Origin of the sequence: Pseudomonas pichavaramensis, from assembly GCF_050473265.1 — a bacterium.
GTDB lineage: Bacteria > Pseudomonadota > Gammaproteobacteria > Pseudomonadales > Pseudomonadaceae > Aquipseudomonas.
This window is the reverse complement of record NZ_JBJKFJ010000013.1, coordinates 113,236-167,700: the sequence shown is the minus strand read 5'-3', so window position 1 is coordinate 167,700 and position 54,465 is coordinate 113,236. Positions and strand designations below refer to the sequence as shown.

Below are 54,465 nucleotides of genomic sequence, written 5' to 3'. Positions count from 1 at the left end.
CGCCCCATTGGGGAGAGGGTTAGGGAGAGGGGAAACTGGCAGTTTGCGGCATTTTCAGCCCTCTCCCCCAACCCCTCTCCCATAAATGGGAGAGGGGAGCCAACGTCTGTAACCTTAAATGAACAGCATTACGACACATGCCGGGCGTTTGCATTACCGACGGTTCACTCGAACGGCTGCGGACGCGGTGTGTCGTTGTTCGACGGCGGCAGAATTGGCAAGGCGAAGCTTGGCTGCTCGCCGGTCAGGGTCTTGAGGAAAGCGGTGATCTTGCCGATCTCGTCTTCGTTCAACTTACGCCCAAGCTGCAGACGCGCCATGATGTCCACCGACTCTTCCAGCTTCCAGTAGGCACCATCGTGGAAGTAGGGGTAGGTCAGTTCGACGTTGCGCAAGGTCGGCACCTTGAACTTGAAGCGGTCAGCGTCCTTGCCGGTCAGGCCAGCCACACCCTCTGCAGGGTTGCTGGTTTCATAGGGCTCGACCAGGCCCATCTTCTGGAACGAATTACCGCCCAGCGCCGGACCGTTGTGGCAGGCCACACAGCCGATGGACTTGAACAGCTGGTAACCCTCCAGCTCGGTCTGGCTGATGGCCTGCTGATCGCCCTTGAGCCACAGATCGAAGCGTGAATTGGGCGTGACCAGGGTCTTCTCGAATTCGGCAATAGCGTCGGTCACTTCGTCCAGGGTGATCTCGTCGTGCTTGTACACGGCCTTGAACGACTCGCGGTACTGCGGGATGGAGCGCAACACATCGAGGGCGAGAATGTGGGTAAAGGCCATTTCCTTCGGGTTGGCGATGGGTCCGGCAGCCTGTTCCTTGAGGTCGGCGGCGCGACCATCCCAGAACTGCGCCAGATTGAGACTGGAGTTGAGTACCGTGGGTGAGTTGATCGGCCCCTGTTGCCAGTGGTGGCCAATGGAGCTGGGCAGGTTATCGCTGCCGCCCATCGACAGGTTGTGGCATGAATTGCAGGAAATGAACCCCGAGCGCGACAGGCGCGGATCGAAGAACAGCTGCTTGCCCAGTTCTACCTTGGCCGCATCGGTAATCTCGGCCGGGGCGATAGGTTCGACGGGTTCATTGGCGGGAGTTGACGCCCAGGCGCTGGCGCCCAGGCACAACCCAGCCATCAGGCTTAGTGTGCGCATGGTGGTATCTCCTCAGGTATTGGCTGTTCTGGTTATGTCTCGACCATGCCAGCCCGGACCTGCTGAGATTTGATCTGGATCAAACCACTTGCGCCTGCTCCTCAGCGAATTTGTTTCATTTCATTTTGCAGGTGTTGATGCCCAACAACGGATAGACCGGACAGAAGCGCAGGACCCCGGTTGCCAGTGGCACCACACCGATCCAGCCCCACAGACCGATGGCGCCAGCCAGACTCAAGGCGATGAGCATCAGCCCGGCAGCAATACGCAGGCTGCGGTCAAGCGTTCCAACATTGGTTTTCATCGAAGTTCTCCAGGTCAACGCCCGCGCCGGCCTTCCAGCGCAGAGTAGATAAACATGCCGGCCAGCATCGCCATGACGAACAGCAAGGCTTGCCAGTGCCCGGTCAACAGAATGGCCAGAGCCGGCCCCGGGCAGATGCCGGCGATCCCCCAGCCGATACCGAACAACAGGCTGCCGCCGATCAGGCGCGCATCCAGATCGCGCCGAGTGGGCAACTGCATCGCCCCGCCAAGCAGCGCCCGGGCACGCTGCCGCGCCAGGTTCAACGGTACTGCCGCGACGCCAATGGCGCCGGCCATCACCAACGCCAGGGAGGGATCCCAGTTGCCGGCAATATCGAGAAACGCCAGCACCTTGGCCGGGTCGGCCATACCGGCCAACAACAGCCCAAGACCAAACAGCAGGCCACAGACGAATGCACTGAGTCGGGTCATCTTCAGGCCCCCAGCAGGTGACGCAGAACGAACACGGTGGCAAACCCGCTGGCCATGAAGCACAGCGTGGCCACCAGTGAACGCGGCGACAGGCGGGATATGCCGCACACGCCATGACCGCTGGTGCAACCCGAGCCATAACGGGTACCGATGCCGACCAGCAGCCCGGCAACGATCAGACCCAGGCTGCCAACATCGAAATGAACCTGCGGCAGCGCCGCAAACACTCCCCAGAGCACAGGCGCCAGCAGCAGCCCGAGGATAAAGGCAGCCTTTTCATCACGGCCTTCACCATTGCGCTGCAACAGGCTGCCAAGCAAACCGCTGATACCGGCGACACGGCCGTTGGCCAGGGCGAACAGCGCTGCAGCCAGACCGATCAATGCGCCACCAGCCAAGGCGCTCCAGGGCGTGAAACTGACCCAGTCGATGCTCATGTCTGGCTCTCGCAAAACAGGCGATACAGGGTTTCGATCACCACCAGCGCCGCCGGGCTGCTGATGCGGTAGAAGATCTGCTTACCGTCGCGCCGGGTGTCCACCAAGCCTTCGCGACGCAGCACGGCGAGCTGCTGCGACAGTGTTGGCTGCTGAATGCCAAGCAGCGCTTCCAGCTCACTGACATTGCGCTCGCCTTGCGACAACTGACAGAGCAGCAACAGACGGTCAGGATTGGCCAGCGCCTTGAGCAACTGTCCGGCAGCATCGGCGTTGTCACGCAGCCGCTGGATATCGATGGATTCGTTCATGCGACAGACTCACTCAACACAATATGTATTTTTATATATTGTATTTTGAGAAAATGTTAGTCGATGCGACCAGCGGTCGTCAGCCGTGACCATGCACCGCGCAGGGCCTTGGCCGTGACAAGCGCTCGCCGCTGAAGCGCCTCCCACGACCGTTATCTCCGCAATTTCGGCCATCCCCGGCTTGCATCCGGGCTACCGCTAGCGCGGATAAATCCGCTCACAAAGATGCTGCGCACAGTCCTTGTGGGAGGGGCTTTAGCCGCGACAAACGCTCGCCGCTAAAGCCCCTCCCACGATCTTTATCTCGACAATTTCGGCTATCCCCGGATTGCATCCGGGCTACCTTGGAGATGCGCGCTGCTGTAAATATCACGCCCCAGAAACGCAGAAACCCGCCGTGGCGGGTTTCCGGGTCGCACCTGATGAATCAGGCGTCGGCGTCTGCAGCAGCCTGATAGGCCGAGGCATCGAGCAGTTTGTCCAGCTCGCTGACATCGCTCGGCTTGAGCTTGAAGAACCAGCTGCCGTAGGGGTCGCTGTTGACGCTTTCCGGGCTGTCGGCCAGGGCATCGTTGATGGCGATCACTTCGCCGCCAACCGGCGCGTAGATGTCGGAGGCGGCCTTGACCGACTCCACTACACCGGCCTCCTGGCCTGCGTTCAGTTGCTTGCCCACTTCCGGCAGCTCGATGAACACCACATCGCCCAGGGCCTCCTGGGCATGGTCGGAAATGCCCACGGTCACGCTGCCGTCGGCCTCCAGGCGCGCCCACTCGTGGCTGGCGGCATAACGCAGATCGGCGGGGATATTGCTCATGTTCGATTCCTCGTAAACGGTGACGGCAAGTGGGCCGTCAGGACAATTTAGCAGGCCGCGGCGAGGGGGAAAGCCAGCACCGCGACCTGATGATTCAGATAAGGGTTTTGCCGTTGCGCACGAAATTAGGCCTGACCACCCGCACCGGATACCATTTGCCGCGGATCTCCACCTCGGCACGATCCCCGGTAGCCGCCGGCACCCGCGCCAGCGCGATGGACTTGTTCAGCGTAGGCGAGAAGCTGCCACTGGTGATCTCGCCCTCGCCGATCTCCTCGACACGCACCACCTGGTGGGCACGCAGTACACCGCGCTCTTCCAGCACCAGGCCGACCAGCTTGCTCGGGCAACCGGCGGCACGCTGCGCTTCGAGTGCCGAGCGGCCAATGAAGTCGCGCCCGGCGGGCTCCCAGGCAATGGTCCAGGCCATGTTCGCCGCCAGCGGCGACACGTTCTCGTCCATGTCCTGACCGTAGAGATTCATCCCCGCTTCCAGACGCAGGGTGTCGCGAGCGCCAAGGCCGATGGGTGAAATACCGGCGCCAACCAGTTCGTTGAGGAAGGACACCACCTCGGTGAGCGGCAACACGATCTCCAGACCATCCTCACCGGTATAACCGGTACGGGCGATAAACCAGTCGCCCTCGGGCAAGCCCTGGAAAGGTTTGAGTTCATGGATCAGCGCGGCCCGCGCCTGAGTCACCAGCTCGGCCACACGGCCACGCGCCTTGGGCCCCTGAATCGCCAGCATGGCCAGATCACGTCGCTCGCGCAGTTCTACGGCAAAGTCGCTCGCCTGAGCGTGCATCCAGGCCAGGTCCTTGTCGCGGGTTCCGGCATTGACCACCAGTCGGTAACCATCGGCGGTGAGGTAGACGATCAGGTCGTCGATCACTCCGCCGCGCTCGTTGAGCATGGCGCTGTACAGGGCTTTGCCGGCAGTTTCCAGGCGCGCCACGTCATTGGCCAGCAGGTGCTGCAGGTAGGCCTGTGCCTGGCCACCGCTGACATCCACCACGCACATGTGGGAAACGTCGAACACGCCGCAATCGCGACGCACCTGATGATGCTCCTCCACCTGCGAGCCGTAGTGCAGCGGCATGTCCCAGCCACCGAAATCCACCATCTTGGCCCCCAGCGCCAAGTGCAGGTCATAGAGAGGGGTACGCTGTCCCATGGGTGTCTCCTTCCGGGATTGGCGAGGCCGGCCAGGCGGACCTGGCTGGCGAATGGCGCGCATTGTAGCCGCAAGGCCGGCAAGGGTCATCTGACCAAAGGTCGCGCAGAATCGTAGCCCCGACGAACTCAGGCATAACTGCGGGCCGAACGGCGAATCAGCAGAATCACCGGCAACAGACCAACCAGCACCAGGGTCAGGGCCGGCAGCGCAGCGCGCGCCCACTCCCCTTCGCTGGTCATTTCGAATACGCGCACCGACAGGGTGTCCCAGCCGAACGGGCGCATCAGCAGGGTCGCCGGCATCTCCTTGAGCACATCGACGAACACCAGCAACGCCGCCGACAACGTGCCCGGCAGCAGCAGCGGCAGATAGACCTTGAAGAACAGTCCCACGCCACCCACACCCAGACTGCGCGATGCCTCCGGCAAGGACGGACGAATACGCGCCAGGCTGGTTTCCAGCGGCCCGAACGCCACCGCCATGAAACGAATCAGATAGGCCACCAACAAGGCCAGCAGACTGCCCAGCAACAGCGGCTTGCCGGCGCCACCCAGCGCAGTGGACAGCGGGATCACCAGTTCACGGTCGAGGTAGCTGAACGCCAGCATGATCGCCACCGCCAGCACCGACCCCGGCAAGGCGTAGCCCAGGTTGCCCAACGCCACGCCGAAGCGTACACCCCGGTTGGGGGCCTGACGCCGGGCGAAGGCCAGCAACATGGCCACGCTGACCGTGATCAACGCCGCCAGACCGCCCAGATAAAGGGTGTGCAGGATCAGACCGGCGTAGCGCTCATCAAGATCGAAGCGGCCACGCTGCCAGAACCACACCAAGAGCTGCAGCAGCGGAATGACGAAGGCACAGGCAAATACCAGAGTGCACCAGGCACTGGCGGCGAACGCTTTCCAGCCGCGCAACTGATACAGCGCCTGGCCTCTGGGCCGCTCGTTGGCCGGCCGCGCTGCGCCGCGCGCACGGCGCTCACCGTAAAGCACCAGAGCGACCGCCAGAAGCAACAGACTGGCGAGCTGGGTCGCACTGGTCAGGCTGTAGAAGCTGTACCAGGTCTTGTAGATCGCCGTGGTGAAGGTATCGAAATTGAACACGGATACAGCGCCGAAGTCGGCCAGTGTTTCCATGATCGCCAGGGCCAGGCCGGCACCGATAGCCGGGCGCGCCATTGGCAAAGCCACCCGCCAGAAAGCCTGCCAGGGGCTCTGCCCAAGTACCCGCGCCGCTTCCATCAGGCCCTTGCCCTGGGCCAGAAAAGCGCCGCGCGCGAGCAGGTAGACGTAGGGATAGAACACCAGCACTAGAACGATGATCACCCCGCCGGTGGAACGCACGCGCGGCAGGCGCAGGCCGCTGCCGAACCATTCACGCAGCAGCGTCTGCACCGGGCCGGCGAAATCCAGCAAACCGACGAAGACGAAGGCCAGCACATAGGCAGGAATGGCGAAGGGCAGCATCAACGCCCAATCCAGCCAGCGCCGGCCAGGGAACTCGCAGAGGCTGGTGAGCCAGGCCAGGCTGACGCCCAGCAGCGTGACACCGACACCAACGCCGATCACCAGAGTCAGGGTATTGCCGATCAGCCGCGCCATCTGCGTCTGCCACAGGTGCGTCCAGATCTGCTGATCCACGTCGTGCCAGCTCAGCAGCAGTACCGACAGCGGCATCAGCACCAACACGGCGACAGCTAGGACGATGGGGTACCAGCGACGCTGGACGGGATGCGGCACGCGGATTCCTCGCTAACGAAAAAGACGACGCCCCGTCTAGGCGGGGCGTCGCATTATAGCTTCAGGCTTCAGCTTGTAGCCCGGATGAATCCGGCTAGGCCTGACAGCGCTGCCCGGATTGCATCCGGGCAGCGCGTTCATTGCTTATTGCCAGCCGGCACGATCCATCAGCATGGTCGCTTCAGCCTGGCGCTTGCCGGCCACTTCGGTGGCAATGGTGTCGGCCTTGAAGGTACCCCAGGAGGCGACTTCCTCGGACGGTTTCACCGCCGGGTTGGCCGGGTACTCCTGGTTGACGCCGGCGAAGATGCTCTGCGCTTCCGGCGTGGTCATCCACTCCAGCAGCTTTCTGGCCTGCTCGGCATGCGGCGCATGCTTGGTTACGCCGGCACCGGCGAGGTTGACGTGCACGCCACGGTCATTCTGGTTCGGCCAGAATGGCTTGACCTTCAGGTCCGGCTGCTCCTTGTGCAGGCGGCCATAGTAGTAGGTGTTGGTGACACCCACGTCGCACTGGCCGGCATCGATGGCTTGCAGCAATGCGGTGTCATCCGGGAATACGTCGGTTGCCAGGTTGTTGACCCAACCCTTGACGATTTCCTCGGTCTTCTCGGCGCCATGGGTTTCGATCAGGGTGGCGGTCAGCGACTGGTTGTAGACCTTCTTGCTGGTACGCAGGCACAGACGACCTTCCCACTCCGGGCCGGCCAGCGCCTCGTAGGTGGACAGCTCCTCCGGCTTGACCCGGTCGGTGGAGTAGAAGATGGTCCGCGCGCGCAGCGACAGCCCGGTCCAGCTGTCGGTGCTGGAGCGGTACTGAGGAGGAATGTTGGCGTCGATTACAGCGGACTTGGTCGGCTGCAGGATCCCCATCTGCTCGGCCTGCCAGAGGTTGCCGGCATCGACGGTGATCAGCATGTCGGCCACGCCATTCTCGCCCTCGGCCTTGATCCGCTGCATCAGCGGCGCTTCCTTGTCGGTAATGAACTTGACGTTGACACCGGTCTTGGCGGTGTAGGCGTCGAACACCGGTTTGATCAGTTCATCGATACGCGACGAGTAGACCACGACTTCGTCGGCGGCCTGAACGGCAGTAGTCAGGGTGCTGAGGGTGAATGCGGCGAGAAGCGCGTTGCGAGCCTTCATGGGACCAGCCTCTTATGGGGTGAGCAAAAGTGGCTGAATACTAGTGAATGTTATTTACCTTCTCAACGAAACCTTCCGCATCGGAAAGGCCAGTTGTTACAAAGCATTTTCACCCTTGCGATTCGGCTGATTCAGGGCCGAGCCAGCTCCGGCAGATCGCCGGAAAGCCCCAGCGCCTGGCGCACGAACAGCGCCTTGGCCTCGGCCTGATGGTCGACCAGATCCAACCCGATGTTGCGCAACAGGCGCAACGGCAATGGGTCGGCCTGGAACAGGCGCTGGAAGCCCTCCATCGCCGCCATCATCGCCAGGTTATGCGGCATGCGCCGACGCTCGAAACGGCTCAACACACGCGTCTCGCTGAGGTTCTCGCCACGCGCGGCGGCATGCAGCAGTACCTCGGCGAGCACCGCGGCATCGAGAAAGCCCAGGTTGACGCCCTGCCCTGCCAGCGGGTGTATGGTGTGCGCGGCATCGCCGATCAGTGCCAGCCCCGGCTCCACGTAGCGTTTGGCGTGGCGCTGGCGCAGCGGGATGCACAGGCGGCGATCCGTGTGCAGCACCTTGCCCAGGCGCGCCTCGAAGGCCTTGCTCAGCTCAGCGCAGAAGGCTTCGTCGTCCAGCGCCATCAGGCGCTCAGCCTCGTCCGGTACGGTGGACCAGACGATCGAGCACCAGTGTTCGCCAGCCGGGCCGGCAAGCGGCAGGAAAGCCAACGGACCGTCGTCGGTGAAGCGCTGCCAGGCGGTGGCCTGATGTGGACGCTCGCAGCGCACGCTGGTGACGATGGCGTGATGCAGGTAATCCCATTCACGGGTGGCACAGCCGGCCAGACGACGCACGGCAGAGTTGGCGCCATCGGCCGCGACGATCAGCGGCGCACGCAACTGGCGACCATCGGTGAGGGTCAGCAACCAGTCGTCACCACTGTGGCGCAGCTGTTCGAGGCGGGCGCCCGGTAACAGGCCAATCTGGCTGTCATGCAAGCGCTCGAGCAGGGCATCCTGCACCACACGATTCTCGACGATATGCCCCAGGGTTTCGGCATGCACACTGGCGGCAGCGAAGTGAATGCTGCCCGTACCGGAGCCATCCCACACACGCATCTCACCATAAGGGCAAGCGCGACGCGCGGCGATGCCGTCCCAGGCGCCCAGACGCTCGAGAATGCGCTGGCTGGCCATGGACAGGGCACTGACCCGAGGCTCGAACGCAGCCTGCACATCGAACGGCGCCACGCTGAGCGGGCTGCCGTCGACGATCAGGATGTCCAGGCCACTTTGCTCCAGTGCCAAAGCCAGCGTGCTGCCCACCATGCCGGCACCGACGATGATCAAATCCGCGCGCATATCCATTTTCTCAATCCGTAGGGTGCGCGGTGCGCACCATCCTCGAAAGCCCGGTGCGCGCGGCGCACCCTACACAGCCATGCGCTTGTATTTGAGGCCGAGCAGGGCCGACGCACAGCAGATCACCCATCGCGCTCACAGGCTGCGGGTTCCCATGCCCATGGCCTGGCGCGCGAACCAGCGCTTGGCCGGTGGCAACAGGTCGAGACCGAGCAGCCCCAGATTGCGCCCGGCACTCAGCAGCGGCTGGGCGTTGCTGAACAGGCGCGTCACCTGATCGGAGAAACCGACGGTCAGTTGCTGATCGAGTTGCTGACGCTGCTGGTAGCGCTGCAGCGTGGTGAAATCGCCCAGCGCGACCTCGCTGGCAATCAACACCTCGGCCAGCGCCAGGGTATCGCGCAACGACAGGTTGTAGCCCTGCCCGGCAATCGGGTGCAGGCTGTGCGCGGCATTGCCCAGCACCACCAGGTGCGGACGTACCTGCTCCTGCGCCTCGACCAGGCTCAAGGGATAGATATGCCGCGCACCGACCTGTCGCAAGGCGCCCAGGCGATAGCCGAAAGCCTGTTGCAGCTCACTGAGAAAACTCGCCTCACTGGCCCGCAGCAGGCGCTCGGCATCGGCGGCAGCGCGCGTCCACACCAACGCACAACGGTTATCGCTCAAGGGCAGCAACGCCATCGGCCCGTCATCGGTGAAGCGTTCGAAAGCCTGCCCGCGATGCGCTTCCAACGGGCTGACGTTGGCGATCAGGGCACTCTGCCCATAAGGTCTGACATTGACGCCAATACCCAGCTGTTCGCGCAGGGCGGAGCGACCACCATCGGCAAGAATGGCCAGGTCGCAGTCGAAACAGGTTTCGTCATCGAGGGTCAGACGATAGCCATCCTCCAGACGCTGCATGGCAACCACCTCGGCCGGGCAGCGCCACTCGATGACATTGGTATCTAGCGCCTGCCACAGGCAGTGACCGATCCAGGCGTTCTCCACCACATAACCGAGCGCCGGCACGCCTTCCTCTATGGCCTGCAGGCGCGTGGCGCCAAAGCGGCCGCGATCCGAAACATGGATCTGGCGGATCGGTTCGGCACGCTGAGCGATGCTCTGCCACAAGCCAAGACGCTCGTAGATCAGTCGGCTGCCGTAGGACAGCGCAGTGGACCGTGCGTCATAGCTGGGCTGGTATTCACTGCCCGGGGCGAAAGGCTCGATCAGGGCGATGCGCCAGCCACGCTGACGCGCGGTTTCCTGCAACGCCAGGGCCAGGCTGGCACCGACCAGGCCACCACCAATGATTGCCACATGCACGCGTGACATGAGCTCAGGCTGCCTCGCTGCGAGCGGCCGCCATCAGTGCCTCGATCTCGGCAACGGACTTGGGCACACCGCCGGTGAGAATCTCGCAGCCCTTGCGGGTCACCACCACGTCATCTTCGATGCGCACACCGATGCCACGCCATTTCTTCGCGACCTGCTGGTTGTCGGGAGCGATGTAGATACCCGGCTCGACGGTCATCGCCATGCCCGGCTCGAGCACACGCCACTCGCCGCCGACCTTGTAGTCGCCAACGTCGTGCACATCCAGGCCCAGCCAGTGACCGGCGCGATGCATGTAGAAGGGTTTGTAGGCTTCGCTGGCGATCAGCTCGTCGACATCGCCGCTGAGCAGGCCCAGCTCGACCAGGCCGGCGGTGATCACACGGACGGTGGCCTCGTGCGCCTCGTTCCAGTGCTTGCCCGGTGCGATATGTTTGAACGCCTCCTCGTTGGCCGCCAGCACCAGCTCGTAGATGGCCTTCTGCTCGGCAGAGAAGGTGCCGCTGACCGGGAAGGTGCGGGTGATGTCGCTGGCGTAGCAGTCGATCTCGCAGCCGGCGTCGATCAGTACCAGGTCACCATCCTTGAGCGGCGCGTCGTTTTCGCGGTAATGCAGGATGCAGGCATTCTTGCCCGCAGCGACGATGCTGCCGTAGGCCGGCATCTTCGCGCCGCCCTTGCGGAACTCGTAATCCAGCTCGGCTTCCAGGTGATACTCGTACAGCCCGGCGCGGCTGGCCTGCATGGCGCGGATGTGGGCGCGCGCACTGATCTCGGCGGCGTCCTTCATCACCTTCACCTCGGCAGCCGACTTGTACAGGCGCATGTCGTGCAGCAGGTGGTCGAGGGCGACGAACTCGTTCGGCGGCGTAGCGCCCTGGCGGGCCTTGGCGCGGATGTGGTTGACCCACTCCATCAGCCGATGATCGAACTCCTGATTGAAGCCGATGGCGTAGTAGACACGTTCACGCCCCTCGATCAGCCCGGGCAGGATGTCGTCGATATCGCCGATGGGGAAGGCATCATCGGCGCCAAAATTGGCGATGGCGCCGTCCTGACCGGCGCGCAGACCGTCCCACAGCTCACGCTCCGGGTCACGCTCACGGCAGAACAGCACGTACTCGCCATGCTCGCGGCCGGGTATCAGCGCCATCACCGCTTCCGGCTCGGGGAAACCGGTGAGGTACTGAAAGTCGCTGTCCTGGCGGTAGGTGTGCTCGACATCGCGGTTGCGGATGTACACCGGCGCAGCTGGCAGGATGGCGATGCTATTGGGTTCCATCTGCTCCATCAGCGCCTTGCGCCGACGGGCATATTCGGACTTGGGGATGCTGGTCAAGACGGACTCCGACGAAGATCAGTGCAGGGAGGGTTTGGCCGCAGGTGCTGCAGGCTTCACGCACTCGGTGAACAACAGCAGGGGCGCCACGCGCAGATATTCCATCACTTCCATGTAATCGCTCTCGCCATCCTCGGACTCCTCCAGACCACTCTGCACCTGAGCGATGGCGGAAAGGTCCTGCAGCACTTCCATGGCCTCGGCGCTCAACGCACCATCGCGGGCGGTCAGCCCGAAGCCACCGAGAAAGCCCTGGCACCATTGGCCCAGCGCAACCGCACGCTGCGCCAGCGGCGTTTCGTCATCAGGCAGCAGCAGGACCACGGTGATGTCCTCGCTGCACAGCTCGCCCTTGACCATCTCCTGCAGGCCGATCAGCGCCTGGCGCACGTTATCCTGCGGCGCACCACCGAGCAGCTCGGCGGCGTCCACCAGCCATGGGTCCGGCTCGAAACCGGCGCCGGCGCAACTGCGCCCAAGCAGCAGGCCGTGCAGTTCGGCGGGGGAAACGGAGTGCCCGGCGCTGCTCAGCAGAGCGGCGAAGGCGGCGTAGGGAGAACTTGGCATCGACATAGATAGATAGCTAGGCGCCAGACGGCGCAATCTCTAGAATGGAGGCCTCGTATCCTAGCACCGGCAGACGCGGCAAGACCATCCGAGTCCGCCGGGGCGTTGATGACGTCGTACGCATCACGCCACTGCCATCTGGGTTTGACCCGCCCCCGGGTCGGGCCTATATAGTCCAGCCATTCACTCCCTTAGCGAGAGCCCATGGAAGACGCCGATCTGCACGCATTGACCGCCAAGCTGGAGCTGCTGATCCAGCGCGTCGAGCAGCTCAAGGCTCACAACCGACTCCTGCTGGCGAATGAACAGGCCTGGCGCGAGGAGCGCGCCCATCTGATCGAAAAGAACGAAATGGCCCGGCATAAGGTCGAATCGATGATTTCGCGCCTCAAAGCCCTGGAGCAGGACTCATGACCCAGTCGAACACCGTGACCGTCCAGATACTGGACAAAGAATATTGCATCGCCTGTCCCCAGGACGAACGCGCCAACCTGGAGAGCGCCGCGCGCTATCTGGACGGCAAAATGCGTGAGATCCGCACCAGCGGCAAGGTGATCGGCGCCGACCGCGTAGCGGTGATGGCGGCACTGAACATCACCCACGACCTGCTGCACAAACAACAACGCCTGGATCAGGATGCCAGCTCCACTCGCCAGCAGGTGCGTGATCTGCTGGATCGTGTCGATCGCGCCCTGACCGACGACCCGGCTTCCTGAGCGCGCATGCCGGCCAGTTCGTCGCGGGCCGCCCAACTATCCGCCTATTGGGGTATACTGGGCGCCACTTCCTGGGGTGTGCGCCAGTCGGGGATGTCCCTGAGCCGATACGCACAACCACGGGGGTTACATGTTGGGGCAGGTGTGCATGTCCGCCTGACGGAAAGCCTTAACGCCTCCTGTAACCTCCACCTTGAACTTTCGGGTTCAAGGGCTAAACCGACAGCGGCACGCTGGGAAGTCATCATTTCCCCTGGTAGCCGCCGCTACCCACCTCGCACCATCCTCTGCCAATGACCACTTCCGCTTCCCTCAGCCGTCCGCAACTGCGCCGCGTGCTGCGCCAGCGTCGTCGTGCGCTCAGCCGTAGCCAGCAACGCATTGCCGCACGCAACCTTTATCGCCAACTGGCGCAAAGCCCGCAGTTTCGTCGAGCCAGACACGTTGCCCTGTACCTGCCCAACGACGGCGAAATCGATCCACGTCCGTTACTGGCAGCCGCTCAGAAACGTGGCAAGCACACCTATCTGCCGGTGCTCAGCGCCTGGCCACGCACCAAGATGGTATTCCAGCGCGTCACCCGGCACGAGAAACTGGCGGGCAATCGCTTTCGTATTCTCGAGCCGCGTCCACAGCCCAATCGCCAGCGCAAGCTCTGGGCATTGGATCTGGTACTGCTGCCGCTGGTGGGTTTCGATGACCGCGGTGGCCGTCTGGGTATGGGCGGTGGTTTCTATGACCGCAGCCTGGCTTACCTGCGCATGCGCAAAAATTGGCACATGCCGACGCTATTGGGGCTGGCGCATGAATGTCAGCGAGTGGATGAACTGGCGATGGCCAGCTGGGACGTGCCCTTGCAGGCGACGGTGACGGACAAGCGATGGTATTGAATGGGCGAGTTGCACCGCGATCCTTGCGGCGCTTTCGCTGTCAGCCCGCTGATCAGGGCTGCTGCGTGACGTTGATGGAAACGTCACTCTGACGCTCCCAAAGGCTCTGGGTGTAACCCGTGGTAACCACGCCCAGACTGAACAGTACGACGAGAACCCACAAAAGATCTGGCTTGCGTTTCATCTATTGCCTCCCCCTTCAAGGCAACTGCGCGCGTTGGTCACGCGTCATTTTTTATGCAATACGACGTCGCCAAGCGTTAAGCCGGGCATTTTCCGTCAGCGCTGAGCACCATGCAATTTCTGGCGCCAACCGGCCGTCGGAGAGTTTCACTCAAACGAGCGTCCGCCAACGGACAGACCTGCAGGAGCAAAGTTCATGCCTTATTGGTTGATGAAGTCCGAACCCGACGAACTGTCGATCCATGACCTGCAGCGTCTGGGCAAGGCGCGCTGGGACGGCGTTCGCAATTACCAGGCGCGTAACTTTATGCGGACGATGCGCCCAGGCGATCAGTTCTTCTTCTACCACTCCAGCTGCCCGCAACCGGGCATCGCCGGCATAGGCCGCATCAGCGGCGAGGCTTACCCGGATCCGACGGCACTGGACCCACAGAGCCATTACCACGACCCCAAAGCCAGCGCGGAGAAGAATCCCTGGAGCGCACTGGACGTCGAGTTCGTCGACGCCTTCGCCGAGGTACTGCCACTGCCGCACCTGAAGAACAACCCGCTGCTGGCCGATCTCGCACTGGTGCAGCGCGGCAGCCGACTCTCGGTAATGCCCGTCGGCGAAAAAGAATGGACGGCCATCCTGGCCATGCGTTGAGCCAGAACCGGCATTGTGCTATCACCCAATAAGAGCTTTGGGAGCTATCCATGCCGGTATCCTCCGCCTGGCCAGCGCGACTTGCGCTGGCATTCCTCCTGTTGGTACTGAGCGGCGCCAGTGTATTGCTCTGGCGTCAGATCGAAGGTGTCCAGCAGCAGCGTCTGGATGAACGCGTCGGCTACCAGGCGCGCAGTCTGGCTCGCCAACTGGAAGGCACCCTGCACCTGGAAGTGGCAAGCCTCGAGCGCATCGCCCGCCTGTGGAACAACCTGGGACGACTGCCGCGTGCCAGCTGGGATGATGAAGTGCAACGCGCGCTACGCGGCTTCCCTGCCTATCAGTCGATCCAGTGGGTAGGTGACGACCTGCGCATGCGTTGGCTGCTTCCCGTGGCCGGCAATGAGGCCGCACTGAACTTCCGTCTGCTCCCCAGCCACCCCAACTACCCCCTGGCCATGGAAGCACGCGACACCGGCGAGCAGCGCTTCTCCAATAGCTTCGACCTGGTACAGGGCGGTCGCGGCTTCGTGCTCTACACGCCGCTGTACCGTGAGCAAGATGGCGTAAAAGTCTTCGACGGCTTCCTCCAGGGAGTGTTTCGCGTCGAACCACTGATGCTGCAACTGCTGACCCAGATCGACCGCGATGCCTTCAACCTCGAGCTGCTGGAAGACGGCCAGGTCCTGTTCCGTCACGGCGAGGCTGAAGACGATGAGCGACACAGCCTGCAGCTGGGCCTCAGCCTGCTCAACAACCAGGGTTTCAGCCTGCGCCTGAGCCCCACGGCACGCTTGCTCGAGCAGCTCGATTCACCGCTGCCGGGTGTCGTGCTCGGCGCCAGCCTGGCGATCAGCCTGTTATTGGTCGCCGCGTTGGCACTGGCCCTGGAGAACAGCCGTCGCGCCCATGCCCTGCAGCTCGCCAACCGTCGCTACAAGGTGGAAGCCGAGCGCCGCGAGGAGACCGAGCAACGCCTGCGCGAGAACCGCGAGCGCCTGCAGCTGGTGCTCGACCTGACCGACTCCAGCCATGACGGCCTGTTCATCTTCGACAGCAGCAGCCGCGAGCTGCTGCACATGAATCAGGCCACCTACGCCACGCTGGGCTATCGGCCCGAACAGTTCGCAGACTTGCTGCGCGACGATCCGGAAAAGCTTCTGCCGGGCTTCCATCGCTGGCTGGAGCAGGCGCGCCAGGCCCAACGCGACAATCTTTCGCGGATCTTCCAGTGCGAGCTGATTCGCCGTGACGGTAGCCGCCAGCCCGCCGAAATCAACACCCAGCTGGTTGAACTGCATGGCCGCGAATACCTGATCGCGGTGTCCCGTGACAACAGTGAGCGCCTGCAACTGGAGGACCGGCTGCAACGCCTGTCGCAACAGGACGGCCTGACCGGTCTGTACAACCGTCGCTACTTCGACCAGCAGCTGCAGGGCGAGCTGCGCCGCCTAAGGCGCATTGGTGCACCGCTGACACTGTTGTTGCTCGATATCGACCACTTCAAAACCTACAACGATGCCCTCGGCCACCTGGCCGGCGACGATGCGCTGCGCAAGGTCAGCGCCGTGTTGCAAGACAGCCTGCAGCGCGAGGGCGACGCAGCCTGCCGCTACGGTGGCGAGGAATTCGCCATTATCCTTGCCAACACCGGGCTCGAAGGGGGTGAACACGTCGCCGCGCGCATTCACGCCGGCATCGCCGCGCTGGAAATCGCTCACCCCGCCAACGCGCTGGGACGACTGAGCCTGAGCATCGGCCTTGCGGTGCTCGACCCGGTGCGTGACGAACAGCCAGGCGACCTTATCGCCCGCGGCGATCAGGCGCTCTATCGCGCCAAACACGAAGGCCGCAACCGCACCTGCCTGTGGTCTCCCTTTCACGGTTGACCTGTATCAAACCACGCACCGGGCACAGCGCAGACAATGAAAGTCTGCTAATCATGGTCCTGAGCAAGGGCCCGCAGAAAGGATGCTGAGATGAACGATGCACGACGCCGCCTCCCTTACCTGATCGTCATCGGCCTGGCCGCGGTGGCGGCCCTCGCCTGGTGGCAACTGCGCCCAAGTGGCTTGCCCGAGGGTTTCGCCAGCGGCAACGGACGCATCGAAGCCACCGAGGTGGACGTGGCAACCAAACTGGCCGGACGTATCGCCAGCATCGATGTCGACGAGGGCGACTTCGTCCAGCCCGGACAGGTCATTGCGCGCATGGACACCCTGGTACTCGAAGCGCAGTTGGCCCAAGCCCGCGCGCAGTTGCGCCAGGCGCAGAATGGCCAGGTAACGGCCGCCAGCCAGATCAGCCTGCGCGAGAGCGAGAAGCGCACTGCCGAAGCCGTGGTGCGTCAGCGCCAGGCCGAGCTGGATGCTGCGCGCAAGCGCCACGCGCGCAGCGCCACCCTGGTCAAACGTAACGCCCTGGCGCAGCAGCAACTGGACGATGACCTGGCCCGTCTGCAGAGCGCCGAAGCCGCGCTGGCCGCCGCCCAGGCTCAGGTCAGCTCGGCCGAGGCTGGCATCGCCGCCGCCCAGTCGCAAGCCATCGAAGCGCAATCAGCCACCGAAGCGGCCCAGGCCAGCGTCGAACGTCTGCAAGTGGACATCGACGACAGCCAGCTCAAGGCGCCGCGCGCCGGCCGCGTGCAATACCGCGTGACGCAACCGGGTGAAGTGCTCGGCGCCGGCGGCAAGCTGCTCAACCTGGTGGACTTGACCGACGTCTACATGACCTTCTTCCTGCCCGAGCGCCAGGCTGGCCGCGTCGCTCTGGGCAGCGAGGTGCGCCTGGTGATCGATGCCGCGCCGCAGTACGTGATTCCGGCCAAGGTCAGCTATGTCGCCAGCGTCGCCCAGTTCACGCCGAAGACCGTGGAAACCGCCAGCGAGCGCGAAAAACTGATGTTCCGGGTCAAGGCGCGTCTCGACCCGGAGCTGCTTACCAAGCACCTGCAGCAGGTGAAGACCGGCGTGCCCGGCATGGCCTACCTGCGCCTCGACCCCGACGCCGAATGGCCTGAGCACCTGGCGATCAAGGTTCCGCAATGAACGCGGCGGTCGCGCGCCTGGCTGGCGTCGGCCTGCGCTACGGCGAAACCCACGCCCTGCAGCAGATCGACCTGAGCCTGCCGGCGCAACGCATGGTCGGCCTGATCGGCCCGGACGGCGTCGGCAAGTCCAGCCTGCTGGCGCTGATCGCCGGTGCGCGCCAGATCCAGAGCGGCAGCGTCGAGGTGCTCGGCGGCGACATGGCCGACGCGCGCCACCGGCGCAACGTCTGCCCGCATATCGCCTATATGCCGCAAGGCCTGGGCAAGAACCTCTACCCGACGCTCTCGGTGTTCGAGAACCTCGATTTCTTCGGTCGCCTGTTCGGCCAGGACGCCGCCGAACGCGAGCAGCGCATCGCCGACCTGCTGCACAGCACCGGCATGACGGCCTTCCGCGAGCGCCCGGCCGGCAAGCTGTCCGGCGGCATGAAGCAGAAGCTCGGGCTGTGCTGCGCATTGATCCACGACCCTGACCTGCTGATCCTCGATGAGCCGACCACCGGCGTCGACCCGCTGTCACGCAACCAGTTCTGGGAGCTGATCGCTCGCATCCGCACGCAGCGTCCGCAGATGAGCGTGCTGGTGGCCACCGCCTACATGGAAGAGGCCGAACGCTTCGACCATCTGGTGGCAATGGATGCCGGACGCGTGCTGGCCGAGGGTAGCCCCGCCGAACTGCGCGAACGCACCGCCTGCACCAGCCTGGAACAAGCCTTTATCGCCCTGCTGCCCGAAGAACGCCGGCGCGGCCACCAGCAGGTGCGCATACCGCCGCTGCAAGGCAGCCACGAAGTCGCCATCGAGGCCAAGGGCCTGACCATGCGCTTCGGCGATTTCGTCGCTGTCGATTCGGTTTCGTTCCGCATTCGCCGTGGCGAAATCTTCGGCTTCCTCGGATCCAACGGCTGCGGCAAGAGCACCACCATGAAGATGCTCACCGGCCTGCTGCCGGCCAGCGAGGGCGAGGCACTGCTGTTCGGCCAGACGGTCGACCCGCGCGACATGGCCACGCGCAAGCGGGTCGGCTACATGTCCCAGGCGTTCTCCCTGTATGGCGAGCTGACGGTGCGGCAGAACCTGGTGCTGCACGCCCAGCTGTTCCACGTACCCAGCGACGAGATCGAGCAACGGGTGGCGCAGATGGCTGCGCGCTTCGACCTTGGCGAGGTCATGGACATGCTCCCCGAGCGCCTGCCGCTGGGCATCCGCCAGCGCCTGTCGCTGGCTGTCGCGGTGATCCACAAGCCGGAGATCCTGATCCTCGATGAGCCGACCTCGGGGGTCGATCCAGTCGCCCGCGACGGCTTCTGGCAACTGATGCTCGACCTGTCGCGCCAGGACGGCGTGACCATCTTCATCTCCACCCACTTCATGAACGAGGCGCAGCGCTGCGACCGCATCTCGCTGATGCACGCCGGCAAGGTGCTCGACAGCGACACGCCGCAGGGGTTGATGGACAAGCGCGGGCTGAGCAGCCTGGAGGCCACCTTCATCGCCTACCTGCAGGAAGCCGTCGGCGAGCAGCCGCTGAGTGAGGCGCCGCCCCTGCAGCAGACGCCAGCGCCGCAGCACCAGCACTTCAGCCTGCGCCGCCTGTTCAGCTACGCCCGTCGCGAGGCGCTGGAGCTGCGCCGCGATCCGATCCGTGGTGGTATGGCGCTGCTCGGCACCGTGTTGCTGCTGTTCATCATCGGCTACGGCATCAGCCTCGACGTGGAGGACCTGACCTTCGCCGTACTCGACCGCGACCAGACCACTACCAGCCAGGAATACCACCTCAACCTTTCCGGCTCGCGCTACTTTCTGGAAAAGGCGCCACTGCGCGACTACGACGAGCTGGAGCGCCGCCTGCGCAACGGCGACATCAGCCTGGCGGTGGAGATTCCGCCGAACTTCGGCCGAGACCTCAAGCGTGGCGACAACCCGCAAATCGGCATGTGGATCGATGGCGCCATGCCGACCCGCGCCGAAACCATCAATGGCTACGTCACCGGCCTGCACCAGCACTACCTGGCCGAGCTGGCCCGGCGCTCGCCACAACAGCAAGCTGCCAGTGCCGCCGAGCTGGAAGTGCGCTATCGCTACAACCCGGACGTGGAGAGCCTCAAGGCTATGGTCCCGGCAGTGATTCCGCTGCTGCTGATGCTGATCCCGGCGATGCTCACGGCCCTCGGTGTGGTGCGCGAGAAGGAACTGGGCTCGATCATCAACCTCTACGTCACCCCGGTCACCCGCCTGGAGTTTCTGATCGGCAAGCAACTGCCCTACATCGCCCTCGGCCTGTTCAACTTCATCCTCCTGGTGCTGCTGGCAATCACCGTGTTCGACGTACCGCTCAAGGGCAACCCACTGACCCTGCTGGCCGGCGCTCTGCTTTATCTTGCCTGCTCCACCGGCCTCGGCCTGCTCATGTCGACCTTCACCAAGAGCCAGATCGCCGCCGTGTTCGGCACTGCCATCGCCACCCTGCTGCCCGCCATCCAGTTCTCCGGGCTGATCTATCCGGTGGCCTCACTGGAGGGTTTCGGCGCCCTGGTCGGCCAGCTCTACCCGACCTCGCAGTTCCTGGTAATCAGCCGTGGCCTGTTCTCCAAGGCGCTGGAACTGCGTGACCTGGCCGGCTACTTCTTCGCCCTGGCGCTGACCGTACCGCTATTGACCCTGCTCAGCGCCAGCCTGCTGCGCAAACAGGAGGCCTGATGGAGCGCCTGGCCAATATCTTCCACCTCGGCATCAAGGAACTGCGCAGTCTGCAGCACGACCTGGCGCTGGTGATCCTGATTCTCTGGGCCTTCAGCATGGGCGTCTATTCGGCCGCCACCAGCATGCCGGAGAGCCTGCACAACGCCGCCATCGCCGTGGTCGACGAAGACCAGTCGCAGCTCTCCGAACGACTGATCCAGGCCTTCCAGCCACCCTACTTCCGTACGCCCGCACGTATCGACCTGAACCAGATGGATCGCGGCATGGACTCCGGCCGCTACACCTTCACCCTGAACATCCCGCCGAACTTCCAGCGCGACGTGCTGGCCGGCCGCAGCCCGGCGATCCAGCTCAATGTCGATGCCACCCAGGTCAGCATGGCCTTCACCGGCGCCGGCTACATCCAAAGCATTGGCAACAGCGAAGTCACCGAATTCGTCCGCCGCTACCGGGGCGAACTGCAGCAGCCGACCGAGCTGGCGCTACGCGTGCAGTTCAACCCGAACCTGACGCGCGCCTGGTTCGGCTCAGTAATGGAGGTGATCAACCAGATCACCATGCTCTCGATCATCCTCACTGGCGCCGCGCTGATCCGCGAGCGCGAACACGGCACCGTCGAACACCTGCTGGTGATGCCGGTCACGCCGCTGGAAATCATGCTGGCCAAGGTCTGGTCGATGGGCCTGGTGGTGCTGACGGCAGCGGCGCTATCACTGCTGCTGGTGGTGCAGGGCTGGCTACAGGTGCCGATCGAGGGCTCCATCGCGCTGTTTCTGGCCGGGGCCGCACTGCACCTGTTCGCCACCACCTCGATGGGCATCTTCTTCGGCACCGTGGCACGCTCGATGCCGCAGCTGGGCCTGCTGATCATCCTCGTGCTGCTGCCGCTGCAGATTCTTTCCGGCGGCACCACACCGCGCGAGAGCATGCCCGAACTGGTGCAGCAGATCATGCTGGCTGCGCCGACCACCCACTTCGTCGCCCTGGCCCAGGCCATCCTCTATCGCGGCGCGGGGCCGTCCATCGTCTGGCCGAACCTGCTGGCCATCGTCGGCATCGGCACGCTGTTCTTCCTCGCCGCGCTGACCCGCTTTCGCAAGACCCTGGCGCAAATGGCCTGACAGAACCAGAACCGCTTCAGCCGCGAAAAGCGGCTTTTCGCAGGAGCCCCGCCCGGTGGCGAAGCTGTTCAATTGCGCATCGCCCTGGTTCGCGGCGGGGCGCTGCGCCTACGCATTCGCAGCGTCGATGCTTAACTGACTGCGCCCCCGTTCACTGAATGATCAGGTTGTTGAACAGCAGGTCCTCGACCACTGGCTTGCCTTCTTCCCCGTTGATCGCATCCTGCACCTGCTTGAGCGCCTGCTGGCGCAGGTTCTCGCGGCCGTCGGGGGCATTGATGGTTTCGCTGGTCTGCGCCGAGAACAGCAGCACCAACTGATGACGGATCAGCGGCTCGTGATGCTTGACCTGCTCCTCGGCCTCGGTGCCGGTCACGCGCAGGGCCACGTCGGCCTTGAAAAACTTCAGACGGTTGCCCTGGTCAGCCAGGTTGCCGATCAGCGCAGGCGTCAGGCTGTAGTAGATCGTCGTCGGCACCTCTTCTTTCTTTTCCGAAGAGGCCAGGGCAGGCAGGCAGATCGACAGGCTCAACAACAGGGCGGTCAACAGTTTCACGTTCGCTACTCCATCGGGGATGCGTCTAGCATAGCCATCCACGCGCCAGCACCCAAGCCCAACACCTCGGCAGGGTGCGCCGTGCGCACCTGCTGACGCCTGAATGACTGGCATCGAGCGCTTATGCCGGGCTATCAGGCATCGGCATGCTCGTTGACCCACGGCAGGCGCTTTCTACACTGCAGGGCACCCCGCAAGAGGAACGCATCTGATGAAAGCCCTGCTGTGCAAAGCCTTCGGCCCTGCCGACACCCTGGTACTGGAAGACCTGCCAAGCCCCGAGCCGAAAAAGAACGAAGTGCTGATCGAGGTGCAAGCCGCCGGGGTCAACTTCCCCGACACCCTGATCATCGAGGGCAAGTACCAGTTCAAGCCGCCCTTCCCCTTCGCCCCGGGCGGCGAGGTAGCGGGCGTGGTCAAGGCCGTTGGCGAGAAGGTCAGCCACCTGCGCGCCGGTGACCGGGTCATGGCGCTGACCGGCTGGGGCGGCTTCGCCGAAGAGGTCGCCGTGCCGGCCTACAACGTGCTGCCGGTACCCAAGAGCATGGACCTGACCACCGCTGCCGCCTTCGGCATGACCTACGGCACCTCGATGCACGCCCTCAAGCAGCGCGCCAACCTGCAAGCCGGGGAAACCCTGCTGGTGCTCGGTGCCTCCGGCGGCGTCGGCCTCGCCGCAGTGGAAATCGGCAAGGCCATGGGCGCGAAAGTGATTGCCGCCGCGAGCAGCGCCGAGAAGCTGGAAGTGGCGCGTAACGCCGGCGCCGACGAACTGATCAACTACAGCGAGCAAAGCCTGAAGGACGAGTTGAAGAAACTCACCGGCGGCCAGGGCGTGGACGTGATCTACGACCCGGTGGGCGGCACGCTGTTCGAGGAAGCCTTCCGCAGCATCGCCTGGAACGGCCGTTTCCTGGTGGTGGGCTTCGCCGCTGGCGGCGGCATCCCGGCCCTGCCGGCCAACCTGCCACTGCTCAAGGGCGCCGCCCTGGTCGGCGTGTTCTGGGGCTCATTCGCCCAGCGCCAACCGCAGGACAACGCCGACAACTTCCAGCAACTGTTCGCCTGGCACGCCGAAGGCAAACTCAAACCACTGGTATCGCAAACCTTCCCGCTGGCGCGCGGCGGCGAGGCGATCGATGCACTCGGCCAGCGCAAGGCGGTGGGCAAGGTGGTGGTAGAAATCCGCTAGGGGCGCCGCGCCATCCTCCGTTTCTCGTGCCACCGACCCTGGCAGTTACCGGCCCGCCAGCGCCTTGCTGGCACCTGGACACTAGCTCAGCCGTTCTATTGCCCCGCCGAGTGATCGCTCCTCATGATCCCCAAGGGCCGGTGACAGGGTTGCCGGTGAAGGAACAAAACGACTGAAACGAGGACTCAATCCATGAATATCGAACACGAAAACTTTCGTACGCTCGACGATGAAGAACTGGAACAGATCAGCGGTGGCCGCCTGGAAGCTTTCGGCTACCACCTCGACGCCAACATCTTGAACTATGGCTACGGCGACATCCTGCACGTTAGCTGGGGCCGTATCGGCGGCGTTTACAACTACTACGAAATCGCCTGGTGTTGATGCCCTTCTGACCCCTGGCGTTCTGTGAGGCCAGGGGCCTGGGCAGCTGGCAGGCTAAGTGCAGAGCCCGCAACCCTTTTTAATGGGTTGCGGGCTTTTCTCATGAAAAATAGGAGACACCCATTACTCACCTACAATTCTCAATCCTGCGGGGTAATCCATTAAGTGCACATCTATCACTCTGCCCAATACCGGATCATTACGAATACCGACTCCGTTCTGCTCGTTGTAATAGGGTGGAACACTGTACCACTCACCAGCGTAGTGACCTGTAGCCCTGTAGTTTTCGACCAGAACATTACCATCTCTTGACAGTCGAAAAGATCGAATGTCGGGGCGCTTACCAGGCTTGAGTTGCAAGGACATTAATTTAGCTTCTAGCTCTGCAAACTGCGCATGAGTTACTTTACGTAATGTTCGCTCTCCATCGGACCTGCCAATCAATTGCCCATTGGGCCTTAAGAGCTCTGCCCAGCTTCTTGGTCCGACCGGGTCTGGCATTTGATAACCGCACTCGCGCAAGAAAAGAATAGCGCGCTGACGGTTGAGATTGTCGCGAAATCTGCGCATAGCTGTCTTGTTATCGTAGCTCTCCTTCAGCCCCTTGCAAAAATCAGCACGATAGCTGGCCCACAGAGCTAAGCGCTGCTCTGGAACAGGGTTGATATGTAAGCTCGCCAATACTGGCTCGATTAACTCCTTATCCAGGTTGGCTGGCACATGACCTGGTGGTAATTTTTCGCTAGCACCAATATGGATTGGGAAACTCGAACCGCTAACAGACTCCCAGCAGAAATAGTCGAGCACTCGGCGCACGAAAAGACCGGTATCGTTATCCGAGTAAAAACGCGCACAGCGCCCACCTTGCCAGTCTACCCAACCTGCAGTAACCAAACGGGAAATAGAACTGTGCTCACTGAGGTATTCTTTGTAATCCTCAAAAAACTCCTCAGGTGGCAGATAATATTCTGTGCGTGCATGACCTGCACGAAAGAGCATGGAGTAAACACCACCAATGGAAATTTTCGATTCGTTGGCGATAGCACCAGGGATCGTCACGCTGAGGCTGTCGGTTCGAGAGGTATAGCTATAGTCCGGATAGTTTCGACAGGGCGCTTGCTTGAACAATAGCGGCAATTCGAAACTGATGCGTTGCATATCCGTGATGCGTTGTTTGGCTCTTTCGCACAAAGGGTAAAGAATGCTTCCGCTTGTTTTAATCTCACCATATTTGACTTGGTATCCGCCACAACCAGCTAAAACCGCTATCAGTAGGGCTATCAACAAGAACCACCTACTCACTCCAGCCTCCTTGCATTGCCCTGACTATCGATCAGCGTCGGCTTAATTACTATGTCACGAGCTTGTGCATCAACGCTACCCGGAGCCGATGATGGACAAGTCACACAACTGTAACTACCGTACGGACTTTCTGTACTATCGAAGAGCTTAGCCAATGTAAATATCGCACCCAGCTTACGCGCCACTGGATCATCCGAATATTGAGCGTTACCGCCTAAAAGAAATGGAAGATCCGAGACCGAATCCGTTTTGTAATAATAGGGGACAGACCACGATTTACGGAGAAATTAATCGTGGTCTGTCCCCTATTGTTTCAACTAAGCAGCTGTAGACGCAAGTCTTGCCGCCAATGGAAACAGCTTCGCCAGTTGCTTTTGGCCCAACCTAAACTTACAAACTACGTCCAAAACTCCTTCCCATCCGAGTCTATCCATACAACCCCAGCAGGCGCCTCTGTGATAAACCAAAGTCCGAAGCCATCAAGATCGTCTTCGCTGGGCTCTTCAGGCCACGCTTCCTTAAGCACGCTTAACTGATCTTGGATAGTACCAACAAGGAAAAGGCCATCATGCGCAAGTCTTACATCCCCCTCCAACATCAAACGCTCCATCAGAGAGAAAAACAGATTGACTCGGCGCGCGTAATCAACAGATGAACCAAGAAGCTCAACCGCCACATGCTGCCATATAACGCCCATTGATAGCCCAAATGCGCTTCGCAACACCGAATTATAGAGACCTTCAATCATTTGAACTTGATCCCCACCATTCTTCCGCCATTAATGGAATTATCCATAACATCTATCGTCCAAGAAGCCCCTGTCTGCTGCGAAGACGTGGAAAAGTCTCGAAGGATTATTCGAGCTCCGGCGTCAGTTTTGGCTGTATATATTGCCCCCTTCCCAGGGATGACTTTAGCTACAGGCATATTTTCAACCCCAGCCAACTGCCTAAAGTAAGACATCACGTCGGATGTGGTAGCCCCTATATAGACCGTCGCCCCCTTGCTAACCTGAGGATCGGTCTTCAATACCTTACCACCCAAATTCAATTGAAAATCCTTCGACTCAATTGATTTGGTGTTGTACTGCACAGCGAGATCATCAATTCTCTTCTGTGATTGCGCTTGCGGAAAAAAGGGGACAGATTTATTTTTCGGAATTACGCCTCGGCCTGCCTTGACCTCGTAACTCAACTCGCACACCTTGGATTCTTTCTATTTCATCCACGAAACGGGCACTGCCCGTTAGCTGCCCCCTCTGCAGCGCAGCACGAATCAAATCAATCTCACTTGATGGAACGGCTTGTCGCATGAATTCCATGTAACGGATACGACGCCTTTCAGGCGTGTCGCCAAGTGCGACGAAGCAAGGGTCCATGTCCAACCAATCGCTGTCCGACTGATCCGTTACCCGCGTCCGATAGCTCGACCAAGGATAATCACCCGCCTCAGCAACCATACGGGCTCGAACCGGGTTCAGCTCAATATAGCGACAGCAGGCAAGCAAGTAGGTGTCAGACTCAACCACGCTGGACTTGTATCGACTTTCCCAGAGAGTACCGCTTCGTCCCTCTAAACGGTTCCGATAACGCGTGGCGCGCGCCGCCAACGCTTTCATGAACTGACCCAGCCCGGAGATCGCTTCATCAGGTGCCAGTAGCAGGTGAACATGATTGGTCATCAGGCAATAGGCGTAGACCTTGACCCCGAAGACATCTTTCAGCTCACGCAGATCAGAAATGTAACGCTGATAATCCTGTTCAGCGGCAAACACCACCTGCCGGTTATGCCCTCGCTGCACCACATGATGTGGGTAGTTCGGCAATACAATTCGCCCCATCCTTGGCATAGCGACCTCTATCCATTGAGATCTTCAGCTTAGTCGATCTGGTGAAAAATAAATCTGTCCCCTTTTTTCATTTATGTTCTTAAAGAGCAGGAGATATTCGTGGTCTGTCCCCGAATATTTCATTCAAGTGGCGTGTTCCTGGGCTATCGAAATTGCCCTATCAAGCATTGCAGAAGTTATATAGGGCACAAAACCTAGGCGTTTACCCTTTTCGAAGCTCTGTCGATATAATCCAAGACGACTTACTTCACCAGCTATCGCTAAAGCCGCCAAATGACGGAGTGGCATTGCACCTTTAGCATCCGTTGGTAGATCTCTATAAGCAGCTAATCCTGCCTCCAGATTTTGAGCATTTGCCCAAGATATCGCTTTCTCCGAAAGCCTCAGCACATCACTAACCGAGAACCCTGCCAACTTTTCCGGAATTTCATTGCTAACAATCACCGGGTCATACTTCACATCTTCACCCAAAATAGACGAAACCACCGCCGAGAATTTTCTAGAGGATATGGATGGCATGAAAGTTACCCTAAAGTGATCTGATCGCTTCCCGATTGTTGGAAATATTCGAACAACCTTATCGCCAAGATCCATGGAGCAAGAACGATCCCCTGCCTCATCGACCCCACAGATCCAACCGTGATTTTCAAGGATGGAAATAGCCTCTACCTCTGTCATTTCTTGGCCCCTGGAAAATGCAATTCCTCAATGGGGATGCCATTGGGATAACCTTGTTCTTTAAGCGGTTTTCCGGGAATCAGCCCAAACTCTCTCGCAACATCGCCCCGAGGAATAGAGCTGCCATCTCGGATTTGGGGGAATATCTCTGACTGCCGAACACTTAGGCCTGCATCGCCAGTCTTAATTTCAATAATTTTTACGGTGCCATCCGGGGCTTTCGCAACAATATCTGGCCTGCAACGTCCGACTCCACAGGAGCTACCAAAAGAAACTTCTCTTGGGCTTACGCTATAGCCTTGCGCAGTTAACTGATCCTTAACGTCATCCACCATATTCAGGTGATGATCGTAATGCTCTCTGATGGTGATCTTCGGAGCAGCATTCCCTGTTGCTTTTGGACCACCTTTAACACTAGCAAAGTATGCAACGGCCTTTTCAACCTGAGCTGCACCTACAGAAAGTGGGGTACCTGCCGGGCGAGGCCGCAATCCTTGCTCACCAGTAGCACGTCCCGCCCCAGAGAGTAGCCCAAGACGTTCAAACGTGGGTGACCACTCACCAGCTATCTCACTTAACGTTGCATAGTTTTTCAGCGCGCTTTCAATAAGATCTAGCTTATACCCCTCACAGGTAGGTGTAGAGCATTTCATAGCCAACAGGACTTCCAACCCTGCTGCAACCTGACCCATCTTGTCTCTTGCTAGGGTTCCTCCAGCTACGCTCTCAACAAATGAATCATTGTACGCACTTTCCTCTGCATATTTTTCTTGCTGCCATAGATCCCTTTGGCAAGCCTCACTGAGGCCGCAAGACTCCATTGCATCTGCAAAGGACTGCGCATCGCCGTGATCCAAATGGTTGTATTGCGTAGCCGTCCCCGCCACTTGCGAACCAACCTGCAGCGCTTTCTCATCCCCCCCCTGCGCAGCCGCCGCCAGCACCCCAACCACCTGCGAGCTCATCACCAGCAGCGCATTTCTGTCCTCAATGCCCATTTTCTTGTACTGGGCATCCAACTCAGCAACCAGCAGCTCATTCACCCCTGCCGCCAATGCCCCAGTCTTGAAGTCACCGCCTGCGGCTTCTGCTGCCAGACCGCCCATCACAGCATGCAGGCCTGCCTTGGCGAGGCTGCCATCTTTCAGCTCCAGCTTGGCGCCTGGCTGAGTGATATCGCCAACCCAGTTGAACCCTGCTGCCGCAAAGGTACTGGCCAAGCTGCTGCGCAAGGCATCGCTGAACGAGCTGTCACCACCCAGAGCTCGATCAAGAACGGTCGAAGTACCGTTCTGCAGTAATTGGTTACCAGCAAAGCGACCAATACCTTCCAAACTGGAAAGACCACCGTTCACAGCGACGTTGCCACTATTTTCTAGCGCTGCAGAGGCGCCGCCGGTCTCGGTACCCATCCAATTGTCATATACGCCGGCCGTCAGGCCTGCGGTAACACCCGATACAACATAGCTACGCAGCGCATCCTCCGATGTCACATCCTTGAGAACAGCCCCCAAGTTCCCTCGGTTGTTGATGGTGCTAATCGCGGCATTGCTGGCCATAGAGGAGACCACCACATTTGAAGCAGCCACACCCGCGGTGCTTGTCGCCCCTGTCAATGCAGCCCCGGCCCCCGCGGTGAAATAGGCCACAATAATGGCAATGATCATCGCCGCAGCCCCACCCAACCCCGAATGGCTGTACTTGAAGGAGTCATGTATCTCCTTCACCTGCCGCCAATCGACATCACCGCGCTGCTCCATCTCCTTGAGCCAGGCCAGTTCGGGGTCGGCCTTGACCATGGCGTCGATGGTCTGGCTGACGCTCTGCTGATTGACCTCTTTGATATCAATATTCAGGCCGTCCACGGCCTTGATCACCAGATCACCCTTGGCGATCAGCTCACTCTGCTTCAGGGTTTCATCGGTCTTGCCTTTACCCTTGGCTGAAGTCCAGGCCCAGCTGTTGCTACTCTTCTCATGACTCTCCTGATCCAGATCCTTGACCGCTTCGAAGGTAATCGCGCCGCCGCTGTCGAGGATCAGATCATTGCCACTTTCCAGGCGTGCTTTCTGGTACAGCTGGTCACCTTCACTGATCAGGCTGAGGTTGCCGCCGGTGGTGATGGAACTGCCGATGTTGCGCACGGTGGTGACTTCGTCGCGCTGGGTTTCCTTGCTGCCCCAGCCGCCTTTTTTCTTCTTGTCGTACAGCGAGTAGTCGCTGTTCTGCGCCGCCAGCAGGGCCAGTTGCTGCCCGGCATACAGGTAGGCTTCGTTACCCGCCTTGAGCTGGCTGGCGGAGAGCAGCAGATTGCCATCGGCGCGCATGTCGAGATTGCCTCCGGCCTCAATGACCGACGCGACCTGCTTGACGCGCTGCTCCTGGGCGATGACCTTCTTGCCGCCACTCTTACGGTAGTAATCGGAGCTGCTCTCGTTCGCCGCCGAAGCGATGGTCATATCGCCGCTAGCGCCAAGGTCGATATTTCCACCGGCCTTGACGGTGCTACCGACCACCAGCAAGTCACGAGCAGCAACAGCCGTCAGGTCGCCCCCCACCTGGACATCGCTGCCGTACTGGGTGATGTCGGTCTGGTAGGAGTGGCCTTTGCGGTCCCACTTGTTCTGCCGGTTCTCGGCCTCGGCCGAGGCGAGGATCAGGTCGTTGCCCGCCTGCAGAGTGGCGTCAGCGCCTGCGCTGATGGCACCGCCAATATTGCGGATATCGTTGCCAGCACTGACCAGCAGCTCATTGCCTGCTTCGATGCGCGCCGCGCTGTCGACGAAGCTCTGCTGGCGGTCGGTATGGCGCGTGGTGCTGTGGTGAGTACTGACGGTGCGCTCGTTGACCATATCGCCGGTCACCGCGACCAGGCTGACGTCCTGGCCTTTGAGGATACCGCCCTGGGTGTTGCGGATGCTGTCGCCGGCCAACAGCGACAGGCGCTCGTCCGCATGCATCAGCCCACTATTGGCGATGCTCTGCTGAGCAGTCACAGTCAGGTTTTGGGTGGCACGCAAGGTGCCGCTGTTGCTCAGGTCACTACCTGAGATCAGCGCCACGTCGCGCCCCTGGATCAGCGCGCCGCTTGGGGCCAGACGGCCTTCGGCCTGGGCCAGATAGACCACCGGAGCCAGAACCTTCTGCCCCTGCACTTCGCGCTCTTCCATCCACACGATGTCGTGAGTCAGGGCGGCGACCTGCTCAGCACTCAAGGCGATGCCCACGCTGAGATTCAAGGCCTCTTTGCTGGCGAGGGCGTTGTCCATCAGGTACTTGAACTGCGCTTCGTCACTGGTCAGCCCTGCCAGGTAGCGCTGGCCGGTACGCGCACGCACCGCTTCGCGCACCAGGCGCTGCTCGTAGAAGCCATCGCCCAGGCGGCGCTGCATCTCGTCCGGGTCGAAGCCTAGCAGGCCGAGCATGTAGTCGGAGTTGAGGAAGTTGCCCAGGTTGGCGAAGGCCGGGTTGGTTTCGATCAGGTAGCGGTGGCCCGGGTTGGTATTCAGGCTGAACAGCCCATTCTGCCCGGCAGGCAGGGAGAAGCCTGGCAGTGACAGCGGGTCAACGGCTTTCTGCTGCAGATCGGGCGGCAGTTGCGGATTGAGGGTGACGAAGGTGGCGATGTCGCTACCCGGTGCTCCGGTATCCACCCGCGTACCGCCATTCACGAAGCTGAACGACGGGCGAATGCTGGCATTGCCGATTTCTGTGGCATCGATAGTGACATCGCCGCCGGCCTGCACGATGGCCGCATAGCTCTGCACTGCATCCGGTGTGTAGGTGGTGCCGAAATGCTCGAAACTGCCCTTGAGGGTGTTTCTCAGGATGCTGTTGAGATCGGACTCGATAGTGGCACTACCAGTCGGCCAGTTACGTGAGTTGAACCACCTCACGTTGTCGTGAATCCACCCCTGGGATTTCTCACGCTCACTGGTGGCACGACCTTCGGAAACGTACTCGCCGGTCTCGGCGCCCACGCTGGTGAAGGTGTCGCCAGTAATACGTACAGCACCGTTGGCCGCCAACATACTGTAGCGGTTACTGATGTCCTGGCCGCTTAGAGTGAGATCACCACCAGCCAGCAGCGAAGCGGTGCGCACATCGCTGGTGGCTTCGGTACGGTCGATCTGACGCAGGCGGTAGCGCACGTTTTCCTTGTCGCCACTGCAGTCTGTGCAATCCGGGCTGTAGAACAGCGCCGCGATCTTGCGGCTGACAATCAGGTTCTCGACTTCATGGGCATTGGTGATTTGCTTCGCGCTAATCGTGATGTTGCCTTCGCTTTCCACCACGCCGGACAGGTTGGCGAACAGCTCGGGGGCATCGCCCTGTTCATTGGCGACGAACTGCAGGTCACCTACGCTGTAGAGGTCACCGCGCTGGTTGGTGAAGCGGTCCGCCACCAGCAGCATGGAGGCGCCGCTGAACAGGAAGCCGTCTTCGTTGCGAATATCCGCCGCCTGCAGCGACATTTGGCCTGCTGCACCGATGGTGCCGCTGTTGCGCAGATTCTGCGCAGCGAGCTGCAGCCAGGTACCCGCCGTCATCTGGCCACGACTGACCAGATCACCCAATACGCTCAGTTTCGACGAGCCACCAGCGAGCCACTTGGCATTGACACCCAACTCGGCTGCAGTGGCGCTGACATTCAGGTCGCCCTGAGCGATGAGAGTGCCATCGCCTGCGTAAGCATCTTCCAACTCCAGGCTGAGGCTACCGTCGGTTTCGATGCGCCCGTCGTTACGCCAGGTACCGCCCTTGGCCTCGATGCTGTCACGTGACAGCAAGGCGGCACCTGCCGTTTGCGTGAGATCTGCAATATCGAGCGAGATGCGCCCGGCCTGCAGTTCGGTGGTGTTGGTCCAGCTGTCGGCTTGCAGATCAAGCTGTGCATTGGTCTGGATGCGGCCACCGGCCTGGCCCAGTTGCTCCAGGCTCATGTCCAGTTTTTGCGCGCCGACATGCCGAATCAGGCCGTCCTTGTTGAGCAGGCTGCCGGACTCGACTGCCAGGCTGGCACTGCCGATTTCGATCTGGCCAGCCTGGTTGTTCAACTGTTCATCGACCGCGAGACGACTCTCGCCAGCACTCCCAAGAGCGCGAAGCTGGCCGCTACGGTTATCCAGCGCGCCCGCCTGCAGGTTCACCTGGCCACCGGCTTCGATAAGGCCTGCGGTGTTGTCGAGGCGCCCGCTCACCTCGGCCTGAATGCTGCCACCCGCTGCCAGAGTGCCGGCTGCGTTGTCGACAGCCTCGGCCTCGATGGTCAAGGCCTGACCAGCCAACGCGCTGCCGGCGCGGTTGTCCAGTTTCTCAGCGTCAAGTGTCAGGTTGCCCTGGGCGAGGATCTCACCTTCGCGGTTGTCGAGCTGTTCAGCCTTGAGCGTAGCACTGCCTGCGCTGGCGATCTTACCGCCCTGGTTGTCCAGTGTTTGCAGGTCGGTCGCCATGCTGCCATGGCTGGTCATCTGCCCGGCGTTACGTACCTTGCCGCCGTCGAGCTGCAGATGGCCCGCGCTGCTGACGCTGCCATTGGCAGCCACACCGGCCTCGATAATGCCAGCGTTGTTCAGTTGCTCCGCCTGCACGGCCAAGCGCTGGCCAGCGGCGAGGCTTTCCCGCACTTCGACCTGCTGCGCTTCGATAGTGGCGTTACGACCTGCGTAGGTGTCAGCGTTTAGGTCGATGGTGCTGGCCTTGAGAGCAACGTCACCACTGGCCGCCACACGGCTCATGCTCAACTTGCCATTGGCATCGATCTGGATATCCCCGGCGCTGGCCGCCATGTCACCGGCCAGTTTCACGCCCACACCCTGCTCGGTGCCGACCAGGCGAATGGCGCCGGCGTACATGCCGCCAAGCGCCGAGCTGTCGATGGCCAGCATCGGCTTGTCCGAGCCATCGTCAGCCTTGGCGGTTGCGGCCAAGGTGCTGGCATCCACTTCGTTGCGACCGGTGATGATGTTGAGTTTTTTCGCGTGCAGCTCGGCGTTGATCTGTGCGCTGCGGGTGATCAGGTCGAACTGGTCGACATTGCCGGCGTTGAGGCCTTGGCCTTCGATGGAGATTTGCCCGCCATCGACGTCGAAACGCTGCAGGCGGCCGTTCTCGATCACCGGGGTGCCGGTGCTGAGGGTGACGCGCGGGGTGTTGATGAAACCGCAGCCATCGCAGGTGATGCCGTGCGGGTTGGCGACGATGACCGCAGCCGAGCGCCCGGCTACTTCCGTGTAGCCCTTGAGCTGGCTGGCGTTGCCACCGGTGACTTCGTTGAGAATCAGCCCGGCGGCGCCGTTCTTCAGGTTGGGGTTACCAACCACGTAACCGCCCAGCTGAGTCTTGCTCAGGGCCTGATCGCCATTGTTGAGGATCAGGCCCTGCTGGCCGACGTTGTAGTCGGTGAATTTGTTATGCGACAAGCCGCTGCCGTTGGGCGTGGCGATGTTGACCATCGGCACGCCGTTCTGCGCCTGGGTCACGGCGGTATTGCCGCCTGCGGCCTGGTCCACGGCCAATTGCGCGGCAGTGGCAACGATCGGGTTGAGAAACAGCACGCCGGCAACAATCAGGGCGATGTTCTGATACAGGGGACTGCGTACGTCCATGTTGAGACTCCAACCAGCCATCCGGCCAGGTAATCAGAAGAACAGATCGAATCGAAAATAGACCGGGCGCTCATCACGCTCGATGGCGTCCGGACGTTCGAGGGAATGGGCGAAGCTCACCGAGGCCGCCAGGTGCTGGCCACGCAACGCGAATTCGACGGCGTTACCGCTCATGCGTCCGCGTTGTTCGGGGTTGTAGCGGCCGCCATGAATCACACCGACGTCATAGGCAAACGCCAGGCTGTATTCGTGCACGAAGGGGCGCAGCGCCTCCCAGGTCACCGGGCGACGCCAGCGCAACTGGTTGCGCCAGTAACCGCCGGTGTCGCCGGACAGGGATTCATCCTTGAAGCCACGCACAGAGCTGAGGCCGCCGATGCTGATGCGCTGCGGGCTGAAGAGCACGTCTTCGCTCTTCTGGCCATAGGCGAGGCTGTCGAAGCTGAAGGACTCGTTCCATAGCGTGAATGGCTGCAGGTAGCTCAGGGCCAGACTGTACTTGTTGTAGCGCGCCACCGGCTGGCTGCCCTGCGGGTCGCCTGCGCGCTGCGCGCCGAAGGCGCCAATACCGCGCTGCCAGCCGATATCGGCGTTGACGAAGGCAGAGCCGATACGCCGGCCGTGGTTGAAACCCAGTTGCGCCTCGGAAAGACGGGTGCTGGAGGTGTCGATGCGGTTGCCGAGTATGAAGTTGTTGGTGCGCTGGTGGCTGACACCGAGGTTGAATGCCGTCTTGCTGACACTGTCGCGGTGCAGCACACGCTCGCCGCGCAGGGCGTGGGTCTTGCTGTCGCCGTCCTGATCGAAGAGAAAACCGCCGCCGTCACTTTGCGTGCGGTAGTAGCTCTGGCTGTAGCTGTAGCTGAAGTTCCACCAACCGTAAGGGACCTGGTAGATCAGGCTCTGGCCGTGGGAATGGCGATAGCTGTCGCTCACCGCATCACGCGTGGCGCGCAGACTGAGCTGGTCGGCCAGGCCGAGCGGGCTGTCCCAGTCGAAGCTCAGGCCCCACTGCTGCTCACCGGTGCTCAACTGCCCATCGTTGTGGCGGCTGAGACCGGCACGCCAGGGTTTGTCACGCTGGCCCTGCAAGCGAATGCGGCTGCCGCCAACCGCCTCGCCCGGCACCAGCTCCAGTTGGGCCTGGCGCGACGGCAGGCGATTGAGCTGATCGACCAGTTGCTCCAGCTCGCGCAGATCCAGCACTTCGCCCGACTGGCCGGGGAAACCCATGGCCAGCTCGCGATCCGACGCGAGCTCCGAGCTGTCCAGCCCTTCCAGGCGCCCTTCGACCACGATGATGCGCAACTCACCCGAGGACAGGTCCTGCTGCGGCAGGTAGGCGCGCGAGGTGACGTAGCCACGGTCGATATAGAACTGGGTGATGGCCTTGAGCAGCTCGTTGAGCTGGCCGACGCCCAGGCACTGACCGGCGAAAGCCTGAAGGATGGTTTGCTGATCAGCTTCACCGAGCAAGCTGGCGCCTTCCAGGCGAATTTGCTCGATATCGAAGCAGCGCTCGTCGTCGACCGGGGCGGTTTGCAGTTTTGGGGCTTCGCCGGGCAGTTGCTGCAGCTCGTCCAGGCGGCGCTGCTGTTCCTGCAGCAAACGCTCCTGACGGTCACGTATCAGCTCCCGGTCACCAGGGGTCTGCGCCAGGGCAATAGCCGGGAGAGCAAGAAAAAGCCATACGGCCAGAGGGCTACAACGGGAAGACATGCCTTCAGTCCTTTGAATAGCAGAAAAATGGAGTCGAAATCGGCGCGAATTAGAGCATGTGGCGTCATGCCATCAAATGCCTAAAAAACGACCAACTTCACGTTTGTAGAAATTGCCTCGATAGCTCAGACGAACGGAGCCTGACGGCGCTTTGTAGGAGCGGCCCTAGCCGTAAAGAAAGCCGCCCCCCGAATCAGGAGGGTGCTGAGGCATTATCCGCCACTGCTCGCAAGCGCCCGAAAGGTAACGCCGGAAGCACGGCCACAGAAGCTTCGCCCCGGGGCGGGGCTCCTACGAACAGTGGCGTTCGCAGCCCATGCTAGCGAGGCGGTTCCGCCCTGCAGGAGCGGCGCCCCGCCGCGAAGAAAGCGGCGTTGAAAAGCGGCTTTGGTAGCCAGACCTTATCGTCACGCCCCTTCAGCGCGGGGCGTAAGCGAATACATCGGCGCGCATCTGGTGCGCGTCCATTCCGGCGTCGACCAAGGCATCCAGCGTGGCGTAGACCATGGCCGGGGAGCCGCTGGCGTAGACGTGCAGCGCCTTGAGGTCAGGAAAGTCTTCACGCACGGCTTCGTGCAGCAGGCCGCAGCGGCCCTGCCAGCCGCACTGATCGCTGACGACCTGGTGCAGGTGCAGATTGGTCAGCTGTTGCCAGTCGGCCCAGTGCGGCAACTGATAGAAATCCTCGGGCCGGCGTGCCCCCCAGTAGAGGTGCACCGGATGAGCGAAACCGGCGGCGCGGCAGTGCTCGATCAAACTGTGCATCTGGCCCATACCGGTACCGGCAGCGATCAACACCAGCGGTCCGTCCGGCAGCTCGGCCAGGTGGGTGTCGCCATAAGGCATCTGCACGCTGGCAAAACCGTTCTCACGCAGGTGCTCAAGCAGCAGGCGCGAGCTTTCTTCGCGAGCGAGGATATGCAGTTCCAGTTCGCGACCGGAATGCGGCGCCGAAGCCAGGGAGAAGGCGGCCATCTGACCATCCGGCCGCTGCATCAGCAGGTACTGCCCGGCGTGATAACGCGGTGCCTTGCCAGCCGGGGTACGCAGGCGCACACGGAATACGTCGCCACCCACGTCCAGGCATTCGATGACCTGGCAATTCAGCTCACGCACCTGCAGCTCGCCTGGCGCCAGCACGCCGTCCCAGTGCAGTACGCAATCTTCCAGCGGCTCGGCCAGGCAGGTGAACAGCTCGCCGTGGTCCAGCTCCACGCCGTTCTGCCTGACGCGGCCTTCCACCAGCAACGCCGCACAGATATGGCAATTGCCATTGCGGCAGCTTTGCGGGCACTCGTAGCCCAGGCGCCGCGCACCATCGAGGATGCGCTCTCCGGGCTGCAGGCTAAGGGTGACGCCGGATGGTTGCAGGGTAACGTTCATCAATCGATTCCCAGCTCGCTCCACAGCGCATCGATACGCGCGACCACCGCCGGATCTTTCTCGATGGCGCGGCCCCATTCACGGCTGGTTTCGCCCGGCCACTTGTGGGTAGCGTCGAGGCCCATCTTCGAGCCCAGGCCGGAGATCGGCGAGGCAAAGTCGAGGTAGTCGATCGGCGTGTTGTCGATCATTACCGTGTCGCGCTTGGGGTCCATGCGCGTGGTAATCGCCCAGATCACGTCGTTCCAGTCCCGTGCGTTGATATCGTCGTCGGTGACGATAACGAACTTGGTGTACATGAACTGTCGCAGGAACGACCACACACCGAGCATTACGCGCTTGGCGTGGCCTGGGTACTGCTTCTTCATGGTCACCACCGCCATGCGGTAGGAACAGCCTTCCGGCGGCAGGTAGAAATCGGTGATCTCGGGGAACTGCTTCTGCAGGATCGGCACAAACACTTCGTTCAGTGCCACGCCGAGAATCGCCGGCTCATCCGGCGGACGGCCGGTGTAGGTGCTGTGGTAGACCGGCTCGCGGCGACGGGTGATGCGCTCGACGGTGAACACCGGGAAGGTGTCGACCTCGTTGTAGTAGCCGGTGTGATCGCCGTAGGGGCCTTCCGGCGCGGTCTCGCCCGGATGGATCACGCCCTCCAGCACGATTTCGGCGCTGGCCGGCACCTGCAGTTCGCTGCCGATGGCCTTGATCAGCTCTGTGCGATGACCGCGCAGCAAGCCCGCGAAGGCGTATTCGGAGAGGGTATCGGGCACGGGAGTAACGGCGCCGAGGATAGTCGCCGGATCGGCGCCGAGCGCCACGCAGACCGGGTAGGTTTTGTCCGGATGCTTCTGGCACCACTCGCGGTAATCCAGTGCACCGCCACGGTGGCTGAGCCAGCGCATGACCACCTTGTTGCGGCCGATTACCTGCTGGCGATAGATGCCGAGGTTCTGCCGCTCCTTGTTCGGGCCCTTGGTGATGGTCAGGCCCCAGGTGATCAGCGGCGCGACGTCGCCCGGCCAGCAATGCTGGATCGGCAGCTTGCTCAGGTCGACGTCGTCGCCCTCCTCGATCACTTCATGGCAGGGCGCGTCCTTGACCACCTTGGGCGCCATGCTGATGACCTTCTTGAAGATCGGCAGCTTGCTCCAGGCATCCTTGAGGCCTTTCGGCGGCTCGGGCTCCTTGAGGAAGGCCAGCAGCTTGCCGATTTCACGCAGTTCGGAGACATCCTCGGCGCCCATGCCCAACGCCACCCGTTCCGGCGTACCGAACAGGTTGCCGAGCACCGGCACGTCGAAGCCGGTGGGCTTTTCGAAGAGCAGCGCCGGACCACCCTTGCGCAGGGTGCGGTCGCAGATTTCGGTCATTTCCAGAATGGGCGATACCGGTGTCTGGATGCGCTTGAGTTCGCCACGCTTTTCCAGTTCACGGATGAAGTCGCGCAAGTCGCGATACTGCATGCAGGAGCCTCGTGTCAGGCTGGCTTGAGTCAGCCATAAAGTTTAGCGCCGAAGTCGGGCTTTCAGAAGACTTGAGAAGCCAGCAGAAACGACAAGGCCGGGTTTCCCCGGAATGCTGTTCACGTTAGAACGGTCAAGTGCGATCAGTCCCCTCGCCCCTTTGGGGAGAGGGTTAGGGAGAGGGGAAAACTGGCCGTTATGCGGTGTTTTCAGCCCTCTCCCCCAACCCCTCTCCCATAAATGGGAGAGGGGAGCCAAACGCGTACAACCTTAAGTGAACAGCACTACGGGTTCCCCGGCCTTGTGGCACAGCGCAACGTCTTATTTGCGCTTCATCGACAGGAAGAACTCATCGTTGGTCTTGGTCGCTTTCAGCTTGTCGATGAGGAACTCGATGGCAGCGATTTCGTCCATCGGGTGCAGCAGCTTGCGCAGAATCCACATGCGCGACAGCTCTTCTTCACCGGTCAGCAACTCTTCGCGGCGGGTGCCGGATTTGTTGATGTTGATCGCCGGGAAGGTGCGCTTCTCGGCCACGCGACGGTCGAGGATCAGCTCCATGTTGCCGGTGCCTTTGAATTCCTCGTAGATCACTTCGTCCATCTTCGAGCCGGTTTCGATCAGCGCGGTGGCGAGGATGGTCAGGGAACCGCCTTCCTCGATGTTGCGCGCGGCGCCGAAGAAGCGCTTCGGCTTCTCCAGGGCGTGGGCATCGACACCACCGGTGAGCACCTTGCCGGAGCTCGGGATCACGGTGTTGTAGGCACGCGCCAGACGGGTGATGGAGTCGAGCAGGATGACCACATCCTTCTTGTGCTCGACCAGGCGCTTGGCCTTCTCGATGACCATCTCGGCCACCTGCACGTGGCGGGTCGGCGGCTCGTCGAAGGTGGAGGCGACCACTTCGCCGCGCACGGTGCGCTGCATCTCGGTCACTTCTTCCGGGCGCTCGTCGATCAGCAGGACGATCAGGTGCACTTCCGGGTTGTTACGCGTGATGTTCGACGCGATGTTCTGCAGCATGATGGTCTTGCCCGCTTTCGGCGGGGCGACGATCAGGCCGCGCTGGCCCTTGCCGATCGGCGCGCAGAGGTCGATCACGCGGCCGGTGATGTCCTCGGTGGAGCCGTTGCCGGCCTCCATGGTCAGGCGCTTGTTGGGGAACAGCGGAGTCAGGTTCTCGAAGAGAATCTTGCTCTTGGCGTTTTCCGGGCGGTCGAAGTTGATGCTGTCGACCTTGAGCAGGGCGAAGTAACGCTCGCCTTCCTTCGGCGGACGGATCTTGCCGACGATGGTGTCACCGGTACGCAGGTTGAAGCGGCGGATCTGGCTGGGCGAGACGTAGATGTCGTCCGGGCCGGCCAGGTAAGAGGAGTCCGCGCTACGCAGGAAGCCGAAACCGTCCTGGAGGATCTCCAGCACGCCGTCACCGGAAATTTCCTCGCCGCTTTTGGCATGCTTTTTCAGCAGGGCGAAGATGATGTCCTGTTTGCGCGAACGGGCCATGTTTTCCAGGCCCATCTGTTCGGCCATGTCCAGCAGTTCGGCAATCGGCTTTTGCTTGAGTTCGGTCAGATTCATAGGAATGACGTGATCATCGAGAGGAGAAGAAAGCTGTTAGCTTGAGAGGCCGCGCCGCAGAGAAGGCGACAGGATCGCGAACGAGTTCGTATAGGAATGAATCGGCGACGGCATGCAGAGGGCTGCATAGAAAATGCAGCGAGGCCGAATTTAACACCGGAAAAAAACAGCGTCTAGCCCCGAAAACGAAAAACCCCGCAAAAAGCGGGGTCTTCACTTGGCGATGCAGGGTGGATGACGCTTTTCTCATCCACCACTTGCGATGCCATGGCGGATCGCTGAAGCGCGATCCACCCTACGACTCAGATGTTGCTGTCGAGGAAGGCAGCCAGTTGCGACTTGGACAGTGCGCCGACCTTGGTCGCCTCGACGTTGCCGTTCTTGAACAGCATCAGGGTCGGGATACCGCGTACGCCGTACTTCGGCGGGGTTTCCTGATTCTCGTCGATGTTCAGTTTGCACACCTTGAGTTTGCCCTGGTATTCCTTGGCGATCTCGTCCAGCACCGGTGCGATCATCTTGCACGGACCGCACCACTCAGCCCAGTAGTCGACCAGAACCGGACCTTCAGCCTGGATGACGTCCTGGTCGAAGCTGGCGTCGCTGACGTTGGTGATGAATTCGCTCATGAGAAGTCTCCGTATATTCGGAAGCAAAAAATTGCCGGGAGGAATCTTTGACGTCGCTGGCGACGGCCCGAAGGGTTGCCGCCAAGGATGGCAGGTAACCAAAAGTGGCGACATCATAGCCCGGCTTTACTGAACTTCGAAAGGCGCTGGCGATTGAGCCACTCAATAGTTTCAATCACCCAGCGTGATGAAGGCGATACCGGTGCGTAGCGCCGCCGCGCGGATGTGTTGCTGCATGGCCTTCTGCGCCGCCCCTGCGGCGTGTCGGGCCAGCGCCTTGAGAATCTTGCGGTGCTCCTGCCAGGTCTCCATGGCGCGCTCGGGGCGGATGAACGGCAGTTTCTGGCTTTCCAGAAAGATATCAGCGCTGGAGGTCACCAGGGCGAACATCGCCTGGTTACCACTGGCGGCGAGGATGCGCCGGTGGAACTCGAAATCCAGCCGTGTGGCCTGCTCGAAATCCTCGGCGCGTAACGCCTGACGCATCTGTTCGACGTTGTCTTCGAGGATGTCCAGCTCCTCGGCGGTCATCACCCCTGCCGCCAGCCCACAGGCGAAGCCCTCCAGAGCGAAGCGCAGCTGAAAGGTGTCCGCCGCCGACACCTGCGCGGCGAAGGGCCAGACGAAGCCGCTGGCAACCTCGGCCTTCGCCGGAGCCTGGACGAAAACACCCTTGCCAGCCTGGACGCTGACCAGACCCAGCGCACTGAGTGACGATAACGCCTCGCGCAAAGACGCGCGACTCACCCCCAGCCGCTCAGCCAGATCACGCTGCGACGGCAACGCATCGCCCGGGCGATAGCCCTCCTCCTCGATCAGGCGACGGATTGCCTGCAAGGCGTATTCGGGCACTGCACGAGGGGAAGATGGGTTCATCGCTGTTCGGGCCGGTCAGTCCAGTTGAACCGCCTTTGTAAGGCCAGAAGACCACTCCAGGCAAGCGACGCCCCCTTATGGTTCAGCCCCGCAAGAGAACGCTCACATATGGCGCAGAAATCATTCTGACCAACTGGTCAGATACGCCAACTGTTCAGACCAGTAAGACCTTGTTTCCACTCATCTGCACACGCAAAACGCCCGTTTACACTGGACTTGGCACAAGCGATGCACTGGCGATGGCAAGCAAAACACTTCGTTTTTCTTTCATTTGCTGGGAGATCGTCATGCGCAAATTCCACCGTACTCTGCTGGGCACCCTGTTCGCGGCTCTGGCTTTCGGCGCCAGCACCGCCCACGCCGACGCCCTCGAAGACATCAGCGCCGCCGGCGTGCTGAAAGTTGCCGTACCGCAGGATTTCCCGCCGTTCGGTTCGGTCGGCCCGGATCTGCAACCCCGTGGTCTGGACATCGATACCGCAAAACTGCTGGCCGACAAGCTGGCGGTGAAACTGGAGCTCACCCCGGTCAACAGCACCAACCGCATTCCCTTCCTCACCACCGGCAAGGTCGACCTGGTGATCTCCAGCCTGGGCAAGAACCCCGAGCGTGAAGCGGTGATCGACTTCTCCGCGGCCTACGCGCCCTTCTACCTCGGCGTATTCGGCCCGGAAGACGCGGCTATCACCAGCCTCGATGATCTGGACGGCAAGACCATCAGCGTTACTCGCGGCTCTATCGAAGACATCGAACTGAGCAACGTCGCCCCGAAAGGCGCCACCATCAAACGCTTCGAGGACAACAACTCGACCATCGCCGCCTACCTGTCCGGCCAGGTTGACCTGATCGCCAGCGGCAACGTGGTGATGGTGGCCATTTCCGAGAAGAACCCCAAGCGCGTGCCGAGCATGAAACTCAAGCTCAAGGACTCGCCGGTGTACGTCGGCGTCAACAAGAACCAGGCCGCGTTGCTGGACAAGGTCAACGGCATCATCGCCACCGCCAAGAGCGACGGCAGCCTCGAAGCGATCAGCCAGAAGTGGCTGAAGCAGCCGCTGCCGGCCGGTCTCTGAGCTACGCAGGGAGCTGAGCCATGGCGTACCAGTTCGATTTTGCCGCCGTTCTGCAGCACAGCGACCTGCTGCTGCAGGGCGCGGCCTTTACCCTCGGCCTGACGGCGATCGGCACCCTGCTGGGCGTTGGTCTCGGCATCGTCGGGGCGATACTGCGCGCCTGGCGCATCAGCCCGTTCGACCGCATCTTCGGCGTGTATGTGGAGCTGATCCGCAACACGCCGTTCATCGTGCAGTTGTTCTTCATCTTCTTCGGCCTGCCTTCGCTCGGTGTACGCCTGAGCGAGTGGGAGGCTGCCGTTCTGGCGATGGTGATCAACCTCGGCGCCTACTCGACGGAGATCATCCGCGCCGGCATCCAGGCCATCCCGGCGGGACAGCTGCAGGCCGCGGCGGCGCTGGCCATGAGCCGCTTCGAAACTTTCCGCCACGTGGTCCTGCGCCCGGCGCTGGGCAAGGTGTGGCCGGCACTGTCGAGCCAGATCATCATCGTCATGCTCGGCTCGGCGGTATGCTCGCAGATCTCCACCGAGGAGTTGTCGTTCGCCGCCAACTTCATCCAGTCGCGCAACTTCCGCGCCTTCGAGACCTACCTGCTGACCACTGCGCTGTACCTGGTCATGGCCATCCTCATTCGCCAGTTGCTGGCGTGGATCGGCCGTCGCTTCATCATGGGAGCCCGCTGATGGACTTCACGCTCTGGGACATCCTGCGCAACCTGCTTACCGGCCTGCAGTGGACCCTGCTGCTGTCGCTGGTGGCCTTCGTCTGCGGCGGTATCGCCGGGCTGCTGGTGCTGCTGGCACGTCTTTCGCCACTGTCGGCGCCACGGGTTTTGGCACGCGGCTATATCGAGCTGTTTCAGGGTACGCCGCTGCTGATGCAGCTGTTTCTGGTGTTCTTCGGCATCGCCCTGCTCGGCATCGATGTATCGCCCTGGCTGGCGGCCGCCACCGCACTGACGCTGTTCACCAGTGCCTTCCTCGCCGAGATCTGGCGTGGCTGCGTCGAGTCGATCAGCCGTGGTCAGTGGGAGGCTGCCGAGAGCCTGGCCATGAGCCGCCTGGAAGTGCTGCGCCATGTTGTGCTGCCGCAGGCGCTGCGCATTGCCGTGGCACCCACCGTCGGGTTCTCGGTACAGGTGGTCAAGGGCACAGCGGTGACCTCGATCATCGGTTTCACCGAGCTGACCAAGACCGGCAGCATGCTGGCCAACGCCACCTTTGAGCCGTTCATGGTCTACGGCTTCGTCGCTCTCGGTTACTTCATGCTTTGCTACCCGCTCTCGCTCGCTGCATACCGCCTGGAAAGGAGGCTGAATGTCACTGCTTAACGTTACCGCCCTGCACAAATATTACGGCGACAATCATGTGCTCAAGGGCATCGACCTGGCCGTCGAAGAGGGCGAAGTGGTCGCCATCATCGGCCGCAGCGGCTCGGGCAAGAGTACCTTCCTGCGCACCCTCAATGGCCTGGAGTCGATCAACGACGGCGTCATCGAAGTGGACGGCGAGTACCTCGACGCCGCTCGCGCCGACCTACGCAGCTTGCGGCAGAAGGTCGGCATGGTGTTCCAGCAGTTCAACCTGTTCCCGCACCTGACCGTTGGCGAGAACGTCATGCTGGCGCCACAGGTAGTGAAGAAAACCTCGCGCGCCGAGGCCGAGAAAGTCGCCCGGCAGATGCTCCAGCGCGTCGGCCTGGGCGAGAAGTTCGACGCCTACCCCGAGCGCCTGTCTGGCGGCCAGCAGCAGCGCGTGGCCATCGCCCGGGCTTTGGCCATGTCACCCAAGGTGCTGCTGTGCGACGAGATCACCTCGGCGCTCGACCCCGAGCTGGTCAACGAAGTGCTGGCGGTGGTCAAGCAGTTGGCCAGCGAAGGCATGACCCTGATCATGGTCACCCACGAGATGCGCTTCGCCCGTGAAGTAGGCGACAAGCTGGTGTTCATGCACCAGGGCAAGGTGCACGAGATGGGTGACCCTAAAGAATTGTTCGCCGCGCCGCAGACCGAGGAGCTGCGCAACTTCATCGGCTCGGTGAACCTGTGAACGCGCCCATGCCATTGCTGCCGCCACTGCGTATCGAGCCACTGACCCGAGAGGCCTTTGCGCCCTTCGGCGATGTGATCGAAGTAGCCGGGGCCTCGGCCTTCCCGATCAATGCCGGCACCACCACCCGCTACCACGATCTGGCCAAGGTGGAGCTGGCCGGCGAGGCAGCGCGCACGTTGGTCAATCTGTTCGAGGGCAAGGCCTGGCATACGCCCATCGAGATCCGCATGCTCGAACGCCACCCGCTGGGTAGTCAGGCCTTCTATCCGGTGGATGGCGGACGCATGCTGATCGTCGTCGCACCGCCTGGCGAACTGGACGAATCGAAGATTCGCGCCTTCGTCAGCGCCCCGGATCAGGGCATCAATTATGCCTGCGGCACCTGGCATCATCCGCTGCTGTGCCTGCAGCATCCCGGTCGCTTTCTGGTGGTCGACCGCGGTGGCGAGGGGCACAACTGCGATGAGCAGGTGCTGAAACAGCCACTGAACGTGGCGAACCTTGCGGATCAACAGGTCTAGACCAGTTTCATGCGACATCCGTATGCGTTGGCTCATGCGCTCAGTCGTGGCAGGATGGCGCGGAAATCGAACGAGATGCCGTCATCATGCCCCAAGCCCCTGCCGAGAATTTTCCTCTGATCGCTGCCATCGATCTGGGCTCGAACAGTTTCCACATGGTTCTGGCCAAGGCCGACAATCACGAAATCCGCATACTCGAACGACTCGGCGACAAGGTGCAGTTGGCGGCGGGCCTGGACGATGAGCGCCAGCTCAGCGAAGAAGCCATGCAACGCGGCCTCGACTGCCTGCGCCGTTTCGCCCAGTTCACCACCAGCCTGCCGGAAGGTGCGGTACGTGTAGTGGGCACCAACGCCCTGCGTGAAGCACGCAACCGCGCCGTGTTCATTCGCCGCGCCGAAGAAATTCTCGGCCATCAGGTGGAAGTCATCTCCGGTCGTGAAGAGGCGCGCCTGATCTACCTCGGCGTGTCCCACACGATCGCCGACACGCCGGGCAAACGCCTGGTTGCGGATATTGGCGGTGGCAGCACCGAATTCATCATCGGCCAGCGCTTCGAGCCGCTGCTGCGTGAAAGCCTGCAGATGGGCTGCGTCAGCTTTACCCAACGCTACTTCAAGGACGGCAAGATCACCCCGGCCCGCTACGCCCAGGCTTACACCGCCGCGCGTCTGGAGCTGATGGGCATCGAACAGGGCCTGCGTCGCCTGGGCTGGGAGGACGCCGTCGGCGCCTCCGGCACCATCAAGGCCATCGGCCTGGCGAGCAAGGCTGCCGGGCTGGGTAATGGCGAGGTCACGGTCGAAGGCCTGGCCTGGCTCAAACGCAAACTGTTCAAGCTGGGCGAGGTGGAGAAGATCGACCTCGACGGCATCAAGCCTGACCGTCGCAGCATCTTCCCCGCCGGCCTGGCGATTCTCGAGGCCATCTTCGATGCCTGCGAAATCCAGCGCATGAGCCACTCCGAGGGCGCCCTGCGTGAAGGCGTGCTGTATGACCTGATGGGTCGCCATCAGCACGAAGACGTGCGCGAGCGCACCCTGTCGGCGTTCATGGAGCGCTATCACGTCGATACCGACCAGGCCGCTCGGGTCGAGGCCAAGGCCCTCTCGGCACTGGACAAGGTCGCGAGCGACTGGGGCCTGACCGACGACTGGAATCGCGAGCTGCTCAGCTGGGGTGCCAAGGTCCATGAAGTGGGCCTGGACATCGCCCATTACCAGTACCACAAGCACGGCGCCTACCTGATCGAGCATTCCGACCTGGCTGGCTTCTCGCGCCAGGATCAGCAGATGCTGGCCCTGCTGGTACGCGGCCACCGCCGCAACATTCCCAAAGACAAGTTCGCCGACTTCGGCGAGGAAGGCGTGAAGCTGATGCGCCTGTGCGTGCTGCTGCGCTTCGCCATCCTGTTCCACCATATCCGTGGCACGCAGAGCATGCCCGAGGTGAAATTCAAGGTCGGCGACAACTCTCTGGAAATCGTCTTCCCCGATGGCTGGCTGGAAGCCAACCCACTGACCCAGGCCGACTTCGAGGCCGAGGCCGAGTGGCTCAAGCGCATTGACCTGACGCTGAGCGTGCGCTGAGCCCTGAATCGCTCCGGGCCGGAGTAACCCTCGCGGGCTGCTCCGCTTCTTCTAAGGCCTCAGCGCGAAATCCAGCACCTGCACACTGCTGATAAACGCATTGCCGGCATGGTCCTGACCGGCAACGACCTGCAGCTCGCTGGTCACGCCCAGTGCAGTCAGGCGTTGATGAAATTCGCGGGTGTTGTCGACCATGCGTCGCTCGGCCAGATGCCGTTGCCGTGCATCCTCAAGCGGTGCATCGGCGGCCGGTTGCTCGGCAGCACCCACGCTGAGCATCAGGCGAACCGGCGGATGCGCCTTGCGGCCCGAGTAACCCTGTAGCAACTCGAAGGCATAGCGCCGGTTCCACCACAATGAAGGGCTAGAGGCGTAATAGCGCTGGAACGCCTGCGGCCGGCTGAGCATGGTGTAGACGGCAAACAGGCCGCCATACGAGTGGCCAAACAGTGTCTGGCGCTGCGGGTCGACCTTGTAGCGCGCCGCCACCAGCGGCTTGACCTCGTCTTCGAGGAAATCCAGAAAGCGCTCGGCGCCGCCATGTCGTCCGGCCAGCTGGTCGCCGGTATCGCTCATGTCCGGCGCCGGCGGCGTGTAGTCTTCGGCGCGCGCCGGGATATCGAACGGGGCATCGCCCGGATAACCGATGCCGACCACCAGCACCGGTTCGCGACCATCACGCGCAGCGTGCGGTTGGTACATCAGCGCCTGTTGCGACAGCAGCGGAAAGAACAGATTGGCATCGAGCACATAGACCACCGGATACCCCTGCGCCGGGGCATCACCCTGTGGCCTGGACAGATACAGGCGATAGCGGCGCCCGGTGTGGCGCGATTGCAGCTCGCGCATCTCTGCCTGCGCCAGTTGTGCAGGCTGCCAGGGCTCGGCCCGCACGCTCAGGGATGACAGTAGCACCAGCAGGCACAGGGCGACGCTAACCCTCATCGGTAATGTCCTCGCTCCAGGCGATGCTCAGACTTTCCTTGCGCGCAAAGCGCTCCAGGTGGTCATCGAGCACGAAGCGGATGCGCGCGGCTGCTTCACCGTCATCGGCATGGCAATCGAGGTGCAATGCATCGGCCTCGGCGCGCATCAGGCAGCGACCGAAGGGAAATTGCGCAGTGGCGCTGCGCTCATCGAACGCCACGGCGATCTTGTGGCGAAAGTGCTTGCACAGCTTGGTCATGTACAACGAGGCCGAGGCAGTTGCCGCGACGCCTTGAAATCGGATCATGCAGGAAGGCTCATCAGGTTATGGCGGGTGGCCCGCTGTTATTAGGGGTGGAGGAACCGTAGGGTGGATGGCGCTCTTGCCATCCACCCTCGGGTAAGGGCGTCAGAAGCTGGTGCTGAGGCTGGCGTAGAAGGTGCGCCCTGGCTCGTTGTAGGTGTAGGCGCCAGCCTCACGGCTGTTACCCTCGCGGTACAGGCGCTTGTCGAACAGGTTGCTGATGCCGGCACCGACGCTCCAGTTCTTGCTGATGGCGTAGTTGCCGCCGACACCGACCAGTGCGTAGGGCGAGATTTCCCGACGTGCGTCGCCGCCAAGCACATTGCCCTGGTAGTCGTACTTGCCCGGAGTCTGCCGGCCGTACCAGGTGACAGTGGTCTGCAGCGACAGCGGATCGGTCACCTGCCAGTCCAGAGTCGAGTTGACGGTGAATTCGGGGATCACCGACAACGGCTCGCCGGTTTCCTTGTTCTTCGATTGCAGCATCCAGGTGAAGTTGGTGTTCCAACTCAGGCTGCTGGCCAACGGCATCTTCAGGTTGCCCTCGAAACCCTCGACCACCGCCCGCGGAATGTTCTCCCACTGGAACACGTTGGCTACCCGCGTGGTGCTGCCCTGGGTGAAATTTACCGTGGCCACCGGGCTACGTCCGGCCTCGACCTTGTCACGGTAGTCGTTGCGGAACCAGGTCAGGCTGGCGTGGTAGTCACCGGACTCGAACTCGATGCCCAGTTCCTTGTTGATGCTGGTTTCTGCATCCAGTTGCTCGTTGCCAAGCAGGAAGCAGCCGGGGTTACCGGCCTGGTAGTCCCAGCAGCCCAGGCCATTGCTGTACAGCGCGTAGGAGCCGTTGCTCTGGTACAGGTTGGGCACCTTGTAGGCCCGGGCGATACCGGCTTTGACGGTGAAGTGCTGGTCGAGGCGATGCGACAGGTTCAGCGACGGGCTCCAGTTGCCACCGCTGAGGCTGTTGTGGTCATAGCGCAAGCCGGGGGTGAGGATGGTTCCCGGGCGTAGTTCGATGTTGTCCTCGATGAACAGAGAGGCGGTACGCATGGCGATGTCGCCATCGAAACGGGTCGGGTACGCGATGTTCTGGATCGCGGCGAGATCGGAGACGCCATCTTCCATGCGCTGCTCGTTCCACTCGGCACCGATGGTCAGCACCTGCTCGAACACAGCTGAAATCGGCAGGCTCACTTCACTGTGAGCGGTCAGGCTCTCCAGTTCGATGGTGCCGAACTGGTCACTGTAGATCGCCCCTTCCGGGCCACCGGCCAGGCCTTCGCGCAGACGGTTGTTGCGCGTACGCTCGTACTGCAGGTAATTCAGCGTGGTACCGAAATCCCAGTCGCCGTAGTGCGTGACACCATAGGTGTTGCGATACATGCGATTGGTTTCACGACCGATCCACGGGTTACGGAAGCTTTCCACCACGCCACCGGAGAGGTTGTTCATGCTGTCGCCGGTGTAGATGTTGCCCTGACGACTGAAGCCAGCCTGCAATTCGAGGGTCTGCGACTCGTCCAGACGCCAGCTCAGGGTGCCGTCGACATCGCGGTTGCGCACCCCCTCGCGGCCGGCCAATGCGGCGTTGTCGGGGCTGATGGCGCGGCCCTCGTTGATGTCTTCATCATCCGAGTCGGTCTTGTTCAGGTTGCCGTAGACGCGGTAGGAAATGTTCTCGGTCAACGGCCCACTGAGGCCGAAGTTGAGCCGGCGAGTGGCGCCCTCCTCGCTATGCTCGGGCATGTTGGCGTACAGACTGAGGTTGCCGTGATGCTCCAGACCGGCCTGCTTGGTGATGATATTGACCACGCCACCCGCCGCACCGCTGCCATAGCGCGCCGCCGCCGGGCCGCGCAGCACCTCGATGCGCTCGATCTGCTCGGCCGGCACCCAGTTGGTATCGCCGCGCGTGTCACGGTCACCGCGCCAGCCGTAACGCACGGCGTTGCGCGAACTGACCGGCTTGCCGTCGATCAGGATCAGGGTGTTCTCCGGGCCCATGCCGCGGATGTCGATCTGACGGTTGTTGCCGCGCGCCCCCGAACCACTGTTGCCGGTCAGGTTCACCCCCGGCTGCTTGCGGATGATCTCGGCGATGTCGTTAGCCGGCGGCGCCTTCTGGATATCCTCGGCGGTGATCAGCGAAACGCCCAGCGCCTGACGCAGTTCTTCCTGCGCGGTGCCAAGCACCTCGGTCGCCTGCAGCTCCAGTGGCTCTTCGGCGGCCACGCCCAGTGCCGGCAGCGCCATCAGAACGGCGACAGCCAGTGGATTGACCGAATGATGTCGGCGCAATTGCGGATTCATATACCCCTCCCCCGATATGCGCTGAGCCAGAATGGAACAACGCAACACATAATGCGAATGATTTGCATCAATAAATGTCGAGGCGTAGTCTGCCACCCTGTTCGCAGCAAGAGGTTTGCGCGCCGGGATTTGTTCTTTGCGCCAGAAGCATGCAGAGGAACCACTGATGAGCAGCCAAGCCCCCATCGTCAGAGCAGAAGAACTGTCGGAGTTGTCCGGCGACGCCATCCGCCTGGTGCAGGGTGAAAGTCGTGACCGGCTGTTCCAGGGCCATCTGAGCTGGCGCCGACTGCGCAGCGGGCTTTCGCTGCACTGCTCGGACTGCCTGGAGCTTCAGGACTTCGCGACCCAGGCCGAGGCCAGCCCGCACCTCAACTTCATCCTCTTTCTGCAGGGCCACAGCGAGGTCAGCTACGACGGCCAGCCTTTCACCTTCGGCAAGCCACGCCTGGGCGGCGAAGGCGTGACCATCGCCCTCAACGAACCGATGTTGTTCGCCCGCCGCGCGCGCCGGGGTCAGCACATCCGCAAGGTGTCGGTGAGCCTGAGCCAGGAGTGGTTCGAGTCGAGCGGTTTCGACGGCCAGGCAGAACTGCAGGCACTGCTGCAGAACGACTACCGGCCGCTTAACGTGCTGCGCTGGCAACCGTCGGCGCGCCTGCTGACCCTGGCCGAGCAGGTGCTGCACCCAGGATGCGGCAATCGCCTGCTGGAGAACCTCTACCTGGAAAGCCGTGCTCTGGAGATCGCAGGTGAAGCACTCAGCCTGCTGACGCGGCAACCGGCACAAGCGCCGGCCAACCTGCGCCCGCATGAGCACCAGCGCATTCGCCGCACCTTGGAATTACTCCATAGCGGCGAGGCGGATGGCTGGTCGCTGGAGGAAATAGCCCACGAGGTTGGCTGCTGCGCCAGCACCCTGCAGCGCCAGTTCCAGGCCGTCAAAGGTACATCGCTGTTCGAGTATCAGCGCCAGCGCAAGCTGCAACAGGCGCGCGAGGCACTGGAGCGGCAAGGTGTGAGTGTCAGTCAGGCGGCGTGGATCGCTGGCTACAGCAGCGCCGCCAACTTCTCCACGGCGTTCAAACGCGCATTCGGCATCAGCCCCAAGCAGGTACGGGCGCGGTTGTAGGGAGACGCCGCGCGCACCAATGACGACGGTGCGCACGGCGCACCCTACGGTACATCCGGCCGGGCTGTTTTCTCCCCTCTCCCGCAAGCGGGAGAGGGTCAGCAGAAGGCTGCAAGCAACCGCTGTTTAGCGCGCAACGACTACCGGGGCGGTGAGTTTCTCCAGCAAACCGGACTGGGCACTGCGCGGGTTCTGATTACCAGTCGGCTGCTGGCGCACGTAGCGGCCATCGGACTGCAGCACCCAGGCCTGGGTGTTGTCGGTCAGGTAGCTTTCTAGCTCCTTCTTCACCCGGGTAATGAGCTTCTTGCCTTCCACCGGGAAGCAGGTCTCCACACGCTTGTCGAGGTTGCGCTCCATCCAGTCGGCACTGGACAGGTAGATCTTCTCGTCGCCGCCGTTGAGGAAGTAGAACACCCGCGTGTGCTCGAGGAAGCGGCCGATGATCGAGCGCACCTGGATGTTATGCGACACCCCGGCAATGCCTGGGCGCAAGCAGCACATGCCACGCACCACCAGATCGATCTTCACCCCGGTCTGGCTGGCCTTGTACAGGGCGCGGATGACCTTGGCGTCGGTCAAGGAGTTGAACTTGGCGATGATGTGCGCCGGCTTGCCCTCGGCCGCCGTAGCGGTTTCCTTGGCGATCAGGTCGAGCAGGGTCTTCTTCAGAGTGAACGGCGCGTGCAGCAGCTTCTTCATGCGCAGGGTCTTGCCCATGCCGATCAGCTGGCTGAACAACTTGGCAACGTCTTCACCAAGCGCCACGTCTGCGGTCAGCAGACTGTAGTCGGTATACAGCTTGGCATTGCCGGCGTGGTAGTTGCCGGTACCAAGATGCGCGTAGCGCACGATCTCGCCGTTCTCGCGACGCAGAATCAGCATCATCTTGGCGTGGGTCTTGAAGCCGACCACACCGTAGATCACCACCGCGCCGGCCGCCTGCAGGCGACTGGCCAGCTGCAGGTTGGACTCTTCGTCGAAGCGCGCGCGCAGTTCGATCACCGCAGTGACCTCCTTGCCGTTACGCGCGGCCTCGACCAGCGCGTCGACGATCTCCGAGTTGGCACCGGAGCGGTACAGGGTCTGCTTGATGGCCAGCACGTGCGGGTCCTTTGCCGCCTGGCGCAGCAGGTCGACCACCGGGGTGAAGGACTCGAACGGGTGCAGCAGGAGGATGTCCTGCTTGCTGACCACGTTGAAGATGTTCTCCGAGTTCTGCAGCAGCTTGGGAATCACCGGAGTGAACGGCGCGTACTGCAGGTCCGGATGGTTATCCAGGCCGGTGATGCTGAACAGACGGGTCAGGTTGACCGGGCCGTTGACCTGATACAACTCGCCCTCGGTCAGGCCGAACTGCTTGAGCAGGTAGTCACGCAGGTGTTTCGGGCAGGTATCGACCACTTCCAGACGCACCGCATCGCCATAACGGCGGCTGAACAGCTCACCGCGCAGTGCGCGGGCCAGGTCCTCGACGTCCTCGGTATCCACCGACAGGTCGGCGTTACGGGTCAGGCGGAACTGGTAGCAGCCCTTGACCTTCATGCCCTGGAACAGGTCATCGGCGTGGGCGTGGATCATCGACGAGAGGAACACGTAGTTGTCGCCGGGGCCGCCGACGTCTTCGGGCACGCGGATGATCCGCGGCAACAGACGCGGCGCCGGGATGATCGCCAGACCGGAGTCGCGGCCAAAGGCATCGACACCTTCCAGCTCGACGATAAAGTTCAGACTCTTGTTCACCAGCAAGGGGAACGGGTGCGTCGGGTCGAGGCCGATCGGCGTGATGATCGGCGCGATCTCATCGCGGAAGTAACGACGCACCCAGGTCTTGAGCTTGGCCGTCCAGTAGCGCCGGCGAATGAAGTTGATGCCCTGCTTGGCCAGTGCCGGGAACAGGGTGTCGTTGAGAATGGCGTACTGGCGCTCGACCTGCTCATGCACCAGCTCGCTGATCCGCGACAGCGCCTGATGCGGTTGCAGGCCGTCGGCGCCAGCCTGTTCACGGGCGAAATTGATCTGTTTTTTCAGACCGGCGACGCGAATCTCGAAGAACTCGTCGAGGTTGCTGGAGAAGATCAGCAGGAACTTCAGGCGTTCCAGCAACGGATAGGACTCGTCCAGCGCCTGTTCCAGCACCCGGATATTGAACTGCAACTGAGACAGTTCACGATGGATGTACAGACTGCTGTCATCCAGGCTGGGGGGTGGCGGTGCCGGTGTTTCCACCACCGGTTGTTCAGCCACCATCTCGACCTGAGGTTGCGGCTGGGAGCCTTCTAGCGCTTCGCTGGTGAGTCCTTCGGTGTTCATCGCTGGGTTCCTGGGGGCGTCATTGCCCCTGTTTTAGCAGTTCTGCCGCACGTACGGCGAAATAGGTGAGGATGCCATCGGCACCCGCGCGTTTGAATGCAGTGAGCGACTCCAGCACGACAGCCTCGCTCAACCAGCCGTTGCCGATGGCAGCCATGTGCATGGCGTACTCGCCACTGACCTGATAGGCGAAGGTCGGCACCTTGTAGGCGTCCTTCACGCGCCAGACGATGTCCAGATAGGGCATGCCCGGCTTGACCATGACCATGTCGGCGCCTTCGGCGAGGTCGGCGGCCACTTCGTGCAGCGCCTCGTCACCATTGGCCGGGTCCATCTGATAGGTGTTCTTGCTGCCCTTGCCAAGGTTGGCGGCCGAGCCGACCGCGTCGCGGAAGGGGCCGTAGTAGGCGCTGGCGTATTTGGCAGAGTAAGCCATGATGCGCACATTGACGTACTCGGCCAGCTCCAGCGCCTCGCGGATGGCCTGGATGCGGCCATCCATCATGTCCGACGGGGCCACCACCTGAGCGCCGGCCTCGGCATGCGAAAGCGCCTGCTTGACCAGGGCATCGACGGTGATGTCGTTCTGTACGTAGCCGTCCTCG

49 protein-coding genes and 1 other RNA gene (1 of these 50 only partly in view) are annotated in these 54,465 nt (G+C 61.9%); 18 read left to right on the top strand and 32 right to left on the bottom strand.

Annotated features, from left to right (window positions below; translation table 11 throughout):
• Positions 1 to 164: 164 nt before the first annotated feature.
• The 13 genes from ACJRW5_RS20280 to ACJRW5_RS20220 form a co-directional block, all read right to left on the bottom strand.
• Positions 165 to 1,154 carry a cytochrome-c peroxidase gene (locus tag ACJRW5_RS20280; protein WP_484572291.1) on the bottom strand — a complete coding sequence of 330 codons (990 nt, stop codon included), beginning with the start codon at positions 1,152 to 1,154 and terminating at the stop codon, positions 165 to 167.
• A gap of 115 nt (positions 1,155 to 1,269) precedes the next feature.
• Positions 1,270 to 1,458 carry a YgaP family membrane protein gene (locus ACJRW5_RS20275; RefSeq protein ID WP_484572290.1) on the bottom strand — a complete coding sequence of 63 codons (189 nt, stop codon included), beginning with the start codon at positions 1,456 to 1,458 and terminating at the stop codon, positions 1,270 to 1,272.
• Positions 1,459 to 1,472: 14 nt separating this feature from the next.
• Entirely contained in the window at positions 1,473 to 1,892 is a 420-nt protein-coding gene (locus ACJRW5_RS20270) for a DUF6691 family protein (protein WP_484572289.1), read from the bottom strand.
• Positions 1,893 to 1,894: 2 nt separating this feature from the next.
• A complete protein-coding gene (locus tag ACJRW5_RS20265) occupies positions 1,895 to 2,329 on the bottom strand; it encodes a YeeE/YedE family protein (protein ID WP_484572288.1) in 435 nt (144 codons plus the stop codon).
• The gene (locus ACJRW5_RS20260) at positions 2,326 to 2,640 is read right to left on the bottom strand and encodes a metalloregulator ArsR/SmtB family transcription factor (RefSeq protein WP_484572287.1); all 315 of its coding nucleotides are present in this window, start codon (positions 2,638 to 2,640) and stop codon (positions 2,326 to 2,328) included. Before ACJRW5_RS20260 ends, ACJRW5_RS20265 begins: the two co-directional genes overlap by 4 nt.
• A 427-nt stretch (positions 2,641 to 3,067) precedes the next feature.
• The gene (gene gcvH, locus ACJRW5_RS20255; RefSeq protein WP_037056732.1) at positions 3,068 to 3,457 is read right to left on the bottom strand and encodes a glycine cleavage system protein GcvH; all 390 of its coding nucleotides are present in this window, start codon (positions 3,455 to 3,457) and stop codon (positions 3,068 to 3,070) included.
• A gap of 94 nt (positions 3,458 to 3,551) precedes the next feature.
• Positions 3,552 to 4,634, bottom strand: coding sequence for a glycine cleavage system aminomethyltransferase GcvT (gene gcvT, locus ACJRW5_RS20250; protein WP_484572286.1), 1,083 nt, complete (start codon positions 4,632 to 4,634; stop codon positions 3,552 to 3,554).
• A gap of 128 nt (positions 4,635 to 4,762) precedes the next feature.
• Positions 4,763 to 6,379 carry an ABC transporter permease gene (locus tag ACJRW5_RS20245; RefSeq protein WP_484572285.1) on the bottom strand — a complete coding sequence of 539 codons (1,617 nt, stop codon included), beginning with the start codon at positions 6,377 to 6,379 and terminating at the stop codon, positions 4,763 to 4,765.
• A 144-nt stretch (positions 6,380 to 6,523) separates the two neighbouring features.
• Positions 6,524 to 7,525 carry an extracellular solute-binding protein gene (locus ACJRW5_RS20240; RefSeq protein ID WP_484572284.1) on the bottom strand — a complete coding sequence of 334 codons (1,002 nt, stop codon included), beginning with the start codon at positions 7,523 to 7,525 and terminating at the stop codon, positions 6,524 to 6,526.
• A 131-nt stretch (positions 7,526 to 7,656) separates the two neighbouring features.
• Positions 7,657 to 8,874, bottom strand: coding sequence for a 2-octaprenyl-3-methyl-6-methoxy-1,4-benzoquinol hydroxylase (locus ACJRW5_RS20235; protein ID WP_484572283.1), 1,218 nt, complete (start codon positions 8,872 to 8,874; stop codon positions 7,657 to 7,659).
• A 135-nt stretch (positions 8,875 to 9,009) separates the two neighbouring features.
• Positions 9,010 to 10,194, bottom strand: coding sequence for a 2-octaprenyl-6-methoxyphenyl hydroxylase (ubiH, locus tag ACJRW5_RS20230; RefSeq protein ID WP_484572282.1), 1,185 nt, complete (start codon positions 10,192 to 10,194; stop codon positions 9,010 to 9,012).
• Positions 10,195 to 10,198: 4 nt separating this feature from the next.
• Entirely contained in the window at positions 10,199 to 11,533 is a 1,335-nt protein-coding gene (gene pepP, locus ACJRW5_RS20225; RefSeq protein ID WP_484572281.1) for a Xaa-Pro aminopeptidase, read from the bottom strand.
• 18 nt (positions 11,534 to 11,551) lie between these two features.
• Positions 11,552 to 12,106 (bottom strand): YecA/YgfB family protein, encoded by a 555-nt coding sequence (locus tag ACJRW5_RS20220; protein WP_484572280.1) that lies wholly within the window; start codon positions 12,104 to 12,106, stop codon positions 11,552 to 11,554.
• Positions 12,107 to 12,304: 198 nt separating this feature from the next.
• Here ACJRW5_RS20220 and ACJRW5_RS20215 point away from each other — a divergent pair, with 198 nt between their 5' ends.
• From ACJRW5_RS20215 to ACJRW5_RS20200, 4 genes are all read left to right on the top strand, one after another.
• Positions 12,305 to 12,514: a TIGR02449 family protein gene (locus ACJRW5_RS20215; protein ID WP_003458652.1), complete on the top strand. Its 210-nt coding sequence runs from the start codon at positions 12,305 to 12,307 to the stop codon at positions 12,512 to 12,514.
• Complete coding sequence (locus ACJRW5_RS20210) at positions 12,511 to 12,816, top strand: cell division protein ZapA (RefSeq protein ID WP_484572279.1); 306 nt, start codon at positions 12,511 to 12,513, stop codon at positions 12,814 to 12,816. Before ACJRW5_RS20215 ends, ACJRW5_RS20210 begins: the two co-directional genes overlap by 4 nt.
• A gap of 65 nt (positions 12,817 to 12,881) precedes the next feature.
• Positions 12,882 to 13,060: non-coding RNA, 6S RNA (ssrS, locus tag ACJRW5_RS20205), on the top strand.
• Positions 13,061 to 13,109: 49 nt separating this feature from the next.
• A complete protein-coding gene (locus ACJRW5_RS20200) occupies positions 13,110 to 13,706 on the top strand; it encodes a 5-formyltetrahydrofolate cyclo-ligase (RefSeq protein WP_484572278.1) in 597 nt (198 codons plus the stop codon).
• A gap of 52 nt (positions 13,707 to 13,758) precedes the next feature.
• Here the strand turns inward: ACJRW5_RS20200 and ACJRW5_RS20195 are convergent, their stop codons facing one another.
• Complete coding sequence (locus tag ACJRW5_RS20195) at positions 13,759 to 13,890, bottom strand: hypothetical protein (RefSeq protein ID WP_484572277.1); 132 nt, start codon at positions 13,888 to 13,890, stop codon at positions 13,759 to 13,761.
• A 195-nt stretch (positions 13,891 to 14,085) separates the two neighbouring features.
• On the opposite strand from ACJRW5_RS20195, the gene ACJRW5_RS20190 reads away from it, so the two are divergent.
• The 5 genes from ACJRW5_RS20190 (at position 14,086) to ACJRW5_RS20170 (ending at position 21,408) form a co-directional block, all read left to right on the top strand.
• Positions 14,086 to 14,535 carry an EVE domain-containing protein gene (locus ACJRW5_RS20190; protein WP_484572276.1) on the top strand — a complete coding sequence of 150 codons (450 nt, stop codon included), beginning with the start codon at positions 14,086 to 14,088 and terminating at the stop codon, positions 14,533 to 14,535.
• Between the two features lie 50 nt (positions 14,536 to 14,585).
• A complete protein-coding gene (locus tag ACJRW5_RS20185; RefSeq protein WP_484572275.1) occupies positions 14,586 to 16,424 on the top strand; it encodes a sensor domain-containing diguanylate cyclase in 1,839 nt (612 codons plus the stop codon).
• 90 nt (positions 16,425 to 16,514) lie between these two features.
• Complete coding sequence (locus tag ACJRW5_RS20180) at positions 16,515 to 17,582, top strand: HlyD family secretion protein (RefSeq protein ID WP_484572274.1); 1,068 nt, start codon at positions 16,515 to 16,517, stop codon at positions 17,580 to 17,582.
• Positions 17,579 to 20,284 (top strand): ribosome-associated ATPase/putative transporter RbbA, encoded by a 2,706-nt coding sequence (rbbA, locus tag ACJRW5_RS20175; RefSeq protein ID WP_484572273.1) that lies wholly within the window; start codon positions 17,579 to 17,581, stop codon positions 20,282 to 20,284. Before ACJRW5_RS20180 ends, rbbA begins: the two co-directional genes overlap by 4 nt.
• A complete protein-coding gene (locus ACJRW5_RS20170) occupies positions 20,284 to 21,408 on the top strand; it encodes an ABC transporter permease (RefSeq protein ID WP_484572272.1) in 1,125 nt (374 codons plus the stop codon). Before rbbA ends, ACJRW5_RS20170 begins: the two co-directional genes overlap by 1 nt.
• A gap of 151 nt (positions 21,409 to 21,559) precedes the next feature.
• Here the strand turns inward: ACJRW5_RS20170 and ACJRW5_RS20165 are convergent, their stop codons facing one another.
• Positions 21,560 to 21,964, bottom strand: a complete 405-nt coding sequence (locus ACJRW5_RS20165) for a flagellar basal body-associated protein FliL (RefSeq protein ID WP_484572271.1) — start codon at positions 21,962 to 21,964, stop codon at positions 21,560 to 21,562.
• A 211-nt stretch (positions 21,965 to 22,175) separates the two neighbouring features.
• Here ACJRW5_RS20165 and ACJRW5_RS20160 point away from each other — a divergent pair, with 211 nt between their 5' ends.
• Positions 22,176 to 23,156: an NADPH:quinone oxidoreductase family protein gene (locus tag ACJRW5_RS20160; protein WP_484572270.1), complete on the top strand. Its 981-nt coding sequence runs from the start codon at positions 22,176 to 22,178 to the stop codon at positions 23,154 to 23,156.
• Positions 23,157 to 23,348: 192 nt separating this feature from the next.
• On the top strand, positions 23,349 to 23,540 hold the full coding sequence (locus ACJRW5_RS20155) for a ComC/BlpC family leader-containing pheromone/bacteriocin (RefSeq protein WP_484572269.1): 192 nt from the start codon (positions 23,349 to 23,351) through the stop codon (positions 23,538 to 23,540).
• A 123-nt stretch (positions 23,541 to 23,663) separates the two neighbouring features.
• On the opposite strand, the gene ACJRW5_RS20150 is transcribed toward ACJRW5_RS20155, so the two are convergent.
• The 12 genes from ACJRW5_RS20150 to ACJRW5_RS20095 all read right to left on the bottom strand — a co-directional run bounded on the left by ACJRW5_RS20150 (position 23,664) and on the right by ACJRW5_RS20095 (position 41,631).
• Positions 23,664 to 24,842 (bottom strand): hypothetical protein, encoded by a 1,179-nt coding sequence (locus tag ACJRW5_RS20150; protein WP_484572268.1) that lies wholly within the window; start codon positions 24,840 to 24,842, stop codon positions 23,664 to 23,666.
• Between the two features lie 397 nt (positions 24,843 to 25,239).
• Complete coding sequence (locus tag ACJRW5_RS20145; protein WP_484572267.1) at positions 25,240 to 25,590, bottom strand: DUF596 domain-containing protein; 351 nt, start codon at positions 25,588 to 25,590, stop codon at positions 25,240 to 25,242.
• On the bottom strand, positions 25,587 to 26,036 hold the full coding sequence (locus tag ACJRW5_RS20140; RefSeq protein WP_484572266.1) for a hypothetical protein: 450 nt from the start codon (positions 26,034 to 26,036) through the stop codon (positions 25,587 to 25,589). Before ACJRW5_RS20140 ends, ACJRW5_RS20145 begins: the two co-directional genes overlap by 4 nt.
• A complete protein-coding gene (locus tag ACJRW5_RS20135; protein ID WP_484572265.1) occupies positions 25,990 to 26,691 on the bottom strand; it encodes a transposase in 702 nt (233 codons plus the stop codon). The genes ACJRW5_RS20140 and ACJRW5_RS20135 overlap by 47 nt, the downstream gene beginning before the upstream one ends.
• Before the next feature lie 123 nt (positions 26,692 to 26,814).
• Positions 26,815 to 27,369, bottom strand: coding sequence for a DUF6990 domain-containing protein (locus ACJRW5_RS20130; protein ID WP_484572264.1), 555 nt, complete (start codon positions 27,367 to 27,369; stop codon positions 26,815 to 26,817).
• The gene (locus ACJRW5_RS20125; RefSeq protein ID WP_484572263.1) at positions 27,366 to 33,977 is read right to left on the bottom strand and encodes a two-partner secretion domain-containing protein; all 6,612 of its coding nucleotides are present in this window, start codon (positions 33,975 to 33,977) and stop codon (positions 27,366 to 27,368) included. The genes ACJRW5_RS20130 and ACJRW5_RS20125 overlap by 4 nt, the downstream gene beginning before the upstream one ends.
• Positions 33,978 to 34,010: 33 nt before the next feature.
• Positions 34,011 to 35,696 carry a ShlB/FhaC/HecB family hemolysin secretion/activation protein gene (locus tag ACJRW5_RS20120; RefSeq protein WP_484572262.1) on the bottom strand — a complete coding sequence of 562 codons (1,686 nt, stop codon included), beginning with the start codon at positions 35,694 to 35,696 and terminating at the stop codon, positions 34,011 to 34,013.
• Between the two features lie 417 nt (positions 35,697 to 36,113).
• Positions 36,114 to 37,079, bottom strand: coding sequence for a CDP-6-deoxy-delta-3,4-glucoseen reductase (locus tag ACJRW5_RS20115; protein ID WP_484572261.1), 966 nt, complete (start codon positions 37,077 to 37,079; stop codon positions 36,114 to 36,116).
• Positions 37,079 to 38,545, bottom strand: a complete 1,467-nt coding sequence (gene ubiD / locus ACJRW5_RS20110; protein WP_484572260.1) for a 4-hydroxy-3-polyprenylbenzoate decarboxylase — start codon at positions 38,543 to 38,545, stop codon at positions 37,079 to 37,081. The genes ACJRW5_RS20115 and ubiD overlap by 1 nt, the downstream gene beginning before the upstream one ends.
• Positions 38,546 to 38,866: 321 nt before the next feature.
• Positions 38,867 to 40,126, bottom strand: a complete 1,260-nt coding sequence (gene rho, locus ACJRW5_RS20105; RefSeq protein ID WP_037052884.1) for a transcription termination factor Rho — start codon at positions 40,124 to 40,126, stop codon at positions 38,867 to 38,869.
• Positions 40,127 to 40,428: 302 nt separating this feature from the next.
• A complete protein-coding gene (gene trxA, locus ACJRW5_RS20100; protein WP_037052882.1) occupies positions 40,429 to 40,755 on the bottom strand; it encodes a thioredoxin TrxA in 327 nt (108 codons plus the stop codon).
• A gap of 171 nt (positions 40,756 to 40,926) precedes the next feature.
• Positions 40,927 to 41,631, bottom strand: a complete 705-nt coding sequence (locus ACJRW5_RS20095) for a FadR/GntR family transcriptional regulator (protein WP_484572259.1) — start codon at positions 41,629 to 41,631, stop codon at positions 40,927 to 40,929.
• Between the two features lie 287 nt (positions 41,632 to 41,918).
• Here ACJRW5_RS20095 and ACJRW5_RS20090 point away from each other — a divergent pair, with 287 nt between their 5' ends.
• The 6 genes from ACJRW5_RS20090 (at position 41,919) to ppx (ending at position 46,868) form a co-directional block, all read left to right on the top strand.
• Positions 41,919 to 42,704: a transporter substrate-binding domain-containing protein gene (locus ACJRW5_RS20090; RefSeq protein WP_484572258.1), complete on the top strand. Its 786-nt coding sequence runs from the start codon at positions 41,919 to 41,921 to the stop codon at positions 42,702 to 42,704.
• A 20-nt stretch (positions 42,705 to 42,724) separates the two neighbouring features.
• The gene (locus ACJRW5_RS20085) at positions 42,725 to 43,390 is read left to right on the top strand and encodes an amino acid ABC transporter permease (RefSeq protein WP_484572257.1); all 666 of its coding nucleotides are present in this window, start codon (positions 42,725 to 42,727) and stop codon (positions 43,388 to 43,390) included.
• On the top strand, positions 43,387 to 44,037 hold the full coding sequence (locus ACJRW5_RS20080; protein ID WP_484572294.1) for an amino acid ABC transporter permease: 651 nt from the start codon (positions 43,387 to 43,389) through the stop codon (positions 44,035 to 44,037). The genes ACJRW5_RS20085 and ACJRW5_RS20080 overlap by 4 nt, the downstream gene beginning before the upstream one ends.
• Positions 44,024 to 44,755, top strand: coding sequence for an amino acid ABC transporter ATP-binding protein (locus ACJRW5_RS20075; protein ID WP_484572256.1), 732 nt, complete (start codon positions 44,024 to 44,026; stop codon positions 44,753 to 44,755). Before ACJRW5_RS20080 ends, ACJRW5_RS20075 begins: the two co-directional genes overlap by 14 nt.
• Positions 44,752 to 45,279 (top strand): ureidoglycolate lyase, encoded by a 528-nt coding sequence (locus tag ACJRW5_RS20070; protein WP_484572255.1) that lies wholly within the window; start codon positions 44,752 to 44,754, stop codon positions 45,277 to 45,279. The genes ACJRW5_RS20075 and ACJRW5_RS20070 overlap by 4 nt, the downstream gene beginning before the upstream one ends.
• A gap of 86 nt (positions 45,280 to 45,365) precedes the next feature.
• Complete coding sequence (ppx, locus tag ACJRW5_RS20065) at positions 45,366 to 46,868, top strand: exopolyphosphatase (protein WP_484572254.1); 1,503 nt, start codon at positions 45,366 to 45,368, stop codon at positions 46,866 to 46,868.
• A 51-nt stretch (positions 46,869 to 46,919) separates the two neighbouring features.
• Here the strand turns inward: ppx and ACJRW5_RS20060 are convergent, their stop codons facing one another.
• From ACJRW5_RS20060 to ACJRW5_RS20050, 3 genes are all read right to left on the bottom strand, one after another.
• Positions 46,920 to 47,813: an alpha/beta hydrolase gene (locus ACJRW5_RS20060; protein ID WP_484572253.1), complete on the bottom strand. Its 894-nt coding sequence runs from the start codon at positions 47,811 to 47,813 to the stop codon at positions 46,920 to 46,922.
• Positions 47,803 to 48,102 (bottom strand): DUF2218 domain-containing protein, encoded by a 300-nt coding sequence (locus ACJRW5_RS20055; protein ID WP_484572252.1) that lies wholly within the window; start codon positions 48,100 to 48,102, stop codon positions 47,803 to 47,805. The genes ACJRW5_RS20060 and ACJRW5_RS20055 overlap by 11 nt, the downstream gene beginning before the upstream one ends.
• 102 nt (positions 48,103 to 48,204) lie before the next feature.
• The gene (locus tag ACJRW5_RS20050; RefSeq protein ID WP_484572251.1) at positions 48,205 to 50,415 is read right to left on the bottom strand and encodes a TonB-dependent siderophore receptor; all 2,211 of its coding nucleotides are present in this window, start codon (positions 50,413 to 50,415) and stop codon (positions 48,205 to 48,207) included.
• A gap of 166 nt (positions 50,416 to 50,581) precedes the next feature.
• Between ACJRW5_RS20050 and ACJRW5_RS20045 the strand changes: the two genes are divergently transcribed.
• A complete protein-coding gene (locus ACJRW5_RS20045; RefSeq protein ID WP_484572250.1) occupies positions 50,582 to 51,547 on the top strand; it encodes a helix-turn-helix transcriptional regulator in 966 nt (321 codons plus the stop codon).
• Between the two features lie 126 nt (positions 51,548 to 51,673).
• Here the strand turns inward: ACJRW5_RS20045 and ppk1 are convergent, their stop codons facing one another.
• Positions 51,674 to 53,860, bottom strand: a complete 2,187-nt coding sequence (gene ppk1 / locus ACJRW5_RS20040) for a polyphosphate kinase 1 (protein WP_484572249.1) — start codon at positions 53,858 to 53,860, stop codon at positions 51,674 to 51,676.
• A 19-nt stretch (positions 53,861 to 53,879) separates the two neighbouring features.
• Positions 53,880 to 54,465, bottom strand: partial view of a porphobilinogen synthase gene (gene hemB, locus ACJRW5_RS20035; protein WP_484572248.1) — the 3' portion only. It continues 428 nt past the right edge of the window; 586 of the gene's 1,014 nt are visible here — the last part of the coding sequence; its start codon lies beyond the right edge, outside the window; the stop codon is at positions 53,880 to 53,882.

Bases quoted from the DNA above. Each gene is read 5' to 3' on its own strand.
- ACJRW5_RS20280 (WP_484572291.1), bottom strand. From the start codon at position 1,154: ATGCGCACACTAAGCCTGATGGCTGGGTTGTGCCTGGGCGCCAGCGCC.
- ACJRW5_RS20275 (WP_484572290.1), bottom strand. From the start codon at position 1,458: ATGAAAACCAATGTTGGAACGCTTGACCGCAGCCTGCGTATTGCTGCC.
- ACJRW5_RS20270 (WP_484572289.1), bottom strand. From the start codon at position 1,892: ATGACCCGACTCAGTGCATTCGTCTGTGGCCTGCTGTTTGGTCTTGGG.
- ACJRW5_RS20265 (WP_484572288.1), bottom strand. From the start codon at position 2,329: ATGAGCATCGACTGGGTCAGTTTCACGCCCTGGAGCGCCTTGGCTGGT.
- ACJRW5_RS20260 (WP_484572287.1), bottom strand. From the start codon at position 2,640: ATGAACGAATCCATCGATATCCAGCGGCTGCGTGACAACGCCGATGCT.
- gcvH (WP_037056732.1), bottom strand. From the start codon at position 3,457: ATGAGCAATATCCCCGCCGATCTGCGTTATGCCGCCAGCCACGAGTGG.
- gcvT (WP_484572286.1), bottom strand. From the start codon at position 4,634: ATGGGACAGCGTACCCCTCTCTATGACCTGCACTTGGCGCTGGGGGCC.
- ACJRW5_RS20240 (WP_484572284.1), bottom strand. From the start codon at position 7,525: ATGAAGGCTCGCAACGCGCTTCTCGCCGCATTCACCCTCAGCACCCTG.
- ACJRW5_RS20235 (WP_484572283.1), bottom strand. From the start codon at position 8,874: ATGCGCGCGGATTTGATCATCGTCGGTGCCGGCATGGTGGGCAGCACG.
- ubiH (WP_484572282.1), bottom strand. From the start codon at position 10,194: ATGTCACGCGTGCATGTGGCAATCATTGGTGGTGGCCTGGTCGGTGCC.
- ACJRW5_RS20220 (WP_484572280.1), bottom strand. From the start codon at position 12,106: ATGTCGATGCCAAGTTCTCCCTACGCCGCCTTCGCCGCTCTGCTGAGC.
- ACJRW5_RS20215 (WP_003458652.1), top strand. From the start codon at position 12,305: ATGGAAGACGCCGATCTGCACGCATTGACCGCCAAGCTGGAGCTGCTG.
- ACJRW5_RS20210 (WP_484572279.1), top strand. From the start codon at position 12,511: ATGACCCAGTCGAACACCGTGACCGTCCAGATACTGGACAAAGAATAT.
- ACJRW5_RS20200 (WP_484572278.1), top strand. From the start codon at position 13,110: ATGACCACTTCCGCTTCCCTCAGCCGTCCGCAACTGCGCCGCGTGCTG.
- ACJRW5_RS20195 (WP_484572277.1), bottom strand. From the start codon at position 13,890: ATGAAACGCAAGCCAGATCTTTTGTGGGTTCTCGTCGTACTGTTCAGT.
- ACJRW5_RS20190 (WP_484572276.1), top strand. From the start codon at position 14,086: ATGCCTTATTGGTTGATGAAGTCCGAACCCGACGAACTGTCGATCCAT.
- ACJRW5_RS20185 (WP_484572275.1), top strand. From the start codon at position 14,586: ATGCCGGTATCCTCCGCCTGGCCAGCGCGACTTGCGCTGGCATTCCTC.
- ACJRW5_RS20180 (WP_484572274.1), top strand. From the start codon at position 16,515: ATGAACGATGCACGACGCCGCCTCCCTTACCTGATCGTCATCGGCCTG.
- rbbA (WP_484572273.1), top strand. From the start codon at position 17,579: ATGAACGCGGCGGTCGCGCGCCTGGCTGGCGTCGGCCTGCGCTACGGC.
- ACJRW5_RS20170 (WP_484572272.1), top strand. From the start codon at position 20,284: ATGGAGCGCCTGGCCAATATCTTCCACCTCGGCATCAAGGAACTGCGC.
- ACJRW5_RS20160 (WP_484572270.1), top strand. From the start codon at position 22,176: ATGAAAGCCCTGCTGTGCAAAGCCTTCGGCCCTGCCGACACCCTGGTA.
- ACJRW5_RS20155 (WP_484572269.1), top strand. From the start codon at position 23,349: ATGAATATCGAACACGAAAACTTTCGTACGCTCGACGATGAAGAACTG.
- ACJRW5_RS20145 (WP_484572267.1), bottom strand. From the start codon at position 25,590: ATGATTGAAGGTCTCTATAATTCGGTGTTGCGAAGCGCATTTGGGCTA.
- ACJRW5_RS20135 (WP_484572265.1), bottom strand. From the start codon at position 26,691: ATGCCAAGGATGGGGCGAATTGTATTGCCGAACTACCCACATCATGTG.
- ACJRW5_RS20130 (WP_484572264.1), bottom strand. From the start codon at position 27,369: ATGACAGAGGTAGAGGCTATTTCCATCCTTGAAAATCACGGTTGGATC.
- ACJRW5_RS20125 (WP_484572263.1), bottom strand. From the start codon at position 33,977: ATGGACGTACGCAGTCCCCTGTATCAGAACATCGCCCTGATTGTTGCC.
- ACJRW5_RS20120 (WP_484572262.1), bottom strand. From the start codon at position 35,696: ATGTCTTCCCGTTGTAGCCCTCTGGCCGTATGGCTTTTTCTTGCTCTC.
- ACJRW5_RS20115 (WP_484572261.1), bottom strand. From the start codon at position 37,079: ATGAACGTTACCCTGCAACCATCCGGCGTCACCCTTAGCCTGCAGCCC.
- ubiD (WP_484572260.1), bottom strand. From the start codon at position 38,545: ATGCAGTATCGCGACTTGCGCGACTTCATCCGTGAACTGGAAAAGCGT.
- rho (WP_037052884.1), bottom strand. From the start codon at position 40,126: ATGAATCTGACCGAACTCAAGCAAAAGCCGATTGCCGAACTGCTGGAC.
- trxA (WP_037052882.1), bottom strand. From the start codon at position 40,755: ATGAGCGAATTCATCACCAACGTCAGCGACGCCAGCTTCGACCAGGAC.
- ACJRW5_RS20095 (WP_484572259.1), bottom strand. From the start codon at position 41,631: ATGAACCCATCTTCCCCTCGTGCAGTGCCCGAATACGCCTTGCAGGCA.
- ACJRW5_RS20090 (WP_484572258.1), top strand. From the start codon at position 41,919: ATGCGCAAATTCCACCGTACTCTGCTGGGCACCCTGTTCGCGGCTCTG.
- ACJRW5_RS20085 (WP_484572257.1), top strand. From the start codon at position 42,725: ATGGCGTACCAGTTCGATTTTGCCGCCGTTCTGCAGCACAGCGACCTG.
- ACJRW5_RS20075 (WP_484572256.1), top strand. From the start codon at position 44,024: ATGTCACTGCTTAACGTTACCGCCCTGCACAAATATTACGGCGACAAT.
- ppx (WP_484572254.1), top strand. From the start codon at position 45,366: ATGCCCCAAGCCCCTGCCGAGAATTTTCCTCTGATCGCTGCCATCGAT.
- ACJRW5_RS20060 (WP_484572253.1), bottom strand. From the start codon at position 47,813: ATGAGGGTTAGCGTCGCCCTGTGCCTGCTGGTGCTACTGTCATCCCTG.
- ACJRW5_RS20055 (WP_484572252.1), bottom strand. From the start codon at position 48,102: ATGATCCGATTTCAAGGCGTCGCGGCAACTGCCTCGGCCTCGTTGTAC.
- ACJRW5_RS20050 (WP_484572251.1), bottom strand. From the start codon at position 50,415: ATGAATCCGCAATTGCGCCGACATCATTCGGTCAATCCACTGGCTGTC.
- ACJRW5_RS20045 (WP_484572250.1), top strand. From the start codon at position 50,582: ATGAGCAGCCAAGCCCCCATCGTCAGAGCAGAAGAACTGTCGGAGTTG.
- ppk1 (WP_484572249.1), bottom strand. From the start codon at position 53,860: ATGAACACCGAAGGACTCACCAGCGAAGCGCTAGAAGGCTCCCAGCCG.